The organism is Simiduia sp., assembly GCF_058345725.1.
On record NZ_JBTUOC010000041.1, the window covers coordinates 57672 to 103083 of the forward strand.

General features: G+C 50.5%; 40 protein-coding genes (1 of these 40 running past the window's edge). 17 read left to right on the plus strand and 23 right to left on the minus strand.

What is annotated here, in order from left to right; genetic code table 11:
- The 6 genes from mnmG to rpmH form a co-directional block, all read right to left on the minus strand.
- Nucleotides 1-454, minus strand: the 5' portion of a protein-coding gene (mnmG, locus tag ACW8F6_RS10105) for a tRNA uridine-5-carboxymethylaminomethyl(34) synthesis enzyme MnmG (RefSeq protein WP_491575738.1). It extends 1439 nt beyond the left edge of the window; the window shows 454 of its 1893 coding nt (coding positions 1-454); the start codon lies at nt 452-454; its stop codon lies beyond the left edge, outside the window.
- A 531-nt stretch (nt 455-985) separates the two neighbouring features.
- Entirely contained in the window at nt 986-2350 is a 1365-nt protein-coding gene (gene mnmE, locus ACW8F6_RS10110) for a tRNA uridine-5-carboxymethylaminomethyl(34) synthesis GTPase MnmE (RefSeq protein WP_491575739.1), read from the minus strand.
- Nucleotides 2351-2413: 63 nt separating this feature from the next.
- Nucleotides 2414-4063: a membrane protein insertase YidC gene (gene yidC / locus ACW8F6_RS10115; protein ID WP_491575740.1), complete on the minus strand. Its 1650-nt coding sequence runs from the start codon at nt 4061-4063 to the stop codon at nt 2414-2416.
- Nucleotides 4053-4307 carry a membrane protein insertion efficiency factor YidD gene (yidD, locus tag ACW8F6_RS10120; protein ID WP_491575741.1) on the minus strand — a complete coding sequence of 85 codons (255 nt, stop codon included), beginning with the start codon at nt 4305-4307 and terminating at the stop codon, nt 4053-4055. The genes yidC and yidD overlap by 11 nt, the downstream gene beginning before the upstream one ends.
- Nucleotides 4304-4672 (minus strand): ribonuclease P protein component, encoded by a 369-nt coding sequence (rnpA, locus tag ACW8F6_RS10125; protein WP_491575742.1) that lies wholly within the window; start codon nt 4670-4672, stop codon nt 4304-4306. Before rnpA ends, yidD begins: the two co-directional genes overlap by 4 nt.
- Nucleotides 4673-4693: 21 nt before the next feature.
- Nucleotides 4694-4831 (minus strand): 50S ribosomal protein L34, encoded by a 138-nt coding sequence (rpmH, locus tag ACW8F6_RS10130; protein WP_253358135.1) that lies wholly within the window; start codon nt 4829-4831, stop codon nt 4694-4696.
- Between the two features lie 613 nt (nt 4832-5444).
- Here rpmH and dnaA point away from each other — a divergent pair.
- The 7 genes from dnaA (at nt 5445) to ACW8F6_RS10165 (ending at nt 13658) form a co-directional block, all read left to right on the plus strand.
- Complete coding sequence (gene dnaA, locus ACW8F6_RS10135; RefSeq protein ID WP_491575743.1) at nt 5445-6869, plus strand: chromosomal replication initiator protein DnaA; 1425 nt, start codon at nt 5445-5447, stop codon at nt 6867-6869.
- Nucleotides 6870-6956: 87 nt separating this feature from the next.
- On the plus strand, nt 6957-8060 hold the full coding sequence (dnaN, locus tag ACW8F6_RS10140) for a DNA polymerase III subunit beta (protein WP_491575744.1): 1104 nt from the start codon (nt 6957-6959) through the stop codon (nt 8058-8060).
- A 37-nt stretch (nt 8061-8097) separates the two neighbouring features.
- Nucleotides 8098-9204, plus strand: coding sequence for a DNA replication/repair protein RecF (gene recF, locus ACW8F6_RS10145; protein ID WP_491575745.1), 1107 nt, complete (start codon nt 8098-8100; stop codon nt 9202-9204).
- Between the two features lie 13 nt (nt 9205-9217).
- The gene (gyrB, locus tag ACW8F6_RS10150; protein WP_491575746.1) at nt 9218-11632 is read left to right on the plus strand and encodes a DNA topoisomerase (ATP-hydrolyzing) subunit B; all 2415 of its coding nucleotides are present in this window, start codon (nt 9218-9220) and stop codon (nt 11630-11632) included.
- Between the two features lie 316 nt (nt 11633-11948).
- A complete protein-coding gene (locus ACW8F6_RS10155) occupies nt 11949-12137 on the plus strand; it encodes a carbon storage regulator (RefSeq protein WP_491575747.1) in 189 nt (62 codons plus the stop codon).
- Nucleotides 12138-12390: 253 nt separating this feature from the next.
- On the plus strand, nt 12391-13104 hold the full coding sequence (locus ACW8F6_RS10160; RefSeq protein ID WP_491575748.1) for an AHH domain-containing protein: 714 nt from the start codon (nt 12391-12393) through the stop codon (nt 13102-13104).
- A complete protein-coding gene (locus ACW8F6_RS10165; RefSeq protein ID WP_491575749.1) occupies nt 13101-13658 on the plus strand; it encodes a hypothetical protein in 558 nt (185 codons plus the stop codon). Before ACW8F6_RS10160 ends, ACW8F6_RS10165 begins: the two co-directional genes overlap by 4 nt.
- On the opposite strand, the gene ACW8F6_RS10170 is transcribed toward ACW8F6_RS10165, so the two are convergent.
- The 5 genes from ACW8F6_RS10170 to ACW8F6_RS10190 all read right to left on the minus strand — a co-directional run bounded on the left by ACW8F6_RS10170 (nt 13645) and on the right by ACW8F6_RS10190 (nt 21005).
- A complete protein-coding gene (locus ACW8F6_RS10170) occupies nt 13645-15213 on the minus strand; it encodes a hypothetical protein (protein WP_491575750.1) in 1569 nt (522 codons plus the stop codon). The two genes, ACW8F6_RS10165 and ACW8F6_RS10170, sit on opposite strands and share 14 nt — an antisense overlap.
- Before the next feature lie 416 nt (nt 15214-15629).
- Nucleotides 15630-16157, minus strand: coding sequence for a helix-turn-helix transcriptional regulator (locus ACW8F6_RS10175; RefSeq protein WP_491575751.1), 528 nt, complete (start codon nt 16155-16157; stop codon nt 15630-15632).
- Nucleotides 16158-17355: 1198 nt separating this feature from the next.
- Nucleotides 17356-17610 (minus strand): hypothetical protein, encoded by a 255-nt coding sequence (locus tag ACW8F6_RS10180; RefSeq protein WP_491575752.1) that lies wholly within the window; start codon nt 17608-17610, stop codon nt 17356-17358.
- Nucleotides 17611-17640: 30 nt separating this feature from the next.
- On the minus strand, nt 17641-19761 hold the full coding sequence (locus tag ACW8F6_RS10185) for a peptidase domain-containing ABC transporter (RefSeq protein ID WP_491575753.1): 2121 nt from the start codon (nt 19759-19761) through the stop codon (nt 17641-17643).
- Nucleotides 19758-21005, minus strand: a complete 1248-nt coding sequence (locus ACW8F6_RS10190) for an HlyD family secretion protein (RefSeq protein WP_491575754.1) — start codon at nt 21003-21005, stop codon at nt 19758-19760. The genes ACW8F6_RS10185 and ACW8F6_RS10190 overlap by 4 nt, the downstream gene beginning before the upstream one ends.
- 624 nt (nt 21006-21629) lie before the next feature.
- On the opposite strand from ACW8F6_RS10190, the gene ACW8F6_RS10195 reads away from it, so the two are divergent.
- Both ACW8F6_RS10195 and ACW8F6_RS10200 read left to right on the plus strand, forming a co-directional pair.
- Complete coding sequence (locus ACW8F6_RS10195) at nt 21630-22331, plus strand: hypothetical protein (RefSeq protein WP_491575755.1); 702 nt, start codon at nt 21630-21632, stop codon at nt 22329-22331.
- A gap of 465 nt (nt 22332-22796) precedes the next feature.
- Complete coding sequence (locus tag ACW8F6_RS10200) at nt 22797-23591, plus strand: hypothetical protein (protein WP_491575756.1); 795 nt, start codon at nt 22797-22799, stop codon at nt 23589-23591.
- Nucleotides 23592-23713: 122 nt separating this feature from the next.
- Here ACW8F6_RS10200 and ACW8F6_RS10205 read toward each other — a convergent pair whose 3' ends face one another.
- Both ACW8F6_RS10205 and ACW8F6_RS10210 read right to left on the minus strand, forming a co-directional pair.
- Nucleotides 23714-24217 carry a DUF4411 family protein gene (locus ACW8F6_RS10205; RefSeq protein WP_491575757.1) on the minus strand — a complete coding sequence of 168 codons (504 nt, stop codon included), beginning with the start codon at nt 24215-24217 and terminating at the stop codon, nt 23714-23716.
- Complete coding sequence (locus ACW8F6_RS10210) at nt 24217-25263, minus strand: ImmA/IrrE family metallo-endopeptidase (RefSeq protein ID WP_491575758.1); 1047 nt, start codon at nt 25261-25263, stop codon at nt 24217-24219. The genes ACW8F6_RS10205 and ACW8F6_RS10210 overlap by 1 nt, the downstream gene beginning before the upstream one ends.
- Nucleotides 25264-26076: 813 nt before the next feature.
- Between ACW8F6_RS10210 and ACW8F6_RS10215 the strand changes: the two genes are divergently transcribed.
- Nucleotides 26077-26523, plus strand: a complete 447-nt coding sequence (locus ACW8F6_RS10215; RefSeq protein WP_491575759.1) for a hypothetical protein — start codon at nt 26077-26079, stop codon at nt 26521-26523.
- A gap of 734 nt (nt 26524-27257) precedes the next feature.
- Here the strand turns inward: ACW8F6_RS10215 and ACW8F6_RS10220 are convergent.
- The 4 genes from ACW8F6_RS10220 to glyQ are packed head-to-tail and all read right to left on the minus strand — an operon-like array spanning nt 27258 to nt 31571.
- The gene (locus ACW8F6_RS10220; protein ID WP_491575760.1) at nt 27258-27962 is read right to left on the minus strand and encodes a lysophospholipid acyltransferase family protein; all 705 of its coding nucleotides are present in this window, start codon (nt 27960-27962) and stop codon (nt 27258-27260) included.
- Between the two features lie 2 nt (nt 27963-27964).
- Nucleotides 27965-28531 carry a D-glycero-beta-D-manno-heptose 1,7-bisphosphate 7-phosphatase gene (gene gmhB, locus ACW8F6_RS10225; RefSeq protein ID WP_491575761.1) on the minus strand — a complete coding sequence of 189 codons (567 nt, stop codon included), beginning with the start codon at nt 28529-28531 and terminating at the stop codon, nt 27965-27967.
- 8 nt (nt 28532-28539) lie between these two features.
- The gene (glyS, locus tag ACW8F6_RS10230; protein ID WP_491575762.1) at nt 28540-30615 is read right to left on the minus strand and encodes a glycine--tRNA ligase subunit beta; all 2076 of its coding nucleotides are present in this window, start codon (nt 30613-30615) and stop codon (nt 28540-28542) included.
- Nucleotides 30612-31571 carry a glycine--tRNA ligase subunit alpha gene (glyQ, locus tag ACW8F6_RS10235; RefSeq protein ID WP_491575763.1) on the minus strand — a complete coding sequence of 320 codons (960 nt, stop codon included), beginning with the start codon at nt 31569-31571 and terminating at the stop codon, nt 30612-30614. The genes glyS and glyQ overlap by 4 nt, the downstream gene beginning before the upstream one ends.
- 145 nt (nt 31572-31716) lie before the next feature.
- Between glyQ and ACW8F6_RS10240 the strand changes: the two genes are divergently transcribed.
- Nucleotides 31717-32646: a lysophospholipid acyltransferase family protein gene (locus ACW8F6_RS10240; RefSeq protein ID WP_491575764.1), complete on the plus strand. Its 930-nt coding sequence runs from the start codon at nt 31717-31719 to the stop codon at nt 32644-32646.
- A 43-nt stretch (nt 32647-32689) separates the two neighbouring features.
- On the opposite strand, the gene ACW8F6_RS10245 is transcribed toward ACW8F6_RS10240, so the two are convergent.
- From ACW8F6_RS10245 to def, 5 genes are read right to left on the minus strand one after another with little or no spacing between them, the layout of a single operon-like run.
- Nucleotides 32690-34138: a TrkH family potassium uptake protein gene (locus ACW8F6_RS10245; protein ID WP_491575765.1), complete on the minus strand. Its 1449-nt coding sequence runs from the start codon at nt 34136-34138 to the stop codon at nt 32690-32692.
- A 12-nt stretch (nt 34139-34150) separates the two neighbouring features.
- On the minus strand, nt 34151-35536 hold the full coding sequence (trkA, locus tag ACW8F6_RS10250) for a Trk system potassium transporter TrkA (protein ID WP_491575766.1): 1386 nt from the start codon (nt 35534-35536) through the stop codon (nt 34151-34153).
- Between the two features lie 13 nt (nt 35537-35549).
- The gene (rsmB, locus tag ACW8F6_RS10255) at nt 35550-36842 is read right to left on the minus strand and encodes a 16S rRNA (cytosine(967)-C(5))-methyltransferase RsmB (RefSeq protein ID WP_491575767.1); all 1293 of its coding nucleotides are present in this window, start codon (nt 36840-36842) and stop codon (nt 35550-35552) included.
- Nucleotides 36835-37806, minus strand: a complete 972-nt coding sequence (gene fmt / locus ACW8F6_RS10260) for a methionyl-tRNA formyltransferase (protein ID WP_491575768.1) — start codon at nt 37804-37806, stop codon at nt 36835-36837. Before fmt ends, rsmB begins: the two co-directional genes overlap by 8 nt.
- A gap of 36 nt (nt 37807-37842) precedes the next feature.
- Entirely contained in the window at nt 37843-38349 is a 507-nt protein-coding gene (gene def, locus ACW8F6_RS10265; RefSeq protein ID WP_491575769.1) for a peptide deformylase, read from the minus strand.
- Nucleotides 38350-38622: 273 nt separating this feature from the next.
- Between def and ACW8F6_RS10270 the strand changes: the two genes are divergently transcribed.
- From ACW8F6_RS10270 to aroE, 5 genes are all read left to right on the plus strand, one after another.
- Nucleotides 38623-39666 carry a LysM peptidoglycan-binding domain-containing protein gene (locus tag ACW8F6_RS10270; protein ID WP_491575770.1) on the plus strand — a complete coding sequence of 348 codons (1044 nt, stop codon included), beginning with the start codon at nt 38623-38625 and terminating at the stop codon, nt 39664-39666.
- 160 nt (nt 39667-39826) lie between these two features.
- Nucleotides 39827-40939 (plus strand): DNA-processing protein DprA, encoded by a 1113-nt coding sequence (dprA, locus tag ACW8F6_RS10275; protein WP_491575771.1) that lies wholly within the window; start codon nt 39827-39829, stop codon nt 40937-40939.
- Nucleotides 40940-41011: 72 nt separating this feature from the next.
- Nucleotides 41012-41581: an L-threonylcarbamoyladenylate synthase type 1 TsaC gene (tsaC, locus tag ACW8F6_RS10280; protein ID WP_491575772.1), complete on the plus strand. Its 570-nt coding sequence runs from the start codon at nt 41012-41014 to the stop codon at nt 41579-41581.
- 36 nt (nt 41582-41617) lie between these two features.
- Nucleotides 41618-42529: an oxygen-dependent coproporphyrinogen oxidase gene (gene hemF / locus ACW8F6_RS10285; protein WP_491575773.1), complete on the plus strand. Its 912-nt coding sequence runs from the start codon at nt 41618-41620 to the stop codon at nt 42527-42529.
- Nucleotides 42526-43356 carry a shikimate dehydrogenase gene (gene aroE / locus ACW8F6_RS10290; protein ID WP_491575774.1) on the plus strand — a complete coding sequence of 277 codons (831 nt, stop codon included), beginning with the start codon at nt 42526-42528 and terminating at the stop codon, nt 43354-43356. Before hemF ends, aroE begins: the two co-directional genes overlap by 4 nt.
- On the opposite strand, the gene ACW8F6_RS10295 is transcribed toward aroE, so the two are convergent.
- Nucleotides 43353-43907 carry a gamma carbonic anhydrase family protein gene (locus ACW8F6_RS10295; protein WP_491575775.1) on the minus strand — a complete coding sequence of 185 codons (555 nt, stop codon included), beginning with the start codon at nt 43905-43907 and terminating at the stop codon, nt 43353-43355. The genes aroE and ACW8F6_RS10295 overlap by 4 nt on opposite strands.
- Nucleotides 43908-43991: 84 nt before the next feature.
- On the opposite strand from ACW8F6_RS10295, the gene ACW8F6_RS10300 reads away from it, so the two are divergent.
- Nucleotides 43992-45412, plus strand: a 1421-nt coding sequence (locus ACW8F6_RS10300; RefSeq protein ID WP_491575776.1) for a M3 family metallopeptidase, incomplete at its 3' end; no start/stop codon positions are given.

The window sequence follows — 45412 nt, forward strand, 5'->3', positions numbered from 1 at the left end:
CCACTGAGGTGGCGTAAAACTTGAGCCCCATCTGAGTTACAACGCCCTGAACCTGATCAGACGACACAATGAGGTCATCGGCGGCCTGTTGGAAAATCCATAGGTTTGGCTGATTTTCGAGGGTTTCCCGAATAGCGGCTTTGTACAGCACGCGATCCGCTTGGGCGCGAGTGGCTCTAACGGCGGGACCCTTGCGGGCATTCAACACGCGGAATTGAATACCAGCGCGATCAGTCGCTTGGGCCATAGCGCCGCCAAGGGCATCAATTTCCTTCACCAGATGGCTCTTGCCAATGCCACCAATGGCGGGATTACAAGACATTTGACCCAGTGTTTCCACGTTGTGGGTCAGCAGTAGTGTTTTCATGCCCATGCGGGCCGAAGCCAAACAGGCCTCAGTACCGGCATGTCCACCACCAATCACTATGACATCGAAACGGCTTGGGTAATCCATGGGTTAGGTGCGCTGAAGAAAAAAGGGCGCCGATTATATGCCTAGTGGAGAAATTGTTCAAAAAAAGAGCGGCGGCTTTTAAAAGATTATTTATCTAACTTATGTATATATGTATGTATATATAGAAGTTCTTAAAGATGTTGTTATATATGGTGTGGCAATATTCCGTGGATAACCGTATAAATTGCTTTAAATTCAAAAGGTTAGGTTAATGATAACCTACGAATAACCGGGTCTTAAAGTTCGGGGTAGGCCACGAATAAGCTGTTGTCAGAAGTCCGCTTTATACACAGGCCATTTTGGCCGCACTAAATAGTCGCTTTTTACTCAAGGCTAGTCTTCAGTTTTTAAGCTACTGGCCCACAAAGTTATCCACACCCTGGTTTTTTCACAGCTGAAATATGCTTTAAAACAATGGTTTAGTGGATAAACCTGTGAATGAATGTTAATAACTTGCTGGTAAGCGGTTGATTAGGTTGGAATTTGATCAATGCCAACCTTTACAAAAACCGATATTGGGTGGGGATTGGATTATTTACCGATACAAAAAGAGGAAAATATTTTTCCCAATAGCGCGTCGGCACTCAGATTACCTGTTATTTCGCCGAGGGCTTGTTGCGCGGCACGTAGATCTTCGGCCAGTAGTTCGCCGGCGCCATAGCCATTGAGCTGCGCCTCTCCCTGTTGCAGGTGTTCACCGCAGCGCTGAAGTGCGTCAAGGTGGCGCCGCCGTGCCGTAAAACTGCCTTCAGTGCTGCTCTGGTAACCCATGACCTCTTTCAGGTGGTCGCGCAGCAGTGACATACCCTCGCCAGATTTAGCACTCAACCCCAGAACAGCGGGCGATTGACTGTGCCACCCCACGCGGTTGCCGGGTAAGTCTGCCTTGTTGATGATGGTGGTGATTTTTGCGGGATCCAGTTGTGCTGCCAAGGTTGGCAGGAGTGTTGTCACCGTATCGGTTTGGTAGTTTTCACGGGTTGGGTCCTGCACGATTAGAATGCGGTCGGCCGCAAGGATGGCTTCGAGGGCACGGGCAATGCCGATTGCCTCTACCTGGTCCGGGTTGTCGCGCAAGCCGGCGGTATCGGTGATGTGCAAGGGCATACCATCCAAATGGATGTGTTCGCGCAGGAGATCGCGGGTGGTGCCTTCGATGTCGGTGACGATAGCGCTGTCTTTACCGGCCAGCGCGTTGAGCAAGCTGGATTTGCCAGCATTAGGGCGGCCTGCGATGACCACCTGCATGCCGTCGCGGGTCAAGCAACCTTGCTGTGCTTCCTGCAGAACTTTGTCCAAGGCGGTTTTAATGTTTTCCATTTGCTGTGCCACGTGACCGTCGCTGAGAAAGTCTATTTCCTCCTCCGGAAAGTCGATGGCGGCTTCCACATAAATTCGCAGGTTGGTAAGTTCGGTCAATAGTGTGTTGATTCTTTCCGAGAACGCGCCCTGTAGGCCGTTCAGAGCGTTGCGCGCCGCTTGTTCGGAGCTCGCATCAATCAGGTCCGCGATGGCTTCCGCCTGTGCTAAATCCAGCTTGTCATTTAAAAAGGCGCGCTCGCTGAATTCCCCGGGTCTGGCCATGCGCGCACCCGCTGCCAGGCACGCCTGCAACAACCAATCCATTACTATTGGTCCGCCGTGGCCCTGAAGCTCTAGGACATCTTCGCCAGTAAAGGAGTGTGGACCTGCAAAGTAGAGTGCAATGCCTTGGTCGAGTATGTTGCCCTGCAAATCCCAGAACTTGCCGTAATGAACCCGCCTGGGGCTTGGCCGGGTACGCAACAGTTGCTCGGCGATGGCGGCGGCGCTGGGGCCCGATACGCGCACGATGCCCACGCCTCCTCGGCCGATAGGTGTGGCGATGGCGGCGATGGTGTCTTTTGTGTAGGGCATAAAAAAGGGGCCATTGATTATGGCCCCTGATTATATCTAACTCTGAGTGGTTGGCGCCCAATCTTAGGCTTGGCCACCAGCTTCTATCTGTTTGGTAATCACGTACTGCTGCACGATGGAAATCGTGTTGTTGGCTACCCAATAGAGCACTAGGCCAGCAGGGAACCACATAAACATGAAGGTCATAAAAATAGGCATCATCTGCATGACTTTCGCCTGGGTTGGGTCCGGCGGTGTGGGGTTCAATCTAAATTGAATGAACATGGTTAAACCCATGATGACCGGCAGTATGAACCAGGGGTCGCGCACAGACAGATCTTCAATCCAACCCAGGAAGGGCGTGTGGCGCAACTCGACGCTTTCCATTAATACCCAGTAAAGGGCAATGAAAACTGGCATCTGTACCAGCACCGGCAAACACCCGCCCATGGGGTTTACCTTTTCTTTTTTGTACATTTTCATGAGCTCGGCGGACATCTTTTGACGATCGTCGCCGTAACGCTCTTTTAGATCCTGCATTAGTGGGCCAAGCTTACGCATTTTAGCCATAGAGCGGTAGCTGGCGGCTGATAGCGGGAAGAATATTGCTTTAATAACAATTGTTAATGCAATAATTGACCATCCCCAATTGCCGATAAAACCGTAGATAAAGGTCAAAAATTGGAACAGTGGCTTGGCAATCCACCACAGCCAGCCGTAGTCCACGGTGAGGTCTAGGTAGGGTGACATTTCCTCGAGGGCATAGACGTCTTTCGGGCCCACGTAGAAAGCGGCTGTCATTTCGTGTTGGTTACCCGGAGCAACTTCAACGGCCGGTGCGGTATAACCCATGAAATAGAGATCGGCCGTTTTAGATTTGCGCAGGCTGAAGGTGTTTTCTTGCTCGGGGTTGGCTATCCAGGCACTGATGAAGTAGTGCTGTACCATGGCGACCCAACCGCCTTGCACCGATTCTTTTACGCTGGCCTCGGCCATGTCTTCAAAGTCGACCTTCTTGTATTTTTCATCCTTGCTGGTGATGGCGGCGCCCAGGTAGGGATTCATGCCAAATCCTACGTCGGTGGCGACGGTTTGGCTGTCGCGTTTGATTTGCGCATAGAAATTGGCGCGCCAATTTTCGGAAGATTGGTTGTTAATAAGGTAGCTCAGATTTACCAGGTAGCTGTCGCGGGTAAAGCTATAGCGCTTAGTGATGGTGACGCCGTCTTGTTGGTAGTTCAGATCCACCACTAGCTGATCGCTGTCGCCCAAGGCGTAAGTATCCTGCGAGCTGGAGAAAACCGGGCGCTGGCCTTTACCATCGGTACCGTTTGGGCCAACCAAGCCGCTTTGGGCTATATAGGTATGGCTTTCTGTACGATTTAACAGAACAAAGGGTTTTTTCTCATCCAGTTTCGCTAAGTGTTTTGGCAGGGCGGCATAGACGATATCGCCGCCTTGGGTATCGATTTTTAGGACCAGGTTGTCAGTAGTTACCGTCACCAACTTTTGAGTGGCGCTATGGGTGACAGGGGCCTCTTCACTCGAAACCACGGGAATGTCGTCGTTGGCCTCGGGGGTGGTTTGTGGTTCTACCGGCGCAGAGAGGGTGGTTTGCGCTTGAGCGGGTGTCGCTTTGCGACGGTCGTCAAAGGCCGCCCACTCGCGGACCAGCATAAGGGTCACTGCCGCCATACCGGCGAGCAGCAGGTATTTAATCCAATCAGTTTTCATGTTGTTTGCCGTTATCGGGATGAGATTCGGGGTTACCCGGAACCGGGTCAAAACCGCCGGGGTGCCAAGGGTGGCATTTTATAAGGCGGGCGCACATTAAATAACCCCCTTTTATGAAACCGTGTCTATTTATAGCTTCTTCTGCGTAGTGGGAGCAGGTTGGGTGGAATCGACACTGGTTACCGACCCAGGGGCTGAGTAGTAGGCGGTAGCCGTGGATGAGTTTGATCAGAAGCCAGCTCATGGCTGTACAGGGGCGGCTTTTTTGATTAGTCGATTAAATTGCTGGACTAGCTGGCGCTGAAAAGTGGCGTTATCTAGTTGATCCAGCCCTTTGCGTGTTAAGAAGACACAGTCAATAGGCGGTAATTGATGTTGATAGGCTCTGAACGTTTCGCGCACTAGGCGCTTGAAGCGATTGCGTTCTACGGCAAGTCGTACATTCTTTTTTGCCACAACTAAGCCCAGCCGCGGATGATCTAATCCATTGCTGCGAGCAAGAAGCATAAAGTGTTGGTGTGAAGCGCGGAAAGGTGCCTGATCAAAGACCGGCTTGAAGTCACTGGGGGTCAGCAGTCGTAGCGCTTTGCCGAACGTAAAGCTGGGCACCCCAGAACCTCGATAAGGGAATTAAGCACAAACCAGTTGCTTACGACCCTTGGCGCGACGTGCTGCCAGAACCTTGCGACCGTTTTTGGTAGCCATACGGGCACGGAAACCGTGTACACGGGCGCGCTTCAGATTGCTGGGCTGAAATGTTCTTTTCATGGAACTAAAACCTGCCAAATAGTGAGCTTGGGTATTACTCGCTCACCGTTACTCGATCTATACAGAGTGCGGGCGTGCGAAAAGAGGCGGGATTCTAATGAATTCAGCGGGTTAAAGCAACGCTATATTCAGGTTTTTTGCGGTCTGTAGCCCGACTGTATCGCCCGCCACAAGATGTAGTGGTTGGCTTGGATGCGAACAGCTAATGGGGTTGAACTACACTGCTTTTACAAAAGATATTCACAGATTTACCCACAGGTCAAGTTGTAGATGTGCACAGGTTAAATTGGTCAGGGGGGCGTTTTTTTTCACCGGAATTCTAGCTAAGTTGTTGAAATTAATGCGTAAAATATTTTATTTGGCCATTAGGTAAAAACATCTGTGGATAACTCTAGCCTGGCAGGAGGTCACGGGTTAGAATATTGCCCTTGAAAAAAGACGGGCTTTCGGTCGTCTTCTGTGGTGGCAGGATAACCACCTATTTCTGTTTGATAGTGGCATACCAACAGGACATTCGCTTAACGCTGGAGTTGGCGCTGTCTCGATAAATGCGTCACTGCGAACACCAATATCACAATTTTTGCCGCAGCCAATTCTGTTGGGGGATAGCGCTTTGCCTGAATCTGTCTGGAATCATTGTATAACTTGCCTTCAAAGTGAGTTGTCGCCAGAGCAATTCAATACATGGATTCGTCCTTTGCAGTTAGACCAGCACGCGAGTGCCGGCGAAATTGCGCTGCTCGCACCCAATCAGTTCATCAAGTCCTGGGTGAGCGATAAATTCCTCAATCGGATTATGGAACTGGTGGCCGAGTGCGCCGGTGATCGCGATACGCGCGTGGTACTGGGCGTCGCGGCCAACTCATTGGCACGCCACAATCGCTCGGCGCGGGTATCTACACCGACGCCGCCGCAAGTCAGTCCTCAGGTTACCCGCGAGATTCTGCCTACGCCTGCGCCTATGGCTACCGAGCCGAGAGCGGACCGCGACGTGGATGTGGAGGGTGGGCTGAAACACCAACATCGGTTGAACACCCAGTTTACCTTTCAGCGCTTTGTGGAAGGCAAGTCTAACCAGCTGGGTTTAGCGGCGGCGCGGCAGATTGCCGAGAACCCGGGTGGCGCTTACAACCCACTGTTTATATACGGCGGCGTGGGCTTGGGCAAAACCCACCTTATGCACGCAGTAGGCAATGCGTTAATTGAAAAGAACCCCAATGCCAAGGTGTTGTACCTGCACTCAGAGCGCTTTGTTGCGGATATGGTTAAAGCCTTGCAGCTTAATGCCATCAACGATTTCAAACGCTATTACCGGTCCTTAGATGCGTTATTGATTGACGATATTCAGTTTTTTGCCGGTAAAGAGCGCTCACAAGAAGAGTTCTTCCACACCTTTAATGCGCTATTGGAGGGCGGACAGCAGATTATTCTCACCTGTGATCGCTATCCACGCGAGATAGACGGCTTAGAGGAGCGGCTGAAATCCCGCTTTGGTTGGGGTCTTACAGTGGCTGTGGAGCCGCCTGAATTGGAAACGCGCGTTGCCATTCTGATGAAAAAAGCTGCCCAACAGAATTTGGCGCTGCCGCACGATGCCGCATTTTTTATTGCACAGCGAATCCGCTCCAACGTGCGCGAGCTCGAGGGTGCGCTCAAGCGTGTGGTTGCCAATGCCAACTTTACCGGTCGAGATATAGATGTGGAGCTGGTGCGCGAGTCTTTAAAGGACCTCTTGGCGCTACAGGATAAGCAGGTCTCAATTGACAATATTCAACGCGTGGTGGCCGAGTATTACAAAATTAAAGTGAGCGACCTGCATTCTAAACGCCGGAGCCGTTCTGTGGCTCGGCCGCGCCAAGTTGCCATGAGTTTGGCCAAAGAGCTGACCAACCACAGCCTGCCGGAAATTGGCGAGGCGTTCGGCGGGCGCGACCATACAACGGTATTGCACGCCTGCCGCAAGATAAAAGAACTCCAGGAGGAGAGTGCAGACATTCGTGAAGACACTAAAAATCTGCACCGTTTATTGACCACCTGAGTGGGCCGGTGCCCACAGTTTTATAGCAACTTCTATATAATAAGCAGCAGCTACTGCCAAATTTAGGCCTATAAAAAGAGACCGGATATGAGATTTTCAGTTTCCCGCGATTCACTCTTAAAACCACTGCAGTTGGTGGCGGGTGTTGTTGAACGCCGCCAAACCTTGCCGGTGTTATCCAATGTATTGATTCAGCTTGAAGGCGATCGCCTAGCGTTGACGGGTACTGATCTGGAAGTGGAAATTGTTGGGCGCATCCAGCTCGAGCAGCCGGGAGACTCGGGTGAAATTACCGTACCGGCCCGTAAGCTTGTGGATATTTGCCGCTCGCTGCCCGATTCAGCGGTAATCGAATTTATAGAAGACAGTCAAAAGCTGGTGGTTAAAAGTGGCCGCAGCCGCTTTACCCTGTCTACCCTGCCGGCCAATGATTTTCCCAATGTGGAAGACGGCCCTTCAGATTTGCAGTTCACCTGTGCTCAGAAAGACATCAAACGTTTGATTGATCGCACAGCCTTTGCCATGGCGCAGCAAGACGTCCGCTACTACCTGAACGGTATGTTGTGGGAGGTGACACAAGGTCAATTGCGTGTGGTAGCCACCGACGGGCACCGATTGGCCATGTGCACTCGTCCAATGGATATACAGGCAAATGAGAAGGTACAGGCAATCTTACCGCGCAAAGGTGTGATAGAGCTGGCGCGGCTGTTGGGTGACGGAGACTCTGCTGCCGAGATAAAGTTGGGTGGCAGTCATATTCGTGCCATAACGCCGGAGTTTACTTTCACCTCAAAATTGGTAGACGGTAAGTTCCCCGATTATGAGCGGGTGTTGCCAAAGGGCGGCAACCGTATCGTGATAGGCGTTCGCGATGAACTTAAACAGGCCTTTGGTCGCACAGCTATCTTGTCTAATGAAAAGTACCGCGGTGTGCGCTTGCAGCTGGATGCCGGCCAACTCACCATTGTTGCTAATAACCCTGAACAAGAAGAGGCCGAAGAAACGGTCACGGTGGATTACACCGGCGAAGCCATGGAAATTGGCTTTAATGTCAGCTACTTATTGGATGTCACCTCAGTATTAGGCTCGGAAAACGTCAAGATTACCCTGGCTGATTCCAACTCCAGTGCACTGCTGGAGGAGCCCGAAAGCGGGGACTCCGCTTACGTCGTTATGCCAATGCGCCTCTAGATAATTGGATAAGGAGGGCGCAATGCCCTCCTAGCCCATGCCGTTATCCTCTCTGCAAATACATCACTTCCGGAATATATCTGCGGCGACCCTGCAACTTCACCCGCAAGTTAATCTTTTTTATGGCCAAAACGGTGCCGGTAAAACCAGTGTCCTAGAGGCAATTGCACTATTAGCGCGGGGTAAATCCTTTCGGTCCCACAAGTTAAAACCCTTGATTCAGCAGGGGCAGGGGAGCGTTACCTCCTTTGGTCGGTTTACCGATGAACAGGGCGCGGATTACCGTGTGGGCGTAGAGCGCAATCAGCGGGGTACGGATCAATTTAAGGTAAATGGCAAGCCCGTCCTTTCAGCGGCAGAGTTGGCGCAATTGATACCGCTGCAAACCATCTACTCCGACACTTTTGCGCTCTTGGCGGGCGGTCCAGGGGAGCGGCGACAGTTTTTGGATTGGCTGGTGTTCCACGTGGAACACGATTTTATGGGGTGCTGGCGAGAAGTCCGTCAAGCGCTCAAACAACGGAATAGTTTATTGCGTTCTGGTAGAATAACCGCAGATTTGCTGGCCCCTTGGGATAAGGCGCTGAGCCGCTTTGGCGAGCGATTGGATGTCCTTCGCAGCGAGGTGTTTACCTTGTTTCGGGACGAGTTGTCGTTGCTTCTAGCGCCCTTAGAGGCGTTTAACGACCTGACTATAGAGTATGTTCGCGGTTGGGATTCAGCACTGCCACTTGAACAGGCTTTGTCGGCAAATAGCACGCGTGATCACCATTTAGGGCATACCTCGGTAGGTCCGCATCGAGCGGATCTAAAGATCCGTATGGGTAAAGCAGCTGCCGAAGAGGTGCTTTCGCGTGGACAGCAAAAACTGCTGGTTTGTGCTTTGCGAATCTGTGCAGCGCGTGTTTACCTCGCTCAAAAAGGCAGGCGTTGTGTGTTTCTGGTGGATGATCTGCCATCAGAGTTAGACCCGGAAAACAGGCGTCGACTGGCGCAGTGGCTATTGGATTTGCAAGGCCAGGTGTTTGTAACGGGTGTAGAGCGGCAAGACCTTGAGTCTTGTTGGCAAGAATTAGTGGTTCCCCGGAAAGTGTTTCACGTGGAACACGGTCAAGTGACCGCAAACGACCAAAATAACGTTTAGATGGAGTGACAAGATGTCGGAACAAAAGAACTACGACTCGTCCAGTATCAAGGTCCTTAAGGGCCTTGATGCCGTCCGGAAGCGGCCTGGCATGTACATTGGTGATACCGATGACGGTACTGGCCTCCACCACATGGTGTTCGAAGTTGTAGATAACTCCATAGATGAAGCCCTGGCTGGCTATTGCTCGGAAATCCGGGTGGTTATCCACCCAAATGAGTCCATTACTGTGTCGGACAATGGGCGCGGCATTCCCACTGAAATGCACGACGAAGGCGTATCAGCTGCCGAAGTTATTATGACCGTACTGCACGCAGGCGGTAAGTTTGATGACAACACCTATAAGGTTTCAGGTGGACTGCACGGTGTGGGCGTATCCGTTGTTAACGCCCTGTCTGAGGAACTAAAACTCACCATTCGCCGCGGCGGCAAGATTCACGAGCAGGTCTATCACCACGGAGTCCCTCAGGGCCCGCTTGAAATCGTGGGCGACGCTGTTACCACGGGTACCCAGGTCTTCTTCAAACCTGCGTCGACCACCTTTACCAACATAGAATTTCATTTCGACCACCTGGCAAAACGCCTACGCGAGTTGTCTTTCCTAAACTCTGGCGTGCGCATCGTGCTAAAAGACGAGCGCTCCGGCAAGGAAGAGGTGTACGAGTATGCGGGCGGATTGCAGGCCTTTGTGGAGTACTTAAACACCGCGAAAAACCCGATTAACAAGGTGATGCACTTTACCAACCAGCGCGATGACGGCATCGCCGTGGAAGTGGCTCTCCAATGGAACGACAGCTTCCAAGAGAATATCTACTGCTACACCAACAACATTCCCCAGCGCGATGGCGGTACCCACCTGGCAGGCTTCCGCGCCGCGCTGACTCGTGGCTTGAACAGCTACATTGAGCGGGAAGGCCTGGGCAAAAATGCCAAAGTGGCCACCACCGGCGACGATGCCCGCGAGGGATTGACAGCTATCATCTCCGTCAAAGTGCCCGATCCCAAGTTTTCATCCCAAACTAAGGATAAGCTGGTATCGTCCGAGGTGAAAACCGCCGTAGAACAGGAAATGGGGCAGGCCTTTAACGACTACCTGCTGGAAAATCCCTCCGAGGCGAAGGCTATCGTCACCAAGATGATCGACGCCGCTCGCGCCCGCGAGGCCGCGCGCAAGGCCCGCGAAATGACGCGTCGCAAGGGCGCGCTGGATATCGCCGGCCTACCCGGTAAACTGGCCGACTGCCAGGAAAAAGACCCAGCGCTGTCTGAACTTTACCTGGTGGAGGGTGATTCTGCCGGTGGCTCTGCTAAACAGGGCCGCGATCGCCGCACCCAAGCCATCTTGCCACTCAAAGGTAAGATTCTAAATGTCGAAAAAGCCCGTTTTGACAAAATGTTGTCTTCGCAGGAAGTGGGCACACTGATTACAGCCCTTGGTTGCGGAATCGGTACTGCCGAGTTCAATCCAGAAAAACTACGCTACCACTACATCATCATCATGACCGATGCCGATGTGGATGGTTCGCACATCCGCACCCTATTGTTGACCTTCTTTTTCCGCCAGATGCGCGAACTGGTGGAGCGTGGGCATATTTACATCGCTCAACCGCCGCTCTACAAGATTGCCAAGGGCAAACAGGAGCAATATCTAAAGGACGACGAAGCGCTGACTGCCTACCTGACCCAGGCGGCAATGGAGAACAGTAGCCTGCATGTTAACGCCGATGCCCCCGGTATCAGCGGCGCTGCGTTGGCCAGCTTGGTAGAAGAGTACCGCCGCGTGATGCGCATTATCGATCGCCTGGCCCGTGTTTACCCCACCGATGTATTGGAAAGCCTGATTTATCTGCCTTCACTTTCGGTAGAGGCCCTGAAAGATCATGCCAAGGTAGCCGAATGGTGCGACGTGCTGTCTAAGGCTCTTGAACATAAAGCCACAGGGACACACCGCTTTAAGGTCTTCCCCAAAGAAAATCTCGAGCGCCACATATTTGAACCGCGCATCGAGGTCATTGCCCATGGCGTGCCTACAGATTACGACATGGCTTTGGATTTCTTCGGCTCCAAGGAATACCAAGCGATTATTGATCTGGGTAACAAGCTCAATGGTCTGTTGGAAGAGGGGGCTTATATCAAACGGGGCGAACGCACCTTTGCCACCACCAGCTTCAAAGAGGCGTTGGAGTGGCTCATGGCTGAATCGCGCAGGGGCTACAACATCCAGCGCTATAAAGGTCTGGGCGAAATGAATCCGGGCCAGTTGTGGGAAACCACCATGGACCCTGAAAGCCGTCGCATGCTGCGCGTTACCATTGAGGATGCCATTGCCGCCGACCAGATATTTACTTGCCTGATGGGCGATCAGGTGGAGCCCCGTCGCGATTTCATTGAATCCAATGCGTTGCAAGTGGCCAACCTGGATGTTTAAAACCCACCGTTGTCGAATCTCACTTTAAGTGAAATGAAATCTCAAATGGGTGAAATGGAATCTCATTTGAGTGAAATGAAATCTCACTTTAAATGAAATGAATGTAAGATGGGGTTGGCCGCAGAGGTTACCCCCTCCAGAATTGACTAACCTAAAATGAGATAACCCATTGAATTATTTTTATAAATCAATGGGTTATGGTTACAGCTAGATGAGCTACGTCCGGTACAAGGCTATGTTCCGAGTACTCTGAAGTGATATGCTAAAAATACAAAGGGCAGTGACGCTCTAATTTGGCAAATCAAGGATGAAATCTATGCTAGTTCTTAGCTTAACCCCCCAAACCTCTCTTCGTATAGGCGACGATATTACTATTCAGGTCAAACTCCCGGATGGTCAACATGGTTCGACGTTGTCAGAAGTTTCACTAGCGATAGAAGCGCCACATGAAGTAAAAATACTGCGTCAGGAACTATTCCGATCAAATAATCCTGCAGAAAACTGAATCAAACAATTTGGTTTATTGGTGTTTATTACTTGCCTATTGAGTGAAGGCTCCCCTTGGAAGAACAACGCCACATATGCGGGTACTAACCTATCGCGATGCCTGTGTGCATCGCCTATCCCCTGGTCTGTTAGTTGGGTAACTCTTAATCTGCCAGTGTAAGTTCAATCTAATAACTGGTGCGCTCGTTTCGTAGTATTCAATAGTGAAAGACATATAAAATTCTGGTTTTCCATGACAAACGGATTTTGCCATGTACCGCAGTCAACCCGATGCGCCTAATGCACCCGTAAAAGCAGCTACCCCGCTAACTTTGGCGATACAGGAATATCAGGATAGAGCTGATAAATATCACCAAGAAGCGATAACTTCTCGGTCAGCATCTCCAGAAGAAAAACTTCGCCTGCAGCAGCAGTGGAAAGAGGCTAAGAAACACCTCGATATGCTTCGAATGAAAATCGACTCAATGGCAGCCGTCGAGGATGGTTTAGCAAAATACAGAGCAGAGTTTAACTGTTTAGATTCTGAAGAGCGGTTGGCCAAAATGAGGGCTGAAAAGCACCATCCGACCACAACTCTTCGCAAAAACTTAATTGCTGAATCCGATCCTCCACCAACAGCTGAACACGTTGCACATCATATCGTTATGGGTAAAGGGCGTTGGCGGAAGCGGGATATGACCCGCGTTAGATTACGTCTTTTTGACTGTAATGTTAGGATTAATGACCCGAGAAATGGGGTTTGGCTTCATCCAGATGTCGTCGAGCATTGGGCTACACCAAATAGCCCTATTCATGACCCCCTTCACGGATACAACTACGAAACTTGGATTATTACTCATATGAAACTGACGTTGCCAGAAGAGATGTTTCTCAAAGCCTTAAAAAAGCTGAAGGGACAATTAAAGGATGGCGGTTATCCTGAAAAGCTTTTGGAACGAAAGGACGCGAACTGGAACGGACAATGACCCAAATTTATAGCCTTTCCACTAATCTGTCTGAGTACAAGGAAATTCCCCTTGATGCAGAAGATATCGCTGAGCAATTGGATGCCGAGGCGAATATCATGGCCTTTGTCTACATGGGTACCAAGGACAGACGTTTAGCGGAGATATGGGGGCCTGTTACTACACACTTTGAACCTTCTCCCGCCTACCCTGAAGCCATAAAGATTCCGAGTATTAGCGTTTGGAGCGGCCCAAATTTGCTTTTATCAGAAAGGGCATATGCTGTATTTCGCTTGATGCTAGCTGACTACGGTGAGTTCTTGCCGATCAAGATCTCAGGTTTTACCTACTACATATTCAACAATTTAATGGATATGGAACCTGACCTGTCGAAAAGTTCGTATATTGATCCAGACACACAAGAAGTTGAATCGTTAGTCTTTGGTCCTGATGCCGATCAAAAACTGGTTTTTAGGAGTCGGTGGGAAGGGTGTTCTACATGCTTTTGCAACGAAAAGTTCAAACAGCTTTGTGAAGAGTTCGAACTAGACGGCCTCGAATTTAAGGCAGCATAGGATCATTTTCCTGACCTTGAAATGCACTAAATTTAGGGCGTTTCAATGGTTCGTGAGAGATAGGAGTCTTCAGGTAATTATTTTCGAATGATTTGTAAAGGCCAGCGTTGCCGCTCTCTCTAATCACCAACTTCACGTCATTTGCTTCTTTATAGGCGAGAGTATATTTCGAAGGGCTGACTGCAGCTTTCCTTTCCTGTAGGCGATCTATCGATGTTTGTGAAAGCTGCCCAGTGGTCCAAAACTCAAACTTTGGGATCAGGTTTTTCCAATCTGGGTGCGCTCTTGAAGCCCCCAACATCACAGGTACACGTTTGACCAGCCAGCGTTCCACCTCTTCGTCCGGAACCAATGAATTGGGAGCATATCCTTTACACTCAATAAACCGAATCTCCGACCCAGGTCTTATAGCTACGACGTCGCACTCACCTTGTCTTCCCTGTCCATCATTGCAGATGTAGTTTAGTCGTACATCACCATATGAGGGACGTAAGGCTTCAGCGACAATAAACTCAAAAAACGCCCCTCTCATGTTAGCGACTGCTCCCTCTACTTTGGATAGTCGGGAGAACATTTGGTCAAATTTATCAGGATCAAAGACCAAATCTGCGATTCTAGAAAGTGCGCGTGTGAGGTAGTTGAACCCTTCAGCGACATCCTTTCCAAAGAGGTGAGTAATCGTTGCAGGAATAGCCCCTGCTTGCTTTAACGTAGTAAAAGCTTCATTGCTGTAGCTGTCTGCAACGAATATCTGAAGGCACCGACCTACGTTTTTCAGTGCTCTAATAGAGCGGCATTTGTTGATAAAAGGTTTAATGCCTTCAAGAGTCATGGCGCTGAAGCACAGATCACAGGCTATAAACCCGGGCTTAGCAATGCCATCGTTGCTGTTTAGTAAGGCGCCTAGATAGGAAGGCGCTGCTAGATCCCAATTGAACGTGCCGACCTTAGGCTGACTTACATCCATGTTCCGTGTTTCCACCAATCCGTAACTAACAAATCCGAGCTTCTTCAACCAGGTCGCGATACCAGAAAGCAGGATGTCCTCGGTAAATAGCCTGGCTCGGAGGCCTACTATTAATTCTTCGTAGTAGTGGTCTTCACTTTTAACAATAGCAACGCAGGCACCAATTTTTTTAACTTCTAAGATTTTCACAAGACCAGAACTAACTAAGCCATTCAAAACTGACTCTGAGGAAAGACGCTTTTTTTGCTGTATTGGCGAACCGCAAGCAATAGAGAAATGGTTTTTAGGTAGGATACCCCCACGTTGATGCAACGCGGCAAGGGCAAGCCCATACACGGAGTTCGCTTCCTGCAATGTCTTAATCAAACTCTCCCAGTAGACGGGCGACCCAAAGTCTTTCTTTAGATAGATAAAGAGCTCGCCTCTGGCCAGCTTTATGTAGCTTAACCTCGATGTGTTCTGTGTACCCCTTGAGGCTCTTTTTCGCGCTGCTTCTCGGCTTATTCCGTGTATATCCATTAGCCGTGCAACTATCTTTGAGCTTGCACAGGGGCCTTCGCGTTCCAAAGCGCTTTCTAAAATATCCATGCATAATCCTTTTGTCACACTGCGCTATTAATAATTACATTACATGTGTCAACAGGTGTATAAAAGAGAAAAGAGAGGGGCAGTAAAATAGCGGCCTCCAGAGCAACAAAGTTCATATTAACTACTTTATGTCACAGTCACCAATATGATTGAAGGTGTACTTGGCCGATATCTTACTCGAAGGCGTGGCACAACTACCTGATAGCGACCTGTATCCGGTAATACTAATGTCCCCACTTTCTTACATGTGGTCTTTCAGACTCGCTTCCCGGCCGCTGCATTACCTGGCTAATCTTAATGGGCACCGATGGATAGTGATGGTGCGTTTGTGGGACTGTGTTGAAACTACCTGCCGTGCTCGAAAGAGATAATGCGGGATGTCTTGACCCTAGATTGCACTCCCGAGCTAAGGAGAATCAGGAAACCAATGAGCGGATAGTACGTTCTACGGATAAATCCACATTGGGCATCTCACGTGCAAGATTGAACTGCATAGCTACTGTTGCGACCTCAATCAGCTCCTTCTCAAATTGGTACTGTTTATTGTTGCTTAGCCAAGTCAGCAAACTTGCCAATCGCCACAAAGATGTATTCCCTTCGTAAATCGGTAGAGGGAAGTCACTTCCACCACTGATCATCAACTTGCGTGCATATTGACGGCTGCAGTTCAGAATATCGGCAATATCTGTAAGACCGACCAGATCAGGAGCTATCTGAATCAGCTTTGCGTCTTTGATGGCGTCTTTAACATTCTTTATGGCGCTGGAAACTGCATCAAAAGCAGTGGCAGCATCCCGACTGAATTCAAGGGCAATACGCCCAGGGAGACCTATACCAATTAATGCGTCATCACAGTCGGCTTCGGCAAGTAGATCGATATACTCCTGCGGGTCAGATTCCATATTTGGCAGGCAAAACTTAAGGGTAAATTCAAAGCGCGCCACTCTAACCCCTCCCTATAAGTAACGACAGATCTATCTAGCAAAACCTTTCTTATAAAAGCTTAAAAAGCAGAACACTGGTTGTCAACTGACAACCAGTGTTCTGGCAATGCTCGAAGCAGTTTTAGCCTCAAGACAACGTAACCAATACAAACAGGTAGATAAGTTAAAAGCTTGCTAACCATGTTTCCTGGTGTAATCCCCCCATTTTTAACCGGCCATATGAGCAGAGGGTTGGCCGACCTATAGCAGCTGGGCTGGAGGGGCCAGTATCGGCGTGGCTAGCGCATCTGTGGGGAACAGTGATAACTCTTATAGATACCAGCCCTGGCTGGATGGCGAAAACGAAGAATTTGCCGACTGGCTGATCCGACTGAAGCACAACCAGAAAAACAGGGGCCTTTGCTATCTGCTACTAAGGAATATCAAAGGCCTTGGCTGGAATCATAAGCGGGAATATCGGTAGATTTATTTAAGCTTGCTACCATTAGTTATACGGTCGAAATGCACCCTAATTGGCAGCATGACAGAAACTACCGTAAGCTTGCATAATGGGAAAATACGCTATAACAAGCTATAGCTTCGAAATATACGTTGCCACATCACGGAATTTACTGAACATCTCACGAGGTAAAAGCTAGCTTTTTTCACTAGCTCCATAGGGTCTAACTAGACTGTTCAAAACATCAGCTTGAAGTGTCAAGTAACGCGTAAAGCTCTTTCCTGATTAGGTAAAAGTAAAAGGCTGACTGAACTGCCGAATATACGAAATAGAGTAAGCCGACCAAAAGCCCCCAAAACGCGTAAATCCAAGGTGCGCCTTGGTACTTTTCCACGAAATTGTATCCAAAAAATACAAAAGTGGTGAATAGTAGAGAAAAGACAACGATAGAAAACAGGAAAAACTTCAAATTACTATATCTATCTTTTGTAAAGGTTCTATACCGTGCTTCTTCGAGTACTGAATCGTCCAAAGAACTTGAGGATTTGCTCTTATCACAAAGCAAACTAACTATTTTTTTTCTCAATGCAAATCTCCATTAGATAGCGACAAAGCTACGCGTGTAAACGCGTAGCTGAGCACAAAAGCGAATTATAGTCGATGTCGTTTAGTTGTAAAAACAACTAAACTCTACACCAATGGCAACGAAACACTATTGCTTTAGGGTTTCAGTTCCTTAATTCTATACTCTCCTAAGAACTATTTCTGGGCTACCGAAACATGTTGTATACGATATCGTCCGCCACCGCCGCTCATTGTGGCGAATCCGTACCCCAGTCCAACAAGGCCTCCAACGATCGCGCCTACAGGACCGGCGAACGAAGCACCAAATGCGAGACCTGCAATGGCACCTGCACTTAGACCAGCCGCTCCACCAACGGCCACGCCGGCAGCTACTTCGGAAACTGAGCCACCAACAACCTGATAAAGTTCCGTATTATCTAACTCTTTCATACTTATTTCCTTACTACTTGAAAAACTAGGTTACCCTAGGTGAATCTGCTTCCTTGCAGTCTTAACCGTTTCCGGTCTATGCGCTACAAAAACGCGAGTAATACTGAGATTCTGAATATATCGATTAATACGAGCTTCATTCTCAATATCCAAGTGGCTTGTAGCTTCATCCATGAAAAGGATTTGTGGCTCGCGATACATAGCGCGCGCCAATACGATGCGTTGCTTCTGGCCCCCACTTAGGCTTGTTCCCATATCACCAACTAATGTGTTGTACTGCATAGGCATGCTGGCAATGTCCTGAGCGATACAAGCAAGTTCAGCGCATAAAAGTATTCGGTGAAAATCTGCATTCGAATCGAAGCAGGAGATATTCTCAGCGATGCTACCAGCTAACAATTGATCATCTTGCATCACTGCTGAAATTTGACTTCGATAGTTTGAGATCGACTTAATTGGCTTACCATCTACTAATACCTCACCACTACTTGGTTCCAAGAGTCCCATTAGACATTTAAGCAGCGTAGTTTTACCACAACCACTTGAACCCACGATGGCTACGGTGTCTTTTGGCTCGATAGTAAAACTGACATCCTTGAATACAGGCTCCTCGTCATCTCCGTACTTGAAGCTGAGACCTTTAACTTCTATACGCCCGGTCAAGGGGGTAAAGCTTCCAACTTCGGGTTGAAAATCTAGTGGACTAGATTGGTTCTCAATAGGTGTGAAAACAATATCTGAAAGACGATTAAGATGTAGATCCAGCATTTTTAGATCTATACATTTTGCTATTAACGAATCTATCGATTCTACAAATCTTGACTTGTAGCTCATAAATGCGAAAAGCATCCCGATCGACATCATATTCCCCATTACAGCTGTTGCGGCGAAATATATTACTAGAATATTTTCAGCACCAAACAAAATCCGGCTAATTGCGTCATAGCTTATATCCCAACGCGCTAGTCTAATATTCTTGTTTAGCGTATCAGCTAAAAGATTTTGCCACTGAGCTTGACGGTCTGCTTCTTTCTGGAACAATTTTATCGTCTGAATAGCCCTAACCGATTCCATAAAATGCGAATCATGTTTTGCCTGAGAAACTACACTCTCTTCAGAAAGTAGCCTGTACGGTCGGTATAGAAACACTCTAGCTAGCCCGTACATAAACGCAACGAGTAGAACGATCCAAGCTAGCTTTGTATCGTAGTAAAACATTGCTGCTAGTGTTACCAAGGCAAGAATCCCATCCACCAGAGCTGAGACTAGGCCGTGCGAAATAAGGTCTCGAATTTGACCCAGCGAAGAAAATCTAGAGGTTATATCTCCTAAATGCCGTTGTGCGAAGTAGCTTGCCGGTAAGCGAATAAGATGGCGAAACAAATTCGCCGATATTTGCATGTTTAGGCGACTAGACAAATACAAAATAAGCCAGGATCTAAAAGAATTTGTGGCCGTTTGTATTAAGAGCAATAACGCAAAGCCACTTGCAAGAACAATAAGCAGGTCATGGTCCCTTCGAAGTACAACATCGTCCACTACTGTTTGAATATAGAAAGGCGTTACAATAGTAAACAATTGAAGGATTAGGGAAAGAAGAAATATCTGTACTACGCTTCTCTTAAGTCCTTCAGCGCTTTTCCAAAAGCTAGTTAATGAAAGAGATCTTCTTTCTCTTACCTCTCGAAATTCTGACGTAGGCGAAAGTTCTAATGCAATACCAGTAAAGTGTTTGCCAAAATCGGAAGCATCGAATTGGCGTTCTCCCGAGCTTGGATCATGAATTGTAAAGCGACCCCCTTTAACGGATTTTAATACTACAAAGTGATTCATGTCCCAATGTAAGATGCAGGGTAGCTGGAGTGATCCAACTTCATCACAATCTAGCTTTAAGGCTCGGCCCGTAAGTTCAAGTCGATTTGCAAAACCTATTAATGATTTTAAATTTGTTCCATGGTTTGAGATTTGAAATCTCCGGCGCAAATCAGTTAAGTCTGTTTCATATCCGTAGTATCCCGCAATCATTGCCAAGCATACCAGACCGCATTCAGACGCTTCAGCTTGATGCAATACAGGAAGTTTACGCCGAGAGCTAAATTTCAGTAGATCTTCAGGCCTATCGTTACTATTAGTTTGAGATCTATCTGTCATAAACGGCCCCGTAAGCTATGTAAAGGCTCAAGAAGCCATTGCAATAAGCTTCGTTCGGATTGCCTTACATCAGCTGACAAAGTCATCCCTGCTCTAAGTGACACTTGCTTTCCATAGGCAGTAATAGTTGAGCTATTTATCCTCGCCGACACTCGATAGACCGGCTCAACAATAGCGAACGGTGAGTCCTTTAGCTCTCCTGGAAGTAATACGGATTTAGATACGTCGGTTACAACACCATCATGTAGACCAAATTTCTGATACGGATATGCATCGTATCGAATCTTCAGAAACTGGCCGGGTTCGATAAATCCGGCTGACCTCACCGGAACAAGCAATTCTACGTTTAGCTCGAGGTTCTTGGGCATTAAAATCATTGCAGGAGTGGTGTTCTGAGCTTGTAACCCCTCGTGAAGCTGTATATTGCTAACTATACCCTCCTTAGGTGCCCTGAGAATGTACCCCTGCCTCCCTCGAATTTCTGCCATTTGCTGGGACAGTTCTGAAATCAACGATTGAATTCTATTCGCTTCAATATTTTCTTCCTGGGCGAGTAACAATAGCTGGTTTTGCTGCTGTTTTATCTGTTTAGTTAAACTGACTCTATCGCGAGAAATCCCTTGCATAGAGCCTCTAAGTTCCAGCTCCTGCGACATCACTTTGTCGAAATCTGACGAAGAAATATGACCATTTTTTTGAAGATTTGAATATCGGATTGATTGCTCAATTAAAAGTTTGTGCCTTTCTACAAAAGTTTGAGACTGTAACTCTAATAGTTGTAGTTCCTGCCTTGTGGAATCAATAGATTGCTCGAGACCTTGTGCCCGATTACGAAACATTAGTTTGCTACTTTCAAGGCGGGAAGTAAGACGCTTCTTTTGGCTCTCTAACTCATCTAATTGCAAAGAATCTAGGTGCACACCATCGGAAGATACGCGGTCATCTTTTATTACAATTAGAGGCTGGTCCTTTTCTACGTAGTCGCCATCTTTAACTAAAATACTTTCTACAACGCCGTGTCTATTCGTGTATACCTTTATGGAGCCTTTTGCCGGTTCCAACCACCCAATGACAGTTTCTTTCTTTGCATAGCTACTTGAGGTTAACCAAACACCGGTAGCGAATACCCAAAGAAGTAGGGCTCCAAGTGCAAAGGTGTGGGATAACTTCGGGAGCAATAGAACGTCTCCATGAAGTCGGTCTATGTGTTTTTCAACAACTTGTTTGCGGAATAATTCGCTCACAAGGCCTCCAAATACATATCGCTAGGAGTGCAATTTTCAATAGGCATTGAAAAGAGATTCGAATATTCCGGCAAAGGGTTTAGATTCCAATTGAGCTGTAAATCTATGACTAAACAGTCATCTATGGTATTGTCAGAGGCAATAGATAAGTATGCTCACTGATGTGGTTCCGCGCTGCAGTACACCAAATAATAAGGCTGCGCATTCTACCGATGTTTTAAAAATTGTCCTGTCAGAAATAAGCTATCTATCCTGTAGGAAATTAGCCATAAATTCTGTACGAGATCGCCTACAAGATGGCATTTTGATTAAAAATAGGATTTGTCTGCTGCTATGTATCGACCTTCTACAAAGACATACTAATCTATAAGAAATATTCTTATTTTGTAGCATACCTATGCTTTGACTTTCGAAGAATCTGATAAATTTGATAGTGTGTAATTCAAAATACGTTGCTTGTATGCCTCAAAGTGTGTCTTGATTATTTTCCTTCGTGGCATTAGAACCTAAGTTTGATAAAACAAACTATCACCATAGCGTCAGATAGAATTGTGATAGTCTCAAGTTGCTAAATAATTGGTCGCTCCTCCATTGTAATATTATGAATCAGTAGACAGGGCTGGCATGCATAAGATCTATGAAAATGTTTATATAGGGAACTTTATTTACTTGCTTGGCGTATATTCAGAGAGGGTTAGGGCAAGAAGACTGACCTCCAATACTTCACAATTGGGTTTGAATGTATCGATAGGTTTATATCAACAGACACCTGCAGATCCAGTAATTGGTGATTTCTTTTCATGTATAGATGGAAGAAGCATCATAATAGAATTTAAGAAGGATAATGAGGGTGTTGACGAGAATGAGTTAGATAAACAGAAGTCAATTTATAACTATCTGATGAATAGTGAAGATACTGAACTTGTAAGAATATCCTACCTGTCCCATTTCATTGGCATTGGCGGCAACAGTGGCAGGGGCTGCATAGATATACAGTTTAGGCCATACGTAGAATATGAAAAAACCACCAAATCTATGTCATTACTTTCGTTTATCGAAGAATATTGCACTTCTGCTCGGCAAGCGAACCGTGAGAATCTATATATCGGATATAGTGGAAAACGTTTTTTGGAGTACCTTGAGATTCTTGCGTCATTTTACCAAGGTGATCGATCATTTAGTACGGGCGGGGTAATTGTCAATATATCTGCGGAAGACGAAATTAAGTGTCTTTCTGTCCCAGATATAAGGAGCCTTTTAGTAAGAATTGTCGAAATGAAGAACACTTCTAATCCAGCGCGTCAATCTAGCCTCTACCAATCATAGTCAGTAATGCGCCGCCTTTTTCGACCGATCTTTAGGCGATTCCTCGCAGGCTATAAAGTCATTTTGGCCGAGAGAATTTGCCTAACACGTACGGTCTGTCTGCTCTGGGGTTTTCCTTTGGTTTTGTCTACTTTATGTAGGGTGCCTTCTTCCGCAGATATAAGACGTGATCTGCATGGGTAGAATTCAGCCAACACAGAGCACAAGGCTTATAAGCGCCTGATTTGTTTATGTTTTCAGCTAAAGTGAGACAGAACGAAAGCCATTTCATTTAAAGTGAGATTGGAGTAGGCAGACGCAATCTCATTTTGATTGAAAAATGTATAGAAATCCGTAGGCCGAGTAGCAGAACGCCTGAATTGATACATTGTGAAAGCAAGAGACAAAAGTCGGAGGTCAAATCAATCTTGGATATTGTGGTACCCAAGATCGGCCGGATACTAAACGAGCTGAAGAGGTCACTTCATGCTAGGTCTTGAGACAAGGAATATTTCGAAAATTTCAGTAACTCCCGAAAGACTCTACCAACTGGCTTTCATTGTATTTACGGTGAGTATTGTTGTCGCCATTCTAATAGACAAAGCTCATTTTGGGAAAATAACTTGGGCTATGTACTTCGGGGCAATATTGGCGGGTCTTGGATTTTGCTGGGAGCTAGGAGGGCGACTTAGGAAACTATTGAAAAACTCCCTCTTTTTAACTGCATTGACTACATTATTTCTGGGTGCATTTACAACTACATTGGCGAATGTATACGCTGAGCATGTTATAAATACTGCCACCGGTCTAGATCCTAGTCTATTTCCTAATGGAAATAGACTGCTAACTATCTTTCTTATGCCAATTATATGGCTTTACTTTACTGCTATTGTTTTATCGATTTATTACATGATCTACATGCTCATATTTCCAGTCAGGAAACTGGTTAGCTATTTTAGTCGAATACTAATTCCTAGCGTCGTGAAAGAGGAGCCATCTGTAGATCTCGAAACGGCAAGAATACTAGGGGCGTTTGTAGTGTTAGTCCACGTTCTTATACTTATTGAGGCAGTACCAACATTCAAGAATAGTTTCCCGAAGGCGTTTATCAGCATCATTGTCGCAGCGAGCGATTACTATTCATATGGCCCGTGCCAAAATGTAACCCAGAACGAGCGGTACAAATTTATTGATAAAGAAACTATATCGGTAGCTAAACACTCGGGATCTGGTACATTCCTCAAGATGATAGAATTTGAAGATCGTCAATGTATAAAGTAGTAGCCAAGTGAATCGACCTGAAAAATTCTTCTTCCACTTTGGTCATTGTCGGCGAATTTATAAATTAGAATACAAAAGCAGGCTTAGTACCCAGTGTTATGCTGTGCTGTTGATCGGGTTAACTAGGATCTGACGGGACTGCCTAATACAAATTGCGCATTGAGCGTTCTAAGCAGTTCAAATGTTGTGATGTAATTAACATCGAAATGCCTGCATACATTGGGAATTCTTACCTTTTTACTATCGTCAGGTACAAGCACTTCGTGAGTGACGATAGTTGCACCAGTATTTGCGGCCTTGGCAATTAACCAAGGATCTGCGCCATTTAGAAAGTTGGCAATATTTCCTCGATCTTTGTTGGGCAGGTTTGCGACGTGTTGGGCAACGTCTTTCAGCTTTATTTGGGTATCTTTATCCGAAACATCCTGGAAATGATGCTTTCTTCTTTTTACCCACTCTGAAAGTTCATCACCAAATTGATGCAGTTCGTCATACACGCTAATAATACTGGCAAGAGATCCTTGCTGGTATTGTCGGTCAAGCCAATCCCAATAGGCTGGGCAGAAGCTCATATGATAGTGGAAATTTTTTGCTTGAATGTAGGTGTTTGCATCGAGCAAATACATTAAATATCCAGTTCCTTGGCGAATTTAGAGATATTGCTGGCCTTCATGCCTAGGAGTTGAGCTGCATCTCGTAATAATACTCGTCCGCTTAATGCTTCGCTCACCAACGCCTTAGAAAATCGCTCACTGAGCTGGCCTTTTTTAGTTAAGTAGTAGGTTGGGCCACCATCTGTGCGTTCTCTATTTTTATATTGTTCTTTTAAATCGTTGATATAACGCTGGTATAGTTGAAAAGACAATTTGCCCAAATCCAGTGCGCGGCGAGCTATTACCCATTTACTCACGTGAAAATGAGCTTCTAAAGCGGGAATATTGTCCTTCCAGTCATCACGTTCTTGCCATACTTGTTTAAACTCAGTTTCTGGTACTAGAAACTCACCAGCCACGGCATTGCACAACACTTCTTCTCTGCGTTGAGTTTGCGGGCTTGCATCAGATATACCACTTTCTCCAATCCAAATGTGTGCAAGTTCATGAATCAAGGTGAATAATCGGGCGCTAGGTGCATCGGCTTGATTAATAAAAATAACAGGAGCAACGGGGTCGAAGATGGCGAAGCCTCTAAACTCTGCAACAGACAATGGTCGTGTATGGTGTCCCATATCGCCTTGTCGCATTACCAATATGCCCGCCTCTTCGATTCTTTGTACCAGCATTCGGAAGTACTCGTCCCAATAGCCTCGTTCAGGATGTGGACCAACTCTCAATACGTGCCTCATATGCTCAACAACTTCAGTCACAGAGCTATCAACGTTGAATAGTCCAATATGCGGGTTGTTGCCAATGCCTTGATCTTGCAAGTACTCTAGAAACCACTGTTTCCGTTGCAAAACTACTTGCACCACATCAATCAATTCAGCACTTGGACGATGGGGCTGCTGGCTGCCAATCGTTCTCAAATCTGGCAGCGGAAGAGCTTCTTCTGGTGGCGCATTTAAGAACAGGTAACCAAACGGGATATGTGTTTTAGATGCAAAATTCTGCGCTTGTTTAAAGGTGGGAGGCTTATCGCCATTCTCCCACGCTTCTAACTTGTTCTCGGGCACGTGGAGCTTCTTTGCTAACGCATCCAAGCTTAGCCGAGCACGTTCCCGTGCCCAGCTAAGGATGTCTGGGTTAATGTTAGCGTACGCTGTGGCCACGTTTGTTTCCGAATAGTCTATTGATAACTTTAGTTTAGCTGCTGGGACTACTAACCATCTGTCTAGTCTGGTGTTTCAGAATAGTTCCTTCTAACAGCAGTTTGACGGCTTTTTATCATTATCACGCAGTATTGTCGAATCTCCCTTATTATCAGTGTAATAAAAGTGAAAAGGGAATGGATCGGAGGGCGACCCCTTGCGGGATTGACAACCTCAGAATGACATAACTCATTGAATTATCCTTACAATTCAATGAGTTATGTTTATAGTCGGGATGAGATATGTCCGGTACTATGCCATGTTCCGAGTGCATTGACGTGATAGGCTAAATATACAATGGGCAGTTACGCTCGGATTTGGCCAATCAAGGATGAAATCTTGGCTTGTTCTTAGCTTAACCCGCCCAAAACACTCTTCTTAATAGGCGGTAGCTTTACTATACAGGTCAAGCTTCCGGACGCTTATGGAGGTTTGTCATTGACAAATCCAACCTTAGTTTGGAAATTATGCTGCGATTTGGAGTAGAGTCATAACTGCCAGCAATAGTCTGTACGATGGCACCTAGTGGAGTGGTTGCTCGAGATTTTTAAAATGTTCTTTTAAATTCAATGCCTTAGTGGTGTTAAGTAAATATTCTGAACGTGGTTTGGTTTCCGAGAAAGCAAGCCGAGTCTGCTAAATAAACTGTTAAGTGATTTTCCCAACAAGGATGCGAGATTGAGGAAGTTCGAATACGACAATACGGTTTCTCAGCAAAATGAGGTGTTGGAATACATATCCACCCTAAGTTTGTCTGAAACCTCAAAAGAGGAAGTCATTAGACTTTCGCCTCTTTTAAATAAATACATTCCCAAAGGCTCAAACACAACTTCGCCAATCTTTGTTAGGTGGCAAACTGCTAGGAATCACCTAGACTCGCTGGCCAATCAACTCGGAATTGGAGCCTTTAAGTTTTCACTATTTACTCACCCAATATCCGCCAGTGTGATTGCTGGGCTCATAGTTGCTCTTATTACATTATTTGTGTTCCAACCCTGGAAGGATTCAGAAGTCACACCGCCCAAGACAGAAGTGGAGCAAAAAGAAGAATCAAGTCCAGTAGTAAACCCATCACTTAACAAGTCAAGCAACGCGGATGACGAAAAGGCCGCCAACGATTCTTGAAGCGTTAACGGGCAGGAGAAAGTAAGTGGCAGCAGGAGATAAAGAGAGTTTCGTCCGGTGGCAAGGCATTACGCGAGATTATTTTTCCTCCGTTTCTAATCTTGTGCTTGGGCTATCTACAGGCCTTCTAGCTTTTCTAGTTTCTGGTTTGGTTTCCGCCAAGCCTTCTAGCGTTTGGCTACCTATTTTTGCTGCATGCTCAATAGTCTTACTCGCAGTTTCCATTTGTCTAGCTGTTTGGTGTGCCATCAATCGCCTTCGGGATTTTCGTGCTACCACACAGATTGCGCGTTCCCGCTACAAAGATGAGCCGGTCAGTTCTAATGACAGGCAAGAAACTAAGGCCCTGGGAGACCTATCGTGGTGTCTATTTTGGTGGCAGCTAGTTCTGTTTGGCATAGGCGCAAGCGGGGCAGCCATTACGGTTATTGTGCAAATGTGGTCATAGCCATTGCCCATTAACAAGTGACTACGGTCTGGGTCGCACTGTCAGAAGGCTTCTAAGTGCCTGATTTTCAGGGGTTTTCAACTAAAATGAGATTGTACGTACGCCATACCATCTAAAGTGAGATTAGAGGAGTTTGGAAAAATCTCATTTTGGCTGAAAAATGCTTAAAAATCAGATAGCTAATGATTTCAACGAAACTGAGATTCGACAACCGTATTGATTAGTAGCAGTAAGAAAAAAGCCGGCAATAGCCGGCTTTTTTCTTTGAAATCAATAGGTTATATAGTTACTCGCCGTCCAATTGAGTGGCAATCCACTGCCTGGCTTCCTCGGTGGCGGCTTTGCTGTTTTTCTCGGTTGTGGCGATGGCCGGTCCCACGGTGAGGGTAATCAAGCCGGGCTTTTTAAGCCACTGGTGAGCGGGCCAACAGCGGCCTGCGTTATGTGCCACGGGTATGATGTTGTAGGACCCGGCGCAGGCAATATCGGCTCCGGAGCGGGCAAAACTACCCAGTTGCCCGGGTGCTTTGCGGGTGCCCTCCGGAAATATCAGTACGTGATTACCGGCGTCTAATCGGGCCAGGCCATCGCGTTTCACAGCCTTTAGCGCCTCGCGCGGATTGCTGCGGTCGATGGCGATGGGCTCCATGGCTCTGAGCCCCCAGCCGAAAATTGGAAGATTTAGCAGTTCTTTTTTAAGGACAGTGGAGGCCGGTTGAAAAAGGTACTGCAGCACCAGGGTTTCCCATGCGGACTGGTGATTGGCGAGTATGACACTGGGTGCTTGAGGCAGGTTTTCTAGCCCCCGCAGCTCGTAACGCACACCGCAAACTACCTTTAGCCACCACACCACAAACCGGTTCCACAGCGTGACAAAGCGCGAGCGGGTGCGAAAACTGGTCACCGGCCAGAGTAGGAGTCCTCCCAACCCAAACACCGGTAGCGATAACCAGTAACCCAGGTAAAACACCACATTGCGTAATATGAGCATGATCATCCGTAAATCGATTTAATATGGGTAAGCGCCGCGAGCAACGAATCAAATACCGGGGTGGCCTGCAAGGCAGGGTGATCGGCTAAGAGCGCTTCGGACTTGGACCCCTTACCAGTGCGCACCAGTAAGGGCTGGCAACCTTTACTTAGGCCGGCTTCGAGATCGCGCAAGCTATCGCCCACCAGTGGTACACCTTGGGCACTGGTATCAAACTCTGCCTCAATGGCATCGATCAGCCCAGCCTTAGGTTTGCGACAATTACAACCGTCCTCCGGCCCGTGTGGACAATAAAAAACGGCCGCCACGGAACCGCCCTGTGCTTCTACTAGCTGTGCAAGTTTGGCGTGCATGGCTTCCAGGTCATCTAAATCAAATAACCCGCGCGCTAAGCCGGATTGATTGGTGGCGACCACCACAGTAAAACCCTGCTGGCTCAGCTCTGCTATGGCTTCAATGCTGCCGGGAATTGGAATCCACTCGTCGGCATTTTTCACAAAGGCATCGGAGTCAACATTGATGACGCCGTCGCGATCGAGAATTACCAATTTCAAGCCCTGGGCTTCCATAAATGTCCTTAGGCCTTGGCGGGCACTAGCAATGAAATGTCTGCAACTTCCAAAAACAAAGCGCGCAATTGTTGCAATAGCGCCAATCGGTTATTGCGCACGTCTGTGTCATCAGCCATTACCATCACCTTGTCAAAAAAGGCGTCGACGCTGTCTTGCAAGCTAGCCAAGCTGGTCAGTGTCTCTGTGTATTGACTGGCGGCGAGCAGGGGCGCTGTTTGGGCTTGCTGCGCCTTAAGGGCTTGGGCTAGGGCCTGTTCCGCTGGCTCTTGCAGCAGTGCTTCGTCGACTTGATTGCCAGGTTGTCGATCGAGCTTAGCCAGAATATTGGCCACTCGTTTGTTAGCGGCGGCCAGCGCCTGAGCGGCCGGCAGTTGGCTAAAGGCTTGGACGGCTTTCACCCGGTTGTCTATATCCAACGGTTGGCTGAGAGATTTTGCACTCACCGCCATAAACACCTCGGGCGCTATGCTGGCATCTTCATACCAGGCCCGGAATCGATCGAGCATGTACTGCAAAACGGTATCGGCGAGCGCGGGTGCGTGTAACTGGGCGTGTTGAGCAATGGCGCTATCGAGCAGTTCGCGCAAATCCAGCGGCAATTTTTTTTCAACCAGCAGGCGCAACACGCCTAGACTGGCGCGACGCAAGGCAAAGGGGTCTTTTGAGCCGGTGGGGTGTTGGCCGATACCGAAAATACCCGTCAGGGTATCCAGCCGATCTGCCAAAGCCAAAATGGTACCGGTTTGAGTTTCGGGCAATTGGTCGCCGGCAAAGCGGGGCAAATATTGCTCATTGAGCGCCTTGGCCACTTCCAAATCTTCGCCGTCGTTCAGTGCATAGTAATAGCCGGCAACACCTTGCATGGTGTCGAATTCACCGACTATGTTGGTGACCAGATCGCTCTTACACAGACTACCCGCGCGGACTGCATGCTGCTCGTTAGCGCCTAATTTTTGCGCGATCGTCTTGGCCAGCTGGGCTACGCGCTCGGTCTTGTCGAACAAGGTTCCGAGCTGTGCCTGAAAGACGATAGTCTTGAGGCGCTCGCGCTGGTCGCCAAGCGTGGTTTTTTTATCGGTTTCAAAAAAGAAGGCGGCGTCGGACAAACGCGGACGAATTACCCGCTCGTTTCCATCGATAACCTGCGCCGGATCGCGGCTCTCTAGGTTAGCCACGGTAATGAAATGGGGCATTAGTTTGCCGTCGTCATCCAGCAGGTGGAAATATTTTTGGTGTTCGCCCATGGAGGAAATCAGTGCTTCGGCGGGCACATCCAAAAAGCGCTGTTCAAAGTTTCCGGCAAGTGCCACCGGCCACTCCACCAGAGCGGTGACTTCGTCGAGCAGCGCGGGTTCCATTTGAGCATGCCCGCCCAGATCGGCGGCACACTGGTTAACCTGCGCCACGATCTTTTGTTGCCGCGCATCGTAGTCGGCCAGTACGTAGGCGTTTTCTAGCGCGCGTGCATAGTCGTCTGCGTGCGCCAGGCTAATCGATTCGTTGTGATGAAACCTGTGCCCGCGACTTAGGCGATCAGCTGTTAAGCCCATCACCTGACCAGGTACGACGGTGTCGCCATACAGCATGACCAACCAATGTACGGGGCGCACAAATTCTTCGCGTTTTGCACCCCAGCGCATGCGCTTAGGAATAGGTAGATCGGCCAAAGCCTGTGCAACGATGCCGGGCAATAGCGCCGCAACAGATTCGCCGCCCTGGGTAACTTGCGCAAAAAGTTTATCGATTTTGCCGTCGTGTTTAACGGTGAGTGACTCCACCGCGACGCCGTTCTTCTCTGCAAATGCGAGACCGGCTTTAGTGGGCTTGCCGTCTTTATCGAAGGCAATATGGGCTGGCGGCCCCCACATCTCGGCCTCGGTAACCGGCGTGGCGTCGGGCAGCGCGGCAATGCTAATGGCCAAGCGGCGCGGCGCGGCGTAGGATTTTGCGTCGCCAAAGGCCAAGCCTTTTTGTCCCAAGTTGTTCAAGATACTTTGGCTAAATGCCTGCGAAAGTTGTTTCAGCGCTTTGGGTGGCAACTCTTCGGTGCCCACCTCAATTAACAGAGTGGCTTGTGTCATTTTGAATCTCCGGAGGCGGCTAACACTTCATCGCGCAGGGCCGGTTCAGCCAGTGGGAAGCCGAGTTTTTTGCGGGCGTCAAAATACGCCTGTGCCACGGCGCGGGCCAGGGTGCGCACGCGCAAAATAAACCGTTGCCGCTCGGTGACGGAAATAGCGTGGCGCGCGTCTAACAGGTTGAACGCGTGTGAGGCCTTCATAACCATTTCATAGGCAGGCAGTGGTAGTCCATGTTCAATAAGACGCTCGCTCTCGCGCTCGTAGGTGTCGAAGCTTTGAAACAAAAATTCCACATTGGCCTGTTCAAAATTAAAGTGCGACATCTCTACTTCATTTTGATGAAACACATCGCCGTAGGTGACTTTGTTGCCGTCGGGGCCAACGGTCCAAACTAAGTCGTAAATTGAATCCACACCCTGCAGATACATGGCAATGCGCTCGATACCGTAGGTAATTTCGCCCGTAACCGGATAGCACTCAAGGCCACCCACCTGTTGAAAATAGGTAAACTGCGTCACTTCCATTCCATTGAGCCACACTTCCCAGCCCAAGCCCCAAGCACCCAGTGTGGGCGATTCCCAGTTGTCTTCCACAAAGCGAATATCGTGCATGGTGGTGTCCAGGCCCAGGTGCTTTAAAGAGCCCAGGTACAGTTCCTGAATATTATCGGGTGAAGGCTTCATCACCACTTGGAACTGGTAGTAGTGCTGCAGGCGATTGGGGTTTTCCCCGTAGCGGCCGTCGGTGGGGCGCCGGCAGGGCTGCACATAAGCGCTGTTCCAGGTTTCGGGGCCGATGGCGCGCAAGAAAGTGGCGGGGTGAAAGGTACCGGCACCCACTTCCATATCCAGTGGTTGAAGAATCACACAGCCTTGTTCGGCCCAGTATTGTTGCAGAGCCAAAATCAGACCCTGAAAGGTGCTCACATCGGGAGCGCCCGCCTTGGAATTAGACACTTTGCCTCCGGGCAATCGCGTTCAGAATGGGGAAAGGGCCGAATTATAGCGGGGCGGGCCTATGGGTGTAAGTGCAGACTTTGGCCGTAGCGGCCTTTTTGGGGTAATCTCGCGCCCTTGAGAGACTATTACCGGCCCTTTGCCCATGTCAGTGAGTCAAACCGCGCCCGCGCTGCCCATAAAAAGTCGTCTATTGCATGCTGCGCTGCGGGTGATCGCCTGTGTACCGAAACCTGTGAGTTGGCGACTGGCACGCGGCCTGAGTGCGGTGTTACAGACCATAGGTGCGCGCAGTGCCCGAGTCACTGCGGAAAACATCGGGTTGTGTTTTCCACAGTTGTCCGCTCAACAGCAGGCTCTATTGACCGCCGAGAGCCTGCACCACACTGCGTACTTGCTGTTTGAGTCCAGCCGTGTGTGGACTTGGCCCTGGCAGCGCTTAGAGCCGCTGTTAACGGTTGCGCCGGCGGCTAAAGCGCGCTTACAGGCGGCCCTGGCAGGAGGAAAGGGTGTCGTAATTCTCGCGCCACATTTAGGTAACTGGGAATTACTGGGTCGCTATCTGCAGCAAATAGACGACTTGAAAGTACTCTACCACCCAGGTCAATCGCCGGCCTTTGATCAACTGATCTTGCACTACCGCCAAGTGGACGGTACCGCGGTACTGCCGACCAATCGGCAAGGTGTGATGGGTCTGTTCAAATGGCTCAAGCGCGGTGGTCTGACGGGCATATTGCCCGATCAGGTGCCTGGGCGCGACAGTGGGGGCAATTTTGCGCCTTTCTTTGGCGTGGAAGCCATGACCATGACGCTGGTGCACAACCTGATTCAACGCACCGGTTGTGAAGTTTTGGCTGGCGCCTGCCTGCGCACGGATACGGGTTTTGAATTGGTATTGGACGCGCCCAATCCTGCAATCTACAGCGACGACGAGCGCGAGTCGCTGACGGGTCTGAACGCCAGCATAGAGCGGCTGGTGGCCAAGGCACCGGCGCAATACCAGTGGGAGTACAAGCGCTTTCGCCGGGTTCTACCCGGTGAACCGCGCCGCTACAACTTTAACAAGCGCGCGTAAACCTGCGCTCGTTGTCGCAACGGGGCGCGAGAATAAGGCATGTTTATCGCCGCCAAAACATGGGCGTGAAGAGTACCAGCAAGGTAAAGACTTCGAGTCGGCCCAGCAGCATGGCAAAGCATAGAATCCACTTGGCGGGATCATTGATATTGCCGTAGTGCGCGGCCACATCGCCCATACCTGGTCCCAGATTATTAATACTGGCGCCCACGGCGGAAAAGCTGGTAACAAAATCCAAACCGGTGGCTAGCAACATTAAAAACATTACCATAAAGCTGATGATATAAACGGCAAAGAATCCCCATACAGCTTCTACTACGCGGTCCGGCACCGATTTTTTTCCTACTTTAATAGGGATGATGGCGCTGGGGTGAATTAACCGTTTAATTTCCCGATAGCCTTGCTTGCAGATAAGCATCACCCGCATCACTTTCATCCCGCCGGCAGTGGAGCCACCACAGCCGCCCATAAACGCAAATAAAAACAGCATAAAGGGTAAAAAAGTGGGCCAGGAGCTAAAGTCCGCTGTGCCAAAACCGGTGGTGGTTAATACCGATACAAATTCAAAACTGCCGTGCATTAAACTATCAAAAGCACTGTAAGTCCCGGTGCTGTAGAGATAACCAATAGTGATCACGGCTCCCACCAACACCCAGGCACTGTAAAACCGGCACTCTGGGTCGTTAAAGTATTGGCGCAAGCTGTGTTCGCGCCAACCAAAAAAGTGCAGCGCAAAATTAATGCCGGAAAAAAACATAAAGAAGGTACATATACCCATGATGGCCGGGCTATTAAAGTAGCCAATGCTGGCGTCGTGGGTAGAAAAACCGCCAATGGCCACCGTGGAAAAGGCGTGACACACAGCATCGAATTCGCTCATGCCGCCCAGTCGATAGGCCAGGGCACACAAGAGCGTGAGCGCCACGTACATAAAAAACAGGGCTTTGGCGGTCTCGGTAATACGCGGCGTTAATTTACTGTCTTTAACGGGCCCGGGTGTTTCAGCGCGATACAACTGCATGCCGCCAATGCCCAACATGGGCAGAATGGCTACGGCGATCACGATGATACCGATACCGCCCAGCCACTGCAGTTGTTGGCGGTAATAGAGAATGGATTTGGGCAGAAAATCGAGGCCGGTAAAGACCGTGGCGCCGGTGGTAGTTAAACCCGAAATGGACTCGAAGAGTGCATCGGTAAATGAGGCGTCTAACTCGGCGCTGATGTAAAAGGGCAGTGAACCAAAAAGTCCCAGCACCGACCAGAACAGCGCGGTAATTAAAAAACCGTCGCGCGTTTGCAGATCGTGGCGTGCGCGGTAGACGGGCAACCAAATACCCAGACCGGTAACAAAGGTAATGCCAAAGGCAAACAAAAATGCGTGATGGTGATCGTCGCCGTACCAGAGTGACATGGCCAACGGCGGGAGCAAGGTCAAGCTGAAAATCATCAGCAAAACACCCAGTACCCGGAAGATCACAGAAAAATGCATAGCTGCGTCCGATTAAAAAAAGGAAAAGCCCACCTGGAATAAACGCTCAACATCTTTGGTGTATTTTTTATTCACCAAAAACACTATGACGTGATCGCCGGTTCTTACGACTACGTCGTCGTGGGCAATGATCACTTCACTGCCAGTGTCGTGCTCGCGCACAATGGCACCAATACTGGCACCTTCGGGCAGGTCTATATCCTCAATGGCACGGCCCACCACGCGCGAGGTTTTGCTGTCGCCGTGGGCGATGACTTCAATGGCCTCTGCTGCACCCCGGCGCAGGGAGTGTACATTGACCATGTCGCCGCGTCGCACGTGGGTCAGTAAACTGCCAATGGTGGTGGTTTGCGGACTGATTGCGATATCGATCTCGCCGCCTTGCACTAAATCCACGTAGGCGGCGTTGTTGATCAGCGCCATCACCTTGCGCGCGCCCAGGCGCTTGGCCAGCATAGACGACATTATGTTGGCTTCGTCATCGTTGGTTAGGGCCAAGAAAACATCGGTGTCTTCGATGTTTTCCTCCAGTAGTAGATCCTGGTCGGATGCGCTGCCAAGTAGGACGATGGTGTCTTGCAATTCTTCCGACAGGGTGTTGCAGCGGCTTTCGTTAAATTCGATGATCTTTACCGAATAGCGTTTTTCCAGCTGCTGCGCCAGGCGCGAGCCAATGTTGCCGCCACCGGCGATAATGATGCGCTTGTAGGAGCTCTCCAATCGTCGCAATTCGCTCATCACCGCGCGAATATCGGCCTTGGCGGCGATAAAAAAGACTTCGTCGTCTGCCTCAATAACCGACGATCCCTCGGGCATAATGGCTTTGCCCCGCCGATAGATGGCGGCCACTCGGGTGTCCACAGAAGGCATGTGCTGGCGTAGATAGCGCAACTCCTGGCCTACCAAAGGTCCGCCGTAATAAGCTCGCACCGCCACCAATTGCACGCGCCCTTCGGCAAAGTCCACCACTTGCAGTGCGCCCGGATGTTCGATGAGTCGATAGATGTAATCAGACACTAGACGTTCGGGGCTGATCAGTACATCGATGGGGATCACTTCATTGGAAAAGAGATTACCCTGGGACAGATAGGCCTGTGAGCGAACGCGGGCGATTTTGGTAGGCGTTCGAAACAGACTGTGCGCCACCTGGCAGGCAATCATATTGATTTCGTCGTTACTGGTGACGGCCACCAGCATGTCGGCGTCTTCAATCCCGGCGTTGATCAATACGTCTGGGTGCGAGGCGCTACCGGTGACCACACCAATGTCGATGCGGTCACGCAAATCGTCAAGCAGCGCCGGGTTGGTATCTACTACCGTAATATCGTTGGATTCGCTAGCCAGGTTTACGGCCAGCGTGCCGCCCACCTGTCCGGCGCCAAGAATAATAATTTTCATGGACGCTTGATCCTTATGTCCGTTTCTGAATCAGACAATAGTAGAAGCCATCGCTATTGTACGGTCCCGGTAACAATTGCCGACCGGCGGGCTGAGCTATGCCCCAGTCTGCGTCTATGGGTTGTTCTATTGCATCCGCTGCCTGGGTTAAAAATGCTTCCATTACCTGCGTATTTTCCTGTGGCATGACAGAACAGGTGGCGTAGAGCAGGTAACCGCCGGGTTTCAACAGTGGCCATACGGCGGTCAGTATGTGCATTTGCAGGGCCGCCAGCTTATCAATATCCGCGGGCTTGCGCAGTAGCTTGATGTCAGGGTGGCGGCGGATCACACCGGTGGCTGAACAGGGCGCGTCGAGTAAAATTGCATCGAAGGGGTGTTTATCCCACCAATCTTCAGGCTGGCCGGCATCGCCGCACACCAGCTGTGCACTTGCGCCGGCGCGTGCCAGGTTTTCTTCGACGCGCGTTAAGCGTGTGGCATCGCTGTCGAGCGCTAGCATTTTAAGGTCGGGCGTTGCTTGCAACAGGTGCAAGGTTTTGCCACCGGGGGCACAGCAGCAATCCAAAACACGCTGGCCTGGCTTTAATGGCAATAGTTGACCGGCTAATTGCGCCGCTTCATCCTGTACACTCAATTGCCCGCTACTAAAGCCCGGCAACAGCGAGACGTCGATCGGCACATCCAGCACCAGGCTGCGCGCCGCCAATTTACCCTGTTGCGCCTGAATATTCTGCGCCGCCAGTGTCGTTTGGCAGTGGCTCATGTCCACATCGGGGCCAACCCGCAGCGCCAGTGGCGGGTGTTGGTTGTTAGCGATTTCTATGGCCTCGGCGTGCTCGGGCCAGTGACTCATTAACGCATTGTGAATCCACTTCGGATGGCTGTGTTGGGCACCGGGCAGGCTATTGGCATCGGCAAGTAACTGGCTGCGGTTGCGCTGAAAGTTACGCAAAACGCCGTTGACCAGTTTGGTGGCCCAGCCTTTGCCCAAAGCCCGGCAGGCCTCGACTGTGTCGGATAGCGCAGCGTGATCGGGTACTCGCAGGTGTTCCAGTTGATAGATGCCAAGTATCAGTAACGCCAGCAGATCGGCGTCTTTGGGCTTAAAGGCTTTGCTGAGCAGGTGTTGGACCACAGGATTGTAGCGGTGAAACCAGCGGCAGCCGCCGTAGCACAACTCAGACACCAACCCTACGTCGCGAGTTGCACAGCGCTCGAGAACCGGCGGTAACACCGAAGCCAGCGACTTGCCGCGATTGAGTACCTCGGCTAGAGCTTGCGCGGCCAGCGCGCGGCTATTCATCCGATAGTCCAAACATCAGACCGGGGCTAAATTTATCGCGGTAGCCCGCCAATACCTCGCTCGCGGGCAGCATTTTCTTGCCCGGTAATTGCAGCGTGAGCAGATCCAGCGCGCCATTGCCACAGGCTACGCGCAGTGCCTGTTGGTTGTTTGGAAGCTGTGCGATTTCAAGCAGTGTGCCGGGTTGCGCACTGTGTGCACAATCGACCGCGTTGGCCGACCACACCCGCAGGCGCTCATTCCCGACCGTAGTAAAGGCCACGGGAAAGGGGTTAAAGGCCTGTACACGTCGGGCAATCTGGTGGGCTGGTGCCGACCATTGAATGCGCGCTTCTTCCTTAGACAATTTATGGGCATAGGTGGCCAGCGCATTATCTTGTTGTATAGGTTGTGCGCGGTCTGTGGCCAGTAAATCCACAGCCTCTACCAATGCGGGCCGTCCCAGTGCGATAAGTTTGTCGTGTAAACTGGCGGCCGTCTCGTTCGACGCGATAGGGCACCGAGTAATGGTTAACATATTGCCCGTATCCAGACCGGCATCCATCTGCATGATCGTGATGCCAGTTTCAGTATCACCCGCCTCAATACAGCGCTGAATTGGGGCGGCACCCCGCCAGCGCGGCAGCAGCGATGCGTGCACGTTGATACACCCCAGGCGCGGCAAATCCAAGACCGCTTGCGGCAACAGCAACCCATAGGCTACCACCACCATAAGATCTGCCTGGTATTGTGCCACCAGCGCTTGATCCTCGGCCGACTTCAGGCGCTCGGGTTGGTGTACCGGCAATTGGTGTTCCAGCGCTAATGCCTTGACGGGACTGGCTTGCAGTTTTTTCCCCCGTCCTGCTGGGCGGTCAGGCTGGGTAAATACAGCCACAATCTGGTGTTGGGAGTCGAGTAGGGCGGCTAGGTGCTCGGCCGCAAATTCGGGGGTACCGGCAAAGATAATGCGCAGGGCGCTCATGAAACGGGGCTCTCAGTCTGGGAGGATGGCGGGCGCTTAGGCCCGCTGTCGGTGCTGTTTTTCCAATTTTTTGCGAATGCGATCGCGCTTTAAATTGGAGATGTGATCCACAAAAAGCTTGCCATTCAAGTGGTCCAGCTCGTGTTGAATGCAGGTGGCCAACAGACCCTCTGGCTTCATTTCAAAGCTGTTACCGTCGCGATCGAGGGCAGTTACGCGAATATGCGCGGGCCTTTCAACGGTTTCGTAAAAACCGGGCACCGATAAACAGCCTTCGTCGTAAGTGTCTTTCTCGGCGTCCAGCACCTCGACTTCGGGGTTGATAAAGACCATCGGCGATTGCTGGTCTTCGCTGATATCAATCACCACTATGCGCTGGTGCACGTTCACCTGTGTCGCCGCCAGGCCGATGCCCGGGCAGGCGTACATGGTTTCGAACATGTCATCGATTAACTGGCGCGTGGCATCCGTGACTTCGGTGACGGTTTCGGCCACGGTGCGCAACCGTGGATCGGGGAATTCTAATATCTCGAGTTTAGCCATAAACGGTGTGACAAACTTCTAGTAAAAAGGCAACAGTCGCTGCTAACATTATGATCAGACAGCATTTAAGCCGAAATTAACCCACCCTGCAGGTATTTGGCAGAGGCAAAATGCAAACCGTTGTAGTCTTTTGGCAACGGTGGCACATTGTCTCCCAGACAGTGGCGGAATGACAGTCGCAAGGCGACCGGTTATGTTGCGCTATTATAACGTCTAAATTCTCCTCTGAGGCCTGCATCTAACCGGTGGCCGCGAGAAACAGGATTGGTTTCTATGAAAAAGCTATTATTGGGTTTGGCCGCATCCTTGGTGTTATGCACCACGGCGTTTGGCGAAGACGTTCAAATTCGCAGTGACAGGCCCGACACCTACCGCGTTACCGAAGGCGACACACTGTGGGATATCTCCGGTAAATTTCTGGAAAACCCCTGGCAGTGGCCCGAAATATGGCAGGTAAATCCTCAGATTCACGACCCGCACCTTATTTATCCCGGCGATATTGTCTCGCTGGTGTATCTGGATGGTAAACCCCGGCTTGAAATTGAGCGCGGCAAGCCCGCCACCAAATTGTCGCCTGGCACGGAAAAGTTGTCGCCCAAAATTCGCTATCAGCCTGTAGCAGCTGCGATCCCAGCCATTCCCTTAGATGCCATCAACAGCTTTTTGACCGGTTCGCGCATCGTCATGCCCGACGTCTACAACAATGCACCCTATGTATTGGCGGGTGAAGACGGTCGCCTAATCAGCGGTGCCGGCGATCATTTGTACGCGCGTGGTGAAATAGACCCGAATGTGCCCGTTTACGGCATTTACCGCAAAGGTAAAAGCTTCGCAGACCCTGAAACCGGGGAGTTTCTGGGCTACCAGGCGCTGGACGTGGGCGCTGTGCGCGTGGCAGCCATTGAAGGCGATATCGCCACCATGGATGTGACTCGCACTACCCAAGAGATTTTGATCGAAGACCGATTGTTGCCCAGCGCTGACCGAGCGGTAGCGAGCACCTTTTATCCCAAGGCACCCGAGCAGGATATCAATGGCGTCATTATGACCGTTGAAGGTGGTGTAACTCAGGTTGGCCGCATGAACGTTGTGGCGATCAATAAAGGCGAGCGCGACGCACTGGCGGCCGGCGATATTCTGGCGATTATGAAATCGGGCCCTGTGGTGCAAGATCGTGTCACCGGCAAGCCGGTAAAACTGCCGGATGAACGCGCTGGTTTATTGATGGTATTCCGCACCTTTGAGAAGATGAGCTACGGCATCGTACTGGATGCCACCCGGCCGTTAGCTATCAATGACAGGGTAATTAACCCCTGACAGTAAGCCGGCCATGGGCCGGCTTTTTTGTGGCCTAAATGCATCGACCGGCCTGACAAAATCTTCTGGTTGTGAGTGCTTACAAACTCGGCGTAACGGGTAGGTCGCACTCAAGCAGGAGCGATTTTACCATCGACAAATGTTCAAGGAAGAACGCAGCATGTCCGTTACCGAACGCGAATTACTGATCGCGCTACACCATATTCCCGGCATTGGCCCTCGCAAATGGGTCCAGTTGCGTACTCATTTCACACAGGTGACCGCATTGCTGGCGCAGGCGCCCGCCGAGCGCGCGCGTTGGTTGGGTGCCTCTGGCGCGGCACTACTAGAAGACTGGCTTGCGGAGCGGCCAGGCAATTGGCTGGGCGAGCGACTGGCGCACCTGGAGGCCTGGCTAGAACAACCAGAACACGGCCTGATCACCTGCTTGGATGAAGATTACCCAAACCTGTTAAGGGAGGCTGGCGGCCCACTCCTATTGCACCTTTGGGGCAATGGTGGGCTGCTAAATCTACCGCAAGTGGCCGTTGTTGGATCGCGCAAACCCACGGCGGCGGGGCGCAAGACGACCGACTGGTTTTGTAGGGTCCTTGCCGGCGGTGGGTTTACCATTACCAGTGGCCTGGCGTTGGGGGTCGACGGCGTCGCTCACGAAGCCGCGCTGGCTGCTGAGGGCTATACCTTGGCGGTACTGGGCTGTGGGTTGGATCAGGTCTATCCGGCGGCGCATCGGTCATTGGCGCAACGCATTGTCGCTGCAGGTGGCCTGGTGGTTTCAGAGTTTGCGTTGCCAGTGCGGCCAGAACCGGGCCACTTTCCGCGCCGCAACCGTATTATCAGTGGTTTAAGTTTGGGGACGCTGGTGGTAGAGGCGGCCTTGAAAAGCGGCTCTTTGATCACGGCTCGCTACGCGTTGGAGCAAAATCGCGAGGTATTTGCAGTCCCCGGTTCTATCTTTAGTCCCGTGAGCGAGGGTTGCCATTGGCTCATTCGCGAGGGCGCGACACTGGTGTGTCACCCCGAGCAACTGGCCAGCCACCTGACCGACAGCTTGCCGCTGCTTGCACCCAGTGTACCGCAAGTGAGCGTAAACTTACCTGAAGACCCTCAGCAACGGGACCTACTTGCGCTCTTGGGGCACGAGCGGGTGGATTTTGAAGCGCTGCTTGAAGCCAGTGGCTTGAGTGTTGCCCAATTGCACCGGCTGTTGGCGGCTTTGGAATTAGAGGGCTCGATTGTGTCTTCTGAAATGGGCTACGAGCGACGGCTTTGATCTGGGTCAATTGCCTCGGGTGCAGGCAAGTGTGACAATGCGCCCCGCAAAATTCACGAGAAAGGCTTATCCATGTCCAACAATTGGCTTGAGCACCCCGCTGTTCTAGCGGCTGTGTCGGCATTGAAGGCGGGGGGGGTGATTGCCTACCCCACAGAGGGGGTCTGGGGGTTGGGCTGCTTACCCGACAACGAAGACGCCGTTCACAAGGTGCTGGCGCTTAAAGGTCGACCAGTGGAAAAAGGCCTGATACTGGTAGCGGCAGAGCTGAATCAGGTTACACCCATGCTCGATACGCTCAACAGCGATCAGTTAGCAGTGCTGCAGACCAGCTGGCCCGGCCCTAACACCTGGCTGGTACCGCACGCCAACAAGGTGCCGCGCTGGATCACCGGCGCCCACGACAAGGTGGCCCTGCGTGTTAGCGACCACCCGGTGGTACAGGCGTTGTCTGCGCTGGCAGATTCGCCTTTGGTGTCCACCTCGGCCAATCCACAGGGTATGCCGGCGGCTATGACAGAGGCCGAAGTAATGACTTACTTCGCTGGTCAGCTCGATGCGGTGGCACCTGGAGAAGTTGGCGCGCGCGGTCGGCCATCGGTTATCCGCGACCTCATCACGGGCGCAGAAATCCGGCCGTAACATTCACACTGTGACTTCGAATCTATAAGGAAGACTATGTCCGCCATCGATAAAGACGCCGTGAAAGCGTATTTGCTAGTGCTGCAAGACACCATTTGCAGCGGATTATCTGCGCTGGATGGGGCAGCCTTTGTGGAGGATAGCTGGGAGCGTGCAGAAGGGGGCGGCGGCCGTTCGCGCGTGCTGGCAGACGGGCGAGTTTTTGAAAAAGCGGGCGTCAATTTTTCCCATGTATTCGGTGCCGGCCTGCCGGCGTCGGCCACAGCGGCGCGCCCAGAATTGGCCGGCCGCTCCTTCGAGGCCATGGGTGTATCACTGGTGGTGCATCCACAAAACCCATACGTACCCACCAGCCACGCCAATGTGCGTTTTTTTATGGCCGAGGCGCCGGGTAAAGATCCCGTGTGGTGGTTTGGCGGCGGTTATGACCTGACGCCTTATTACGGTAATGAAGAGGACTGCCTGCATTGGCATAAAACCGCCCAGGCGGCCTGCTATCCCTTTGGTGAAAACCTTTACCCGCGTTTTAAGGCCTGGTGTGACGACTACTTTTACTTGAAACATCGGCAAGAGCCGCGGGGTATCGGCGGTCTGTTTTTTGACGATTTTAACGAGCTGGGGTTTGAGCAAAGCTTTGCGTTTATGCGCTCGGTGGGCAACAGCTACCTGGATGCCTATTGCCCAATAGTTGAGAAGCGCGAATCTCGGGTGTTTGGCGACCGGCAGCGGCAGTTTCAGTTGTACCGTCGGGGCCGTTATGTGGAGTTTAATTTAGTGCACGATCGCGGCACGCTGTTCGGCCTGCAGACGGGCGGTCGCACCGAGTCGATATTGATGTCACTGCCGCCGCTGGTGCGCTGGGAGTATGGCTTTGCGCCAGAGCCTGGCAGTGCAGAAGCGGAGCTCACCGAGGTGTTTTTGCAGCCGCGCGATTGGGTGAATGAATGATGGACAGGTATCGCGTCGTCGGCAATCCCATTGCGCAATCGAAATCGCCCTGGATACACAGAGCCTTTGCCGAGCAAACGGGCGAGCAGTTGAGCTACGACAGTGCCTGCCCGGCCGAAGATGCCTTTGCGGCACAGGCCCAGGCGTTTTTTGATGGCGGTGGCAAAGGCATGAATGTCACCGCCCCCTTTAAATTGGACGCCTTTAATTTTGCTCGCCAATTAACCCCCAGGGCGACGCTCGCGGGCGCTACTAATACTTTGGCAATGCAAATAGATGGCACCATTTTGGGCGACAATACCGACGGTTTCGGTTTAGTTTATGATTTAACCGAGCAGTTAAATTGGCCGTTAAAGGGCGCCAATGTGCTGATTTTAGGCGCGGGGGGCGCGGTTCGCGGTGTTCTTCAGCCACTGCTTGAGGCCGGTGTGGCGCAACTGGTGGTGGCCAACCGCACCCTCGCCAAAGCACAGACGCTAGCGACGTTGTTTAAGGTCCTGGGGCCTATCTCTGCGACTGATTATTCTGGCTTGGCGCTCCGTGACTTTGATGTGATTATCAATGGCACTTCGGCGGGCCTGGCAGGTGGTTTACCGCCGCTGCCGAGTGGCCAATTGCGCTCGAGCTGCCGCTGCTACGACATGACCTACAGCGCCAAAGCAACCGCTTTTCAAGCTTGGGCGCGGTCCGAGGGCGCGCAGCAGGCCGCCGACGGCTTGGGTATGCTGGTTGCTCAAGCCGCCGAATCCTTCTGCCTGTGGCGCGGTATCCGACCGGATATTGGGCCTGTGTTAAAAGCACTGCGGGCCGATATTGGGCGAGTCTAATCGTCTTTGTCTAAGGCCAGCTCGGCCCGGTGTTGGTCTTTGAGCTTGGCGTAGTTACCCGCTGTATAGCGAAAGAATGCCCGTTCTTTTTCCGACAGTGGTCTGGCCTGACGCGCCGGTGCACCCATATACATAAAGCCCGATTGCAGGGTTTTACCGGGCGGCACCAATGTACCCGCGCCAATAACTACGTCATCCTCGACTACGGCACCGTCCAAAATCGTTGCGCCAATGCCCACCAAAATTCGATTGCCTAGGGTGCACCCGTGCAATATGGCGCCGTGGCCAATGGTGACGTCGTCGCCGATGGTGAGCGGCCAACCGTCTTCGTTAAAGGGCCCGGCGTGGGTGATATGTAAGACAGCGCCGTCTTGTACGCTGGTGCGTGCGCCAATACGGATGCGGTGCATGTCGCCGCGCACCACTGCCATGGGCCACACGGAACTGTCTTCGCCAATTTCCACATCGCCGGTGACCACTGCACTGGGATCGACAAACACTCGCTCGCCCAATTTCGGGTATTTGCCATTAAAGGATCGGATTGAACTCATCGGTGCACACCATTTTCGCGTAAAATGCCATTTTACGCTGCCTGTGCCAGGCTCGAAACATCATTGACGAAAACCGGAATCAGAATGCCACAGAATGTCCAGAACCCCTTGCTTGCCGACGACTATTTCCCCCCCTTTGACCGGCTAACCCCCGAAATTGCCCAAGCGGCCATTGAGCAATTATTGACGGATTCGCGCGCGGAGATAGAGCAGGTGATTGCAGAGGCGAGTGCGCTGGAGACAGAGCAAATTTTGCGACGGTTGGAGGCCATCGACGACCGTTTATCGCGCGCCTGGTCGCCGGTTAGTCACTTAAACAGCGTGGCCAATAGTGAGGCACTGCGCGCTGTGTACGATAGCTGTCTGCAAGCGTTAACCCGCTACAACACCGAAATGGGGCAACACCAGGGGCTGTTTGCACTGTACGAATCGCTGGCTGAACGCGCTGACTTTAACGGGTTGGGCCAGGCTCACAAGCAGGCCGTGCACAATGCTTTGCGCGATTTTCGTTTGGCGGGTATTGGTTTACCGGAGGCGGAGCGCGCTACCTTTAAGCAGCTTAAGCAGCGCCTGAGTGAGTTGTCTAACCAGTTTTCCAACAATGTGTTGGATGCCACCCAGAGTTGGCACCTGCATTTGACCGACCGGGAGGCCCTAGCGGGTTTACCGGATCACGCTGTTGCGCAGGCAGCACAGGCTGCCAAACGCAAAGGCCTGGACGGCTGGGCGATTACACTCGATTTTCCCGCGTACTTAGCGGCCATGACCTACGCAGAAAACCGGGAGCTGCGCGCGCAAGTCTACCGCGCCTATGTCACGCGCGCCTCTGCGCTGGGCGCGTCTGAGTATGACAATAGCCCGCTGATTGTAGAGATTTTACAATTGCGCCAAAAGCTGGCGAAACTATTGGGCTATGCCGATTACGCGTCTTTGTCTTTGGCGAAAAAAATGGCCGACAGCACCGACACTGTGCTGAACTTTTTAAAGGAGCTGGCCCAAGAATCCCGACCCGTGGCAGAAAAAGAGCTGGCGCAACTGCAGGCCTTTGCCCGTGAAGAATTGGCCATAGAAGAGCTGCAGCCGTGGGATTTAAGTTTTGCGGCAGAGCGCCTGAAGCAGCGCGACTTTCAATTATCGCAGGAAGCGCTGCGGCCTTATTTTCCGGCGGACAAAGTTGTTGCCGGCATGTTTTCGGTGGTGCAGCGATTGTTCGGCATCGCGGTAAAGCCTCTGCAGGGCATTGCCACCTGGCACCCAGATGTGCAGGTCTACGCTATAGAACAAGCGGGCGAAACCTGCGCTTATTTTTACCTGGATTTATTTGCACGCGATAAAAAGCGCGGCGGAGCCTGGATGGACGATTGCCGCGTTCGGCGCGCCGACGCGCAGGGATTGCAAAAACCCATCGCCTATTTAACCTGCAATTTCACCCCGCCCCTGGACGATACGCCGTCGCTGTTAACCTTTGATGAAGTGACGACGCTTTTTCACGAATTTGGCCACGG

Bases quoted from the DNA above. Each gene is read 5' to 3' on its own strand.
- tsaC (WP_491575772.1), top strand. From the start codon at position 41,012: ATGTCCAACAATTGGCTTGAGCACCCCGCTGTTCTAGCGGCTGTGTCG.
- def (WP_491575769.1), bottom strand. From the start codon at position 38,349: ATGGCTAAACTCGAGATATTAGAATTCCCCGATCCACGGTTGCGCACC.
- glyS (WP_491575762.1), bottom strand. From the start codon at position 30,615: ATGACACAAGCCACTCTGTTAATTGAGGTGGGCACCGAAGAGTTGCCA.
- ACW8F6_RS10245 (WP_491575765.1), bottom strand. From the start codon at position 34,138: ATGCATTTTTCTGTGATCTTCCGGGTACTGGGTGTTTTGCTGATGATT.
- fmt (WP_491575768.1), bottom strand. From the start codon at position 37,806: ATGAGCGCCCTGCGCATTATCTTTGCCGGTACCCCCGAATTTGCGGCC.
- ACW8F6_RS10200 (WP_491575756.1), top strand. From the start codon at position 22,797: ATGCTAGGTCTTGAGACAAGGAATATTTCGAAAATTTCAGTAACTCCC.
- gmhB (WP_491575761.1), bottom strand. From the start codon at position 28,531: ATGGAAGCCCAGGGCTTGAAATTGGTAATTCTCGATCGCGACGGCGTC.
- recF (WP_491575745.1), top strand. From the start codon at position 8,098: ATGCCGTTATCCTCTCTGCAAATACATCACTTCCGGAATATATCTGCG.
- yidC (WP_491575740.1), bottom strand. From the start codon at position 4,063: ATGAAAACTGATTGGATTAAATACCTGCTGCTCGCCGGTATGGCGGCA.
- ACW8F6_RS10185 (WP_491575753.1), bottom strand. From the start codon at position 19,761: ATGACAGATAGATCTCAAACTAATAGTAACGATAGGCCTGAAGATCTA.
- dprA (WP_491575771.1), top strand. From the start codon at position 39,827: ATGTCCGTTACCGAACGCGAATTACTGATCGCGCTACACCATATTCCC.
- rpmH (WP_253358135.1), bottom strand. From the start codon at position 4,831: ATGAAAAGAACATTTCAGCCCAGCAATCTGAAGCGCGCCCGTGTACAC.
- ACW8F6_RS10160 (WP_491575748.1), top strand. From the start codon at position 12,391: ATGTACCGCAGTCAACCCGATGCGCCTAATGCACCCGTAAAAGCAGCT.
- ACW8F6_RS10165 (WP_491575749.1), top strand. From the start codon at position 13,101: ATGACCCAAATTTATAGCCTTTCCACTAATCTGTCTGAGTACAAGGAA.
- ACW8F6_RS10180 (WP_491575752.1), bottom strand. From the start codon at position 17,610: ATGAAAGAGTTAGATAATACGGAACTTTATCAGGTTGTTGGTGGCTCA.
- gyrB (WP_491575746.1), top strand. From the start codon at position 9,218: ATGTCGGAACAAAAGAACTACGACTCGTCCAGTATCAAGGTCCTTAAG.
- ACW8F6_RS10220 (WP_491575760.1), bottom strand. From the start codon at position 27,962: ATGCTCATATTACGCAATGTGGTGTTTTACCTGGGTTACTGGTTATCG.
- yidD (WP_491575741.1), bottom strand. From the start codon at position 4,307: ATGAGCTGGCTTCTGATCAAACTCATCCACGGCTACCGCCTACTACTC.
- ACW8F6_RS10170 (WP_491575750.1), bottom strand. From the start codon at position 15,213: ATGGATATTTTAGAAAGCGCTTTGGAACGCGAAGGCCCCTGTGCAAGC.
- trkA (WP_491575766.1), bottom strand. From the start codon at position 35,536: ATGAAAATTATTATTCTTGGCGCCGGACAGGTGGGCGGCACGCTGGCC.
- ACW8F6_RS10195 (WP_491575755.1), top strand. From the start codon at position 21,630: ATGCATAAGATCTATGAAAATGTTTATATAGGGAACTTTATTTACTTG.
- ACW8F6_RS10205 (WP_491575757.1), bottom strand. From the start codon at position 24,217: ATGTATTTGCTCGATGCAAACACCTACATTCAAGCAAAAAATTTCCAC.
- dnaN (WP_491575744.1), top strand. From the start codon at position 6,957: ATGAGATTTTCAGTTTCCCGCGATTCACTCTTAAAACCACTGCAGTTG.
- rsmB (WP_491575767.1), bottom strand. From the start codon at position 36,842: ATGAATAGCCGCGCGCTGGCCGCGCAAGCTCTAGCCGAGGTACTCAAT.
- mnmE (WP_491575739.1), bottom strand. From the start codon at position 2,350: ATGCCCTACACAAAAGACACCATCGCCGCCATCGCCACACCTATCGGC.
- ACW8F6_RS10240 (WP_491575764.1), top strand. From the start codon at position 31,717: ATGTCAGTGAGTCAAACCGCGCCCGCGCTGCCCATAAAAAGTCGTCTA.
- aroE (WP_491575774.1), top strand. From the start codon at position 42,526: ATGATGGACAGGTATCGCGTCGTCGGCAATCCCATTGCGCAATCGAAA.
- hemF (WP_491575773.1), top strand. From the start codon at position 41,618: ATGTCCGCCATCGATAAAGACGCCGTGAAAGCGTATTTGCTAGTGCTG.
- ACW8F6_RS10270 (WP_491575770.1), top strand. From the start codon at position 38,623: ATGAAAAAGCTATTATTGGGTTTGGCCGCATCCTTGGTGTTATGCACC.
- ACW8F6_RS10295 (WP_491575775.1), bottom strand. From the start codon at position 43,907: ATGAGTTCAATCCGATCCTTTAATGGCAAATACCCGAAATTGGGCGAG.
- ACW8F6_RS10155 (WP_491575747.1), top strand. From the start codon at position 11,949: ATGCTAGTTCTTAGCTTAACCCCCCAAACCTCTCTTCGTATAGGCGAC.